This is a genomic window from Pseudodonghicola sp., from assembly GCF_048268305.1.
GTDB lineage: Bacteria > Pseudomonadota > Alphaproteobacteria > Rhodobacterales > Rhodobacteraceae > Pseudodonghicola.
Genome location: NZ_JBLWVT010000004.1, coordinates 1 through 55,725, shown reverse-complemented (window position 1 = coordinate 55,725; position 55,725 = coordinate 1). Strand labels below are relative to the sequence as shown.

Genomic DNA, 55,725 nt, shown 5'->3' with positions numbered 1-55,725 from the left:
GAAAAGGTCGAGCCCTTCGCCCATGAGTGGCACCTGAAGGACGAGCTGATCCCGATGGAGATCATCGAGGAGCTGGCCGAGCTGGGCGTCTTCGGCCTGACCATCCCGGAGAACCTTGGCGGCCTTGGGCTGTCGAAAGCCTCGATGGTGGTGGTCTCGGAAGAACTCTCGCGCGGCTATATCGGGGTCGGCAGCCTCGGCACCCGGTCGGAGATCGCGGCCGAGCTGATCCTGGCCGGGGGCACCGACGAGCAAAAGGAACACTGGCTGCCGAAGATCGCCAGCGGGGAGATCCTGCCGACCGCCGTCTTCACCGAGCCGAACACCGGGTCCGACCTCGGCTCGCTGCGCACCCGCGCGGTGAAAAATGCCGCGGGTGATTACGAGGTGACCGGCAACAAGACCTGGATCACCCACGCGGCGCGCACCCATGTGATGACGCTGCTGGCGCGCACCGATCCGAACACCACCGATTACCGCGGCCTCAGCATGTTCCTGGCCGAGAAGATCCCCGGCACCGACGAGACCCCCTTCCCCACCCCCGGCATGACCGGCGGAGAGATCGAGGTTCTGGGCTATCGCGGCATGAAGGAATACGAGCTGGGCTTCGACGGCTTCAAGGTGAAGGGCGAGAACCTGCTGGGCGGTGAAGAGGGCAAGGGCTTCAAGCAGCTGATGCAGACCTTTGAAAGCGCCCGCATCCAGACCGCCGCCCGCGCCATCGGCGTGGCGCAATCGGCGCTGGACGTGGCGATGCAATATGCGCTCGACCGCAAGCAGTTCGGCAAGGCGCTGATCAACTTCCCGCGGGTCTCCGACAAGCTGGCGATGATGGCGGTCGAGATCATGGTGGCGCGTCAGCTCACCTATTACTCGGCCTGGCAGAAGGATCACGACAAGCGCTGCGACCTGGAGGCCGGGATGGCCAAGCTGCTGGGCGCCCGCGTCGCCTGGGCGGCGGCCGACAACGGGCTGCAGATCCACGGCGGCAACGGCTTCGCGCTGGAATACAAGATCAGCCGCATCCTTTGCGACGCGCGGATCCTGAACATCTTCGAAGGCGCCGCCGAGATTCAGGCGCAAGTGATCGCGCGGCGTCTACTGGGGTGAGACACGCCCGGAAAACAGTCCAGTGGACTGTTTTCAGTGTCGAACGGGCGGAGCCCGGGGGAAAGCGGCGTCCCGGAAACGCTCCAGTGGAGCGTTTCAGCCGCGAACGGGCGAAGCCCAGGGAACGGACACGCCCCGAGCTCTCGGCAACACATGACGATCCACCGGGACAGGCGCCGAAAGGCGCCTTTCTCTTGCCCGGGGGCCACTTTCGGGCGGGTGCGCCGTTGGGGGCTCTGCCCCCGTCGCGGCAGGCCGCGCCTCCCCCGCCGTATTTCGGACGAGAAGAAGGGGCAAGGCGCGCTCCTAAGCGGTCGGCGGGATGTCGATGCCCTCGAACCAGGGCTTGATGTCGATCACCGGGGTCATGTCGAAGGCGTCGGTGGCGTCGATGCCGATCTCTCCAGTCTCGAAATCGAGCGAGGTGATCCGCACCAAGGCCATGGCCACCGGATTGGGCCGCGCCGGCGAGCGCAGGGCGAAGGTGCCGCGCGGGCCCGAACCGTGGCGCGGCGCCTGCACGATAAGGTCGCGACGGCTCTGATCCATCCAGTAGAGCACCCAGATCCAGCGCCCGACCTCAAGCCCCTGCAGGCCCCGAACATAGGCCGGATCAAGGTCGATCCGCGCCCCGCCACCGCCGCCTTCGCGCGCTTGGGTCAGATTGCGCGGCGCCGTGCCGCGCGCCCAGTCCGAGCGGATATGGCCGATGAAGGCAACCTGGGCCGCCACCCTGTCGGCCGGATCAAACTCCAGCCGCTCCTCGCCCACGCGTGTTTCGTCCATCGCAGTCTCCTGTTGCTGATCCGATCAGACGCGGCAGCCGTCGGCGGCGCAAGAGACAGGATGTCGCCCGCAGTCACAACCGGCGCGCGAAGAGGTCGATGAACCGGCCGCGCGCTTCCGGCACCGGCCGATGCCCCAGCGCCGGCGCCAGCCGATGTTCAAGAAAATACCCGGTGGTGCGCAGCGCCTCGGCGATCTCGGCATCCGGCGCCGGCCCTTCGCCGCGCAGGCAGGGCGGCAGCGGCAGCAACCGGTCGGCCCACTCCCCCGCCCCGGACCGCGACACCGCCCGGCCGGACTTGGGCGAGACATAGATCAGCCCCGTGTTCGCCCCGGTGACGGCGCAGGACGACAGATCGAGGCCGAAGCCCAGGTCCTCCAGCAGCGCCAGCTCCCAGTTGAGATAGGCCAGCGGCCAGATGTCCTCCTGCCCCAGCAGGTCCATCAGCTGTTCGCTGCGCCGGTAGAGGCCCGGGTGCGGCGCCCGCTCCGGCAGGCTGAAGGACAATAGCGCGGTGACCGCATTCAACCCCGCCAGAGACAGCCGCCCCGACATCGCCGCCGCCGCCCGGCTGCGCAGGGGTTCCACCCTATAGCTGCCGATATGCTCCTCCAGCCGCGCCTGCCATTGCACATCGAGTTGAGCCCCCGGCTGCAGGAACGGCGCCAGCTTGCGGCTCGCCCCGCCGCGCACCACACCGGCATGGCGGCCGTGATCCTCGGTGAAGACCTCGATGATCGCCGCGCTCTCGCCATGGCGGCGCATGGTCAGCAATATGCCGTGATCGCGCCACTCCATCTTGCATCGCCTCTCGCCATCACGGCCCGCGGGGCCTTCTTCTCGGTCAAAATACTCCCAGGCGAGGTGCCCGCAAGGGCGACGGGAGCGACAACTCCAGGTCCGGGCGGGCTCAGCTCAGACCGTCCTCGTCCAGCAGGTGGCGGCCACGGCGGTCTTCCACCTCGACGACCCAGAGATCGGGATCAAAGCTGCGCTGGCGGGCAATGGCCTCATCGACCGCGCGCTCGTCGCCACGGGCCAGCTCGATCCATCTGCGGTCGCCGGTCATCAGATCGAACGATCGCTGAAAGACCACCGCCTGCCCATCGAGCGTGTTGAGCTTGACCAGCACCGCGCCGGCGGTGTCGTCGCCATGGGCGGTGACAAAGGCGGGAATCTCGTTCAGGCGCAAGCGGGTCAGATAGGCGTCGACCCAGATCCGGGCGGTCAGCCGCATCGGGCTCAGTTCCCGTCCTTGAACTCAAGCCCCATCTCGGAATAGCGCTCGGCCTCTTCCAGCCAGTTCGGCCGCACCTTCACCTGCAGGAACAGATGCACCTTGCGGCCGAGGAACTCTTCCAGCTCCTCCCGCGCAGCCTTGGAGATCGCCTTGATCGTCTCGCCCTTGTGGCCCAGCACGATGCCCTTGTGCCCATCGCGCATAACATAGACCACCTGGTCGATCCGGGCGGAGCCATCCTTGCGCTCTTCCCAGTTCTCGGTCTCGACGGTGAGCTGATAGGGCAGTTCCTGATGCAGGCGCAGGGTCAGCTTTTCCCGCGTCATCTCGGCGGCGATCATCCGCATCGGCAGATCGGCAATCTGATCCTCGGGATAAAGCCAGGGGTGTTCGGGCAATTGCCCGGCGAGCCAGCGCTTCAGAGCGGCGACGCCATAGCCCTTTTCGGCCGAGATCATGAAGGTCTCGGCAAAGGGGTAACGTTCGTTCAGATCCTTCGACAGCGCCAGCAACACCTCGGCCTTGACCCGGTCGATCTTGTTGATCGCCAGCGCCACCTTGCGACCCTTGCCGATGTCGGCGAGCCCTTCGAGGATCCGCTCCACCCCCGGGGTGACGCCGCGATGCGCCTCGACCATCAGCACGACGATATCGGCATCGGCCGCGCCGCCCCAGGCGGCGGCGACCATGGCGCGATCCAGCCGGCGGCGCGGCTGGAACAGGCCGGGCGTATCGACGAAGACGATCTGCGCCTCGCCCTCCATCGCGACGCCACGGATGCGGGCGCGGGTGGTCTGCACCTTGTGGGTGACGATCGACACCTTGGCCCCCACCATGGCGTTGGTCAGCGTGGATTTGCCCGCGTTGGGCTCTCCGATCAGGGCGACGAAGCCGGCGCGTTGGGTCATGGGGATCCTCTGGTTGAGCGTGCCTCCGGATAGAGGATCATAGGACCAATGGCCAGAGCGGAACAAGGGCAGAGCGGACCGCCACTGCCCGCGCGCAAAGGCTTTCCCCTCCATCGCGGCTGGAACCGTCGCCGGGGGCGGGCTAAGATATGCGCCGAAACAATCCAAACAGGGCCAAAATGTTCAACCACCTTGCCATCGGATCGAACGACATCGACGCGTCGGAGCAGTTCTATAATGCTGTGCTGGCCGTTCTCGGGGTCGGCGAGGCGATCCGCAATCAAAACGCCAAGGGCCATCACCGGCTGTTCTATCGGAGCCCCGAAGGCGTTCTGATGATCACCCAGCCGGTCAATGATGAGCCGGCCACGGTGGCCAATGGCGGAACCATTGCCTTCAAGTGCAGCTCGCCTGAACAGGTGCTCGACTTCCACGACACCGCCGTGCAGCAGGGCGGCCTGTCGATCGAGGATGCGCCGGGCTGGCGTGGCGCGGAAGGAACCGGGCTGTTCCTGGCCTATGTCCGCGATCCCGATGGGCACAAGCTCTGCGCGGTCTATCGGCCGGCCTAAAATGCAGGTTGGCGCCGTGGCGGAGGAAATCCCGCCGCGGCGCCTCTCGTCTCAGTCGGCGCCGCCGACCTGATCCAGCAGCGCCTTGGCGGCGGATTGCTCGGCCTGGCGTTTCGATCCGGCGGTGGCCTGCGCCGTCCCTCCGGTCGACAGTTGCGCCTCGATGGTGAATTCCGGCGCGTGATCTGGGCCGGAGCGTTTGATCTGGCTGTATTTCGGCGGTTGCAGCCCACGGGCCTGGGCCCATTCCTGCAACACCGTCTTGGCGTCGCGGGCATCGGCCTCGACCGTGGTGATCCGCTTGCCCCAGAGCCGCAGGATCATCGCCCGGGCGACCTCAAAGCCCGCATCGCGATAGACCGCGGCAATCACCGCCTCCATCGCATCGCCCAGAAGCGCCTGTTTGCGCCGCCCGCCCGACATCATTTCCGACCGACCGAGCTTCAGCACCGCGCCCAGGTCGATCTCGCGCGCGACCTCGGCGCAGGCCTCCTTGCGGACCAGCGCGTTGAAGCGCGGCGCCAGCTGGCCTTCGCTCGCCGAGGTGTCGCTTTTCAGCAGGGCCTCGGCCATCACCAGCCCCAGCACCCGATCGCCCAGAAACTCCAGCCGCTGGTTGTCAGCCCGCGTCGGCGAGGAGACCGACCCATGGGTCAGCGCGCGCACCAGAAACTCGGGTCGGGCAAAATGATGCCCGATCCGATCTTCGAACGCCTGCAGATCCACCGCGAGTTTCACTCGATCGCCTTGAAGAAGCGATCGCCGCGCCAGGTCCAGAAGAACAGCATCGACCGTCCGGCGGAAGAGAACATGATGCGATCGGCGCGGCCGACCAGGTTTTCGGCCGGCACGAAGCCGACGCCGCCCGCGGCCTGCGGCAACCGGCTGTCGGCCGAGTTGTCGCGGTTGTCGCCCATGAAGAAGTAATAACCTTCGGGCACCGTATAGACGCCAGTGTGATCCGATCCCTGATCGTCGATATTCAGGATGTCGTGGCGCACGCCGTTCGGCAGGGTTTCGATCTGACGCGATTTCAGACAGGCTCCGCCCTCGCCGACCGGGCCGTTTTCACAGCGCGGCCGATAGCCTTGCGGCCCCTGCGGTTCCGAGATCTCCTCGAAATAGCCCGCATCCTCCAGCTTGACCGGTTCGCCGTTGATGTTCAGCACCCCGTCGATCACCTGGACGCGATCGCCCGGCAGGCCGATCAGACGCTTGATGAAATCCGCACCCGTCACCGGATGACGGAACACCACCACATCGCCGCGTTCGGGGGCAGAGCCCATAAGCCGGCCGTCCTTGCCCTTGAGGAAACCGCAGAGCTTTTCAGCCTCGAGGTTGATGCCGATGGCCGGAATCCGGATCGATGGGCAGGAGGCATAGGAATAGCCATAGGCCATCTTGTTGACGAAGAGGAAATCGCCGATCAGCAGCGTGTCCTTCATCGAGCCCGAGGGGATCCAGAACGGCTGGAAGAACAGGGTGCGGAAGACGCCGGCGATCAGCAGGGCGTAAACGATGGTCTTGATCGTTTCCCAGAACGCGTTGCCGCTTTTTGCTTTCTTGGCCATCAGGCCCTCCGTTCCACAGGCGTGTCGTGGGCGTTCTTGCGGGGCCGGCGGGGGTAAGTCAAGCTTGCGTGGCCCGGGTTTCGGCCAATGGCCGCGCCTCTATCACCACGAAGGCCTGTGCCCAGGGGTGATCGTCGGTCAAAGTTACGTGAATGATCGCCTCATGCCCCGGCGGTGTCATCTGGGCCAGACGCTCGGCGGCCCAGCCGGTCACCTGCATCACCGGCTGGCCGGTGCGCAGATTGCTGACCGCCATGTCGCGCCACGAGATGCCCATGCGCAGCCCGGTGCCCAAAGCCTTGGAGCATGCTTCCTTCGCCGCCCAACGCTTGGCATAGGTGCCCGCGACGTCACGGCGCCGCTCGGCCTTGCGCTGCTCCACCTCGGTGAAGACGCGATTGCGGAAGCGGTCGCCAAACCGCTCCAACGTACGGGCCACCCGGTCGATATTGGCCAGATCGGTGCCGATGCCGAGGATCATGCGCGCGCCGGAATTCTGCAAAATCCCGGGCAAATCTCTTGCAAGAAATTTGCGCCCGGCATCATCCCCGCGCCTCGTCCATCAGGCGGCGCATCTCGCGGATCGCCGGATCGAGGCCACGAAAGATCGCCTCGCCGATCAGGAAATGACCGATGTTCAGTTCCCGCACCTCTGCCATGGCGGCAATCGGGGCGACGGTGTCATAGGTCAACCCGTGGCCGGCGTGCACCTCGAGCCCCAGAGAATGGGCCAGGGTCGCCGCCGCGCGCAGGCGCTCCAGCTCCTCGTCACGCTCGTCGAACCGGCCCTCGGCATGGAAATCGCAATAGGCGCCGGTGTGCAGCTCCACCACCGCGGCGCCGATGCGGGCCGAAGCCTCGATCTGCGCCGGATCGGCACCGATGAACAGCGACACCCGACACCCGGCATCACGCAGGGGCGCGATGAAATCGGCCAGGTGGTTCTGATCGCCCGCGACCTCGAGCCCGCCCTCGGTGGTGCGCTCCTCGCGCTTCTCGGGCACGATGCAGACGGCATGCGGACGATGCCGCAACGCGATCGCCTGCATTTCGGCCGTGGCGGCCATTTCGAAGTTCAGGGGCACGCGCAACCCACCGACCAGGGCCTCGATATCGGCGTCGACGATATGGCGGCGATCTTCGCGCAGATGCGCGGTGATGCCATCAGCACCGGCGGCCTCGGCCAGCTTGGCGGCGCGCAGCGGATCGGGATAGGCGCCGCCGCGGGCGTTCCGCACGGTGGCCACATGGTCGATATTGACGCCCAGACGCAGGGGAGGAACGGTCATGGCTTGGGGATCCTTGGCAGACGAGTCGCGCCGACACTAATCCGCCTTGGCGGCAAGGTCAGCCTCTGCCTGCGCCTTTTTCTTGATGGCGTCGAACTTGGCCTTGATCTTGGCCCGGCGCCGGCTCTGGTAGGCGCGGATCACCGGCACGCTGAGGAAATAGGCGATGGTGCCCGCGACGATCCCGGGCAGCAGCCCGCCGATCATATAGGGAAAGAAGATCTCGTGATAGAACACCTGCAGCCCTTCCCAATTGGGATGGCCACCGGTGAACAGCGCGATGATATTGTCCTTCAGATCGCGGCTGGCATCGGCAAACTTGCCGAAGAAACTGCGGTGTCGCCCCTCGTCGAACCGGGTGCCCAGCAGGAAATACCCGGTCTTCAACGAGATGATCCCGATCGGCACATAGGTCAGCGGATTGCCGAAGAAGGTGCCCGACAACGCCGCCAGGATATTGCCCCGGACCATCCGCGCAAGCAGGAAGGCCACCACGAAATGCAGCCCGTAGAACGGCGTGAAGGTGGTGAAGACCCCGGCCCAGATGCCGCGCGCGATGCGCTCGGGTGTATCGGGCAGCCGTCGCACCCGGTGCTGGACATAGAGAAACGCCCGCCCCCAGCCGCCGCGCGGATAGATTATCTCTGTCAGGATCTGAAACAGAGAACGGCGATCCCGGCGTTTGAAAACCAACGGCGTCGTCCTCCTTTTGCGTTCTTGCCCTCTGGCGTCAGCTCATGATGCTGCGGATCGGCGGCTTTTCCCGATACCGCTCCAGCGCGGCAACGTCGCTTTCCGCCTCAAGCGCCAGCATCAGCGAATGCAACTGCTCGACGTCACGCAATTCAACATCCACCAACAGACGATAGAAATCGGGTTTGCGATCCACAAATACAAGATTGCTGATATTGGCCTTCTTCTCACCGATCAACGTGCAAATGCGCCCGAGCACCCCGGCGTCGTTGCCGATGGTCAGATCCAGCGTCACCCCATAGGCGGCAGGGTGGGTGCCGGTGTGCCAGTGCAGATCGACCCAGCGATCCGGCTGATCCTCGAATTCGCTCAGCCGGTTGCAGTCGATGGTATGCACCACCACGCCCTTGCCGCGATAGGTGATGCCGACGATCCGTTCGCCCGGCAGCGGCTGACAGCAGGGCGCGCGTTCAAAGCTCTGCCCCGCCTCCAGCCCCACGACCGCCCGGCGCGGCGAGACCTGATCGCCCTCGTCGCGGATCAGCTCCGGATAGACCGCCTGCACCACGTCATGCGCGGTCAGCTCGGCGCTGCCGAGCCGCGCCAGCAATTCGTCGCGATCCTTCAGCCGCAGATGCCGCGCCGCGGTGTCCAGCGCCTTGTCGGTCGCCTTGCGGCCGACGTGATCGAAGGCAGAGCGCGCCAGCTCCTGCCCCAGCTTGATGAAACGGCCGCGGTCCAGCTCGCGCAGGGCCCGGCGGATCGCGGTGCGCGCCTTGCCGGTGGTGGCGATCTCAAGCCAGCTCACCTGCGGCATCTGGCCTTCGGCGGTGATGATCTCGACCGACTGGCCGTTCTTGAGACGGGTCCAGAGCGGCACCCGGATGCCATCGACCTTGGCGCCGACGCAGGCGTGCCCGATGCGGGTGTGGATCGCATAGGCATAGTCGATCGGCGTCGCCCCGCGCGGCAGCTTGACCACATCGCCCTTCGGCGTGAAGCAGAACACCTGATCCGAATACATCTCGAGCTTGACGGCCTCGAGGAAATCCTCGTGATCGTCCTCGGCCGTGAACTGCTCGGTCAGCGAGGCGATCCATTTGGCCGGATCGACCGCAAAGGGGTTCTCAGACCGCACACCGTCACGATAGGACCAATGCGCCGCCACCCCGGTTTCGGCGACGTCATGCATCTGCCGGGTGCGGATCTGCACCTCGACGCGCTTGCCGTCGCGCCCCGACACGGTGGTGTGGATCGACCGATAGCCGTTCGATTTCGGCTGGCTGATGTAATCCTTGAACCGCCCCGGCACCGCGCGCCAGCGCTGGTGGATGATCCCCAGCGTGCGGTAACAGTCTTCCTCGCTCTGGGTGATGATGCGGAAACCGTAGATATCCGAGAGCCGGGAAAAGCCCTGGTTCTTCTCCTGCATCTTGCGCCAGATCGAATAGGGTTTCTTGGCACGGCCGAAGACCTCGGCCTCGATCCCGGCCTTCTCCAGCTCGAACCGCATGTCGCCGGTGATCCGGTGGATCACGTCGCCGGTCTCGCGCTGCAGCATGATGAAGCGGCGGATGATCGACTGGCGGCCTTCGGGATTCAGCACGCGGAAGGCCAGATCCTCCAGCTCCTCGCGCATCCACTGCATGCCCATGCGGCCAGCCAGCGGCGCGAAGATATCCATCGTCTCGCGCGCCTTCTGCACCTGCTTTTCCGGCTTCATCGCCTTGATGGTGCGCATGTTGTGCAGACGGTCGGCCAGCTTGACCAGGATCACCCGCAGATCCTTGGACATCGCCATGAACAGCTTGCGGAAGTTTTCGGCCTGCTTGGTCTCGAGGCTGGACAGCTGCAGGTTGGTCAGCTTGGTGACCCCGTCGACCAGCATCGCCACCTCGTTGCCGAAGCGCGCGGCCACCTCGGCCTTGCTGGCCTTGGTATCCTCGATGGTGTCGTGCAGCAGCGCGGTGATGATGGTGGCATCGTCCAACCGCTGTTCGGTCAGGATCGCCGCCACCGCCACCGGGTGGCTGAAATAGGGCTCGCCCGAGCGGCGGAACTGCCCCTCGTGCATCTGCCGCCCATACTCATAGGCGGCAGTGATCTTCTCAACATTGGTTTTCGGATTGTAGTTGCGGACCAGCGCAATCAGATCTTCAGCCGATATCATTTCGTCCGCATCCTCATTCCGAGGTCAGCCCTGCCCCTGAGCCTCCATCAGCTTGCGGAGCAGCATTTCCTCGGTCAGATCATCCTCGGCCGGCTTGTCGGCTTCGGCCCCCATCAACAGCGCCATCGAATCCTCTTCGGGTTCGTCGACCTCGATCTGAGTCTGGTTCGACTCGATCAGCCGCTCACGCAGTTCGTCGGCGCTCTGGGTCTCCTCGGCAATCTCTCGCAGGGCAACGACGGGGTTCTTGTCGTTGTCGCGGTCAATAGTAATCCCCGCCCCGGCAGAGATCTCACGGGCACGATGTGCCGCCAGCATCACCAGCTCGAACCGGTTCGGAACCTTGTCAACGCAGTCTTCGACCGTTACGCGGGCCATGGGGAGATCTCCAATAAATGCAGTTTGGGTCCGGAGCGGTGCTTTGTAATGGCGAATCCGTCCCTTGACAAGCCGATATCCAGAAAATCAAGGGTCAGATTGGCGTGACCCCGGCCAGTTCGGCCGCCGGCAACGCCGCCAGCAGCTCGGCCGCGGTGCGTCCCAGCAGCGGATGACGCCAGCCGGGCGCAATATCCACCAGCGGCGCCAAGACGAATCCGCGATCCTGCAGACGCGGATGTGGCAAGATCAGCTCCTCCGGCACCAGACGGCGCTGCTCCTCTGCCGGCAGCCTGCGCCAGCGCGACTGCGTCTCAGGATCGGGCAATACCAGATCGTCCATCGCCAGCAGATCCAAATCCAAGGTCCGCATACCCCAGCGTTCCTGCCGCTCGCGTCCGAACCGCTGCTCGACCCGATGCAGCGCAGCGAGAAGCTGCTCGGGCGTCAGATTGGTTTTAACTTTAATGACCGCATTGACATAGTCTGGCCCCGCCCCCGGCGGGAAACAGGGAGTGGCATAGAACCGGCTGACGGCGCGAATCACCATACCCTCCGCCGGCAGCGCCGAGATGGCCTGAACCAGGGTTTCGGAAGGTGATCCGGCCCCTGAAGATAGGTTCGCGCCCAGCGCAATCAATGCTTCTGACCGAAATTCAGTCATATTTGCAGGGCTTCCCTGCTGTCACGGGCCTTGCGGTACACCCGAATTCTCCTATTTTGGTAACACCATTTTGCCAGATTTAATCACTCACTCACGGAACGCCACGGCGAAATGGTCACACCGGAAGGACATTTTGATGTTTTACAAAGACGAACGGCTCGCGCTGTTCATCGATGGATCGAATCTTTATGCCGCGGCGAAGGCTCTGGGATTCGACATCGACTACAAATTGTTGCGCCAGGAATTCATGCGGCGTGGCAAGTTGCTGCGTGCCTTTTACTATACCGCCCTGCTTGAGAATGACGAGTATTCGCCGATCCGCCCGCTGGTGGATTGGTTGCACTACAATGGCTTCACCATGGTGACCAAGCCGGCCAAGGAATACACCGACAGCATGGGCCGGCGGAAGGTCAAGGGCAACATGGATATCGAACTGACCGTGGACGCGATGGAACTGGCGCCCCGGGTGGATCATATCGTGCTGTTCTCGGGAGATGGGGACTTCCGACCGCTGGTGGCCAGCCTTCAACGTCAGGGCGTTCGCGTTTCGGTGGTCTCGACCATCCGCAGCCAACCGCCGATGATCTCGGACGAACTGCGACGCCAGGCCGATAATTTCATCGAGCTGGAAGAGCTGAAGGACGTGATCGGCCGCCCCCCGCGTGAGACGCATAGCGACAGCCGCAACGTCGCCTATGTCGGCGAGCAGTAAAACGCCCGAGGCGGGTCACGCCAGCCCGCACCGTGCACCATAAGAGAGACCTGATCGCCCTCACCCGGCGCAGGTTTTGCCCGACGGGGTAGTCTCCGGACCAGAGGCTTTTGTAGCCATCGCCAAAAGGCCTCTGACACCGGTTTCCGGACCTCCAGATACCGGCGTTCCCCGAGGGCATCCGCCTTGCGGGCCGAGAGCAATTGCCCGCACTGGACCATCGCGCCGCAACGCTCTACCTCTCAGGGCGCAAGGAGACCGCGACATGACCAAACCGCCCCTGATCCTCTATCTCGCCGCGCCGCGCGGGTTCTGCGCCGGTGTCGACCGGGCCATCAAGATCGTCGAGATGGCGCTGGAGAAATGGGGCGCCCCGGTTTTTGTCCGCCATGAGATCGTGCACAACAAGTTCGTCGTCGACGGGCTGCGCGCCAAGGGCGCCGTCTTCGTCGAGGAACTGGAGGACTGCCCCGAGGATCGCCCGGTGATCTTTTCCGCCCATGGCGTGCCCAAGGCAATTCCGGCCGAGGCCGCGCGGCGGCAGATGGTCTATGTCGACGCAACCTGCCCGCTGGTCTCCAAGGTGCATATCGAGGCGCAGCGCCATTCCGACAACGGGCTGCAGATGATCATGATCGGCCATGCCGGCCACCCCGAGACGATCGGCACCATGGGCCAATTGCCCGAGGGCGAGGTGCTGCTGGTCGAGACCCCGGCCGATGTGGCCAAGGTCGAGGTGCGCGATCCCGAAAAGCTGGCCTATGTCACCCAGACCACGCTCAGCATCGACGACACCGCCGAGATCGTCGCCGCCCTGCGCGCACGATTTCCGGCGATCGTCGGGCCGCACAAGGAAGACATCTGCTATGCCACCACCAACCGTCAGGAGGCGGTAAAGGCGATGGCGCAGAAATGCGACGCGCTGCTGGTGGTTGGCGCGCCGAATTCATCGAACTCCCGCCGTCTGGTCGAGGTCGGCGCCAAGAACGGCTGCCGTTATTCACAACTGGTGCAGCGGGCCGAAAACATCGACTGGCGGGCGCTCGACGGGATCGCCAGCGTCGGCATCACCGCCGGCGCCTCGGCCCCGGAAGTGCTGGTGAACGAGGTGATCGACGCCTTCCGCGCCCGCTATGACGTGACCATCCAAACCGTCGAGACCGCTGTGGAGAACGTGGAATTCAAGGTTCCGCGTGTGTTGAGGGAGCCCGCCTGATGTCGTTGCAATTTTTCCTGACCGCCCTCGTCGTGGTGATCGCGCCGGGGACGGGGGTGCTCTACACCCTGGCGCTCGGCCTTGGGCAAGGGCGCCGCGCTGCGCTCTGGGCCGCTTTGGGGTGCACCTTCGGAATCGTGCCGCATCTTCTGGCGGCGACGCTGGGGCTCGCCGCGATCCTGCATGCCTCCGCCCTTCTCTTCCATGCGGTGAAATTCGCCGGTGTCGCCTATCTGCTCTATCTCGCCTGGCAATCGCTGAAATCGGGCGGCGCGCTCAGCGTGGCGGCACAAGGCAGCGGTGAACCCGGCTGGCGCATCGCCCGGCGCGGCGCGCTGATCAATGTGCTGAACCCGAAGCTGTCGATCTTCTTCCTGGCGCTGCTGCCGCCCTTCCTGTCGGGGAACGCCGATAGCGCCACCTCCGAAATGGCCGCGCTTGGCGGCGTCTTCATGGCGATGACATTGGCGGTCTTTGCGCTCTACGGTCTCTGCGCTGCCCAGGCGCGGCAGTTCGTGCTGGGGTCCGAGCGGGTGATGCGCTGGCTCAACCGCTCTTTCGCGGCTCTCTTCGCGGCGCTGGCCGGTCGTCTCGCTCTGGAGCGGGTCTGAGATGCTGCGCGGCGTCCCGATCACGGCGCGTCTGCTGGGCCTTCTGGCCCTGGTCCCCTTCCTCTGGGGCGCAGCCACCCACTTCAGCCCCGATCTCACCGCCTGGGGCACAACCCATCTTGGGTCACGCTTCGTGGCGCCCTATGTACAGCTCTTCTTCGGCTCGGTGATGCTCTGCTTCTTCTCCGGCGCGCTCTGGGGCAATGCCAGCCGTGCCGGCGGCGCCCTGGGGGGTGCGGCGCTCTTCCTGGCGGCGGTCCCCGCGGTCTGGGCCTATGTCGAAACCGGCGGCGGGCCAGTGTCGAGCGCGATGAACCTGATCTTCGGCTTTGCCGGGCTGGCCCTGCTGGACCTGGCATTCGCCTATTGGCGGCTGGTCCCCGGATGGTGGTTGCGGCTGCGGCTGCCGATGGCCGTCATCGTCATCGCCAGCCTCGCCGTGGAGGTCTATTTTTGAGCGATCCCGAAACCATCGCCGTCTATGATCGCCGCGCCGCCGATTACGCGGCCCGCAATGAGGGCTATATCCGCCGCGATCCCCAGCTTGCCGCCTTTATCGCTGCCTGCCCCCAGGACGGTCGGGTGCTGGATCTGGGCTGCGGGCCCGGTATCTCTTCGGCGATGATGGCCGAGGCCGGCCTCGAGGTCGACGCCACCGACGCCTCGGCCGAGATGGTGGCGCTGGCCGCCCGTGCCCCCGGCGTCACCGCCTGGCAGGCCAGCTTTGACGAGATCGAGGGCAAAGCGCTCTATGACGGCATCTGGGCCGCCTTCTGCCTGCTGCACGCCCCGCGCGCAGATTTCCCCCACCATCTGGCCGCCCTGCGCAAGGCCTTGAAACCCGGCGGAAAATTCGCCATCGGAATGAAACTGGGCGCAGGCGAGGCCCGCGACCGGATCGGCCGGCATTACACCTATTACACATATGAGGCACTGATGGATCATCTGCGCGCGGCGGGCTTCACCCCCGCCAGCGAGACATGCGAAACCGGCGAGGGGCTCGACGGCAGCCTGGCCGAACTGATCACGGTGATCTGTGATGGCTGAGCTTTTCGCCTATACCGACGGGGCCTGTTCCGGCAATCCCGGCCCGGGTGGCTGGGGCGTGCTGCTGCGCGCGGTCGAGGGCGGCAAGATCGTCAAGGAACGCACGCTGAACGGTGGCGAGGCCGACACCACCAACAACCGGATGGAGCTGCTGGCGGCGATCAACGCGCTGGAAAGCCTGACCCGACCGACGGAAATCACCATCGTCACCGACAGCAACTATGTGAAGAACGGCATCACCGGCTGGATCTTCGGCTGGAAGAAGAACGGTTGGAAGAACGCCGCCAAGAAACCGGTCGCCAATGCCGAGCTGTGGCAGCGGCTGGATGCGGCGCAGCATCGCCACAAGGTCACCTGGACCTGGGTCAAGGGCCATGCCGGCCACCCCGAGAACGAACGCGCCGACGAGCTGGCGCGCGAAGGCATGAAGCCCTTCAAGAAGACCGCCCGCGCCGGCTGAGGCCGGACGCGGCCTAGGACGGCTCCGGCGCGCTGAAACTGAAGCTCGACACCCCGCGGGCGCGCTCGGAAAAGCTGAAAGGGCGGTTGATCGGCGGATAGGCCCGCGACGGGCAATCGGGCCGTTCGCAGAGATAGCAGTTCACCCCGATCGGCACCGGCTGCACCGCCTCCAGGTCCAGATCCTGCGCATAGATCAGCCGCGGCGCATAGGCGATGTCACACCCCAGCCCGATGGCAAAACGCGCCGCCGGGCTGGCATAGGTGCCGACCTGCCGCGTCACCGTGCGCGCGACCGAGAAATAGGTGGTGCCGTCGGGCATGGCGATCACCTGGGTCTGCACCCGCTCGGGCGTCTCGAAACAACTGTGGATGTTCCAGAGCGGGCAGGAGCCGCCGAATTTCGAGAAGTGAAAGCGCCCGGCGCTGAACCGTTTCGATACATTGCCGGCGCGGTCCATGCGCACGAAGAAAAAGGGCACACCGCGCGCCTCGGGCCGTTGCAGGGTGGTGAGGCGATGCGCCACCTGCTCGAAACTGGTGCCGAAGCGCTGGCACAGCAGTTCAACGTCATAGCGCGCCCCCTCCGCCGCCCTGAGAAACCGGCGATAGGGCATCAAGAGGGCGGCGGCGAAGTAATTGGCAAAGCTCGCCCGCGCCAGCGGCAGAGCAGCGTCCGAGACCCCGGCAGCCTCCGCCTCAACCGTGATCAGATCACCATATTCCAGCCGGGCGAGCTGCACCGCGATCTGGAATCGCCGCCCGGGCTGGTCCAGCCGCTCCGACAGGTTCAGGTGCTTGCGGTGGGGATCCAGGAGTCGGAGCTGGCCGGGCATCACCTCCTGCGGCAGGATACGGACGCGATAGCCATGCACCGCGCGCAGGCGGTCGTTCAGCACGATCTGCGGTTCGCTCCGCCAGATCGCCAGATCCTCCGCCAGCGCCTCCGCCGCGCGGTCCAGCCTGTCGATATGGTTGTGGCGGGCGTGGAAATGCGCCCGCACCTCGTCCACCGGGCGCACGGTCTGCTCCAACAGCTCGACCTTGTCGCGGTCGGAAAAGGGGTTTTCCTCGGAAATCGCGACCATCGCCATGGCGCGGTATTTCTCATGTAGCCTGAGCAGCCCGCGCGCCAGCGCGGGCGAGGCGTTCACGACTTCCTCGATCTCGCTGCGCGGGACGGTTTCGGCGAACAGCGGATCCTTCAGCGCCGCCTCAAGATCCGCCTGCAACTGCAGATCGCCGCCCCCCGCGATCTCCCCAGCCGAGAAGTCATAGACCTGGCTGAGGCGGACCAGCAGCTTGGCCGAGACCGGGCGCTGGTTCGCCTCGATCAGGGTGATGTAGCTGGGCGAGACGCCCAGATCCTGCGCCATCTGCGCCTGGGTCAGCCCCAAGGTGCGCCGCAGCCGCTTGAGCCGCGCCCCGATGATCAGTTTTTCGCCGCGTTCCGACATGACAAACCTTACAGACTTCCTTGCTGAAACCTTACATGAATTACAGAATAACCCTTTAATTACAGAGTATTATTTCACTTAAGACGACACATTACTAACCTCACATCAGCCGACGATTCCAGCAGAAAGGCCGATGTGATGACCCTTGCCCTCCCGATCCTCTCCGATCCCCCGACCCAAGCCGCGCGCCCGGTGGTGCTGCGCGACGTGCCGGGGGTGAGCCGTGTGCTGACGCCCGAGGCGCTGGCCTTCCTGGCCGATCTGCAATCGCAGTTCGGCCCGCGTCTGGCCGCGCTCAGAACCGCGCGACGGCAGCGGCAGGCAGGCTATGACACCGGGCTGTTACCCGAATTCCTGGTGGAAACCGCCGATATCCGCGCCGGCGACTGGGAGGCTGCCCCGGTGCCCGAGCCGCTGCGCGACCGGCGGGTCGAGATCACCGGCCCAGTCGACCGCAAGATGATGATCAACGCGCTGAACTCCGGCGCCAAGGTCTTCATGGCGGATTTCGAGGATGCCTCGGCCCCACGTTTCGACATCATGATCGCCGGTCAGGTGAACATGATGGATTACCGTGACGGCACCCTGTCGCACGACGATCCGAAGTCCGGCAAATCCTATCGCCTGAACGACCGGACTGCGGTGCTGATCGTGCGCCCGCGCGGCCTGCATATGGAAGAGGACAACGTGATGATGGGCGGCCATCCCGTCGCCGCCGCGCTGTTCGATTTCGGGCTGCATATTTTCCACAACGGGGTGGCGCTGGCTGAGACCGGGCGCGGGCCGTTCTATTACCTGCCGAAACTGGAGAACCATCGCGAGGCGCGGCTGTGGAACGACATCTTCGTCTTTGCGCAGGACCGGCTGGGCCTGCCGCAGGGCACCATCAAGGCCACTGTGCTGATCGAGACCCTGCGCGCCGCCTTCGAGATGGACGAGATCATCTGGGAGTTGCGCGACCATATCGCCGGGCTGAACTGCGGCCGCTGGGATTACATCTTCAGCTATATCAAGTGCTTGCGGGCTCACCCCGATTTCGTGCTGCCCGACCGGGCGCAGGTGACGATGGATCGCGCCTTTCTGGCGGCCTATTCCGCCCGGCTGGTCGAGGTCTGCCACCGTCGGGGCATCCACGCCATGGGCGGCATGGCGGCGCAGATCCCGGTCAAGGGCGACGCGGCGGCGAACGAGGCCGCCTTTGCCAAGGTACGCGCCGACAAGCTGCGCGAGGTGACGGCGGGGCATGACGGCACCTGGGTGGCGCATCCCGATCTGGTGCCGGTGGCGATGGCGGTCTTCGACGCCGAGATGCCGGGGCCGAACCAGATCCGTCAGCCGCGCCAGCATCCGCGGGTGACGGCCGAGGCGCTGCTGAAACCCCACAGCGGCACGGTGACCGAAGCGGGGCTGCGCGGCAATGTCTCGGTCGCCATCGAATATCTGGCCGCCTGGCTGTCGGGGCGGGGCGCGGTGCCGATCCACAACCTGATGGAGGATGCGGCCACCGCCGAGATCTCGCGCAGCCAGATCTGGCAATGGATCCGCCATGGCGCCGTGGTCGAGCTGGAGGCCGGCGGTGCCCGGCAGATGGATGCAAACTGGCTGGCCGAGCTGATTCAGCAGGAGATCGAGACGATCCTGAACCGCCTTGGCGCCACCGGCTTCCATCGCGGCCATTACGCCTCGGCGGCGCGGCTCTTTCAGGAGGCCGCCTGCGCCGAAACCCTGGCCGATTTCATCACCACCCCCGCCTACGCAGTGCTGAACGCGCTGAACTGATGCAGCCCATTCGCACCGCATCCCCCTTCGGCGACCCGGGCCTTCCGGGCGCCGCCTTTCATCTGCCAAACAGGAGACAGATCATGACCCAACGCAAATCCTATGCAGCCCTGCGCGCCGAGGCGCTGGCGCGCTATCCCGGCGGCCAGACCCCGGGCGGCGTCTCGGTCGACGATATCGTCCAGCTCAAGCTGCAGAACACCTGGGACACCCATCTGGAGATCGCCCGCGAGATGGCCCATGTGATGCGCGCCGATATGGCCGCCTATGATGCCGATCCCTCGCAATTCACCCAATCGCTCGGCTGCTGGTCAGGGTTTCACGCCCAGCAGATGATCAAGGCGGTCAAGCGGCTGCGCGGCACCGCCAAGGGCACCTATGTCTATCTCTCCGGCTGGATGGTCGCCGGGCTGCGCAACCGCTGGGGCCATCTGCCCGACCAGTCGATGCACGAGAAGACCGCCGTCGCCGACCTGATCGCGGAAATCTATACCTCGCTGCGGCAGGCCGATGAGGTGGCGCTGAACGATCTGTTCAAGGACCTTCGCGCGGCCACCACCGACGCGGCCCACGCCGCGGCGATCGCCGCGATCGACGGGTTCGAGACGCATGTGGTGCCGATCATCGCCGATATCGACGCGGGCTTTGGCAACGAACATGCGACCTATCTGCTGGCGAAGGAGCTGATCAAAGCGGGCGCCTGCTGTTTGCAGATCGAAAACCAGGTCTCGGACGCCAAGCAATGCGGTCACCAGGACGGCAAGGTCACCGTCCCGCGCGAGGACTTCATCGAGAAGCTGCGCGCCTGCCGCCTGGCGTTCGAGGAACTGGGCGTCGATGACGGCGTGATCGTCGCCCGCACCGACAGCCTCGGCGCCGGGCTCACCCAGAAGGTGCCGGTCAGCCAGGCGCCGGGCGATCTGGCCGCCGATTACATCAAATGGCTCGATACCGCACCGATCACCGAGGAGAACCCGATCCGCGAGGGAGAGCTGGCGCTCTATCAGGACGGTGAGTTCGTCAAGCCGCGCCGCTTGCCCAACGGTCTCTTCCCGTTCAAGCCGAACACCGGCCGGGCCCGGGTGATCGAGGATTGCATCGCCTCGCTCCAGCAGGGCGGTGCCGATCTGCTGTGGATCGAGACCGACACCCCCAATGTCGACGAGATCGCCGGCATGGTGGCGGAAATCCGCGAAGAGGCACCGGGGGCGAAGCTCACCTATAACAACTCGCCCAGCTTCAACTGGACGCTGAACCTGCGCAAGCAGGTCCGCACCCAATGGATCGCAGAGGGCAAGATCGCCGAAGGCGACTATCCCGCAGGCAACGAATTGATGAAGCCCGATTTCGACGCCACCGATCTGGGCCTTGAGGCGGACGCGCGGTTGCGTGCCTTCCAGACCGAGATCGCGGCGCGGGCGGGGGTGTTCCACAACCTGATCACCCTACCGACCTTCCACCTGACCGCCAAGGCGATGGACGAGCTGAGCCATGGCTATTTCGGCGAGGACAAGATACTGGCCTATGTCGCCACCGTCCAGCGCGAGGAAATCCGCCGCGGCATCTCGGCGGTCAGGCACCAGCACGAGGTGGGTTCCGATCTGGGCGACAGCTTCAAGGAGATGGTCGGCGGCGACCGCGCGCTGAAAGCCGGCGGCTCGGCCAATACGATGAATCAATTCGCGGCTGAATAGGCCGCGAAACGCACCTTTGGCGCGATGCATCAAGTCGCGGCCGAGTAAGCCACGCAGGCCCCCGCCCCGGGGCGGCGGCCTTTGCCGTCAGCCGCCGGAATAGGGGGCGAACCGGGAGCGATTGGGATCCGGGCGCAGCTCTCGCCCGGTGGTGGGAAAGGCGCGCTGCGGGCAGGACGGGCGGTCGCAGACCTTGCAGCCAGCACCGATCGGGGTGGCGAGCGCGGGGTTTCTCAGATCCAGCCCGTGGGCATAGACCAGCCGATCCGCATGGGCCAGATCGCAGCCCAGCGCCACGGCGAAGCGTTTTACCGGCGCGCCATAGCCGCCTGCGCCGTGGCTCACCGTGCGCGCCACCCACAGGTAGGACCGCCCGTCGGGCATCTGCGCCACCTGCGTCAGCACCTCGCCCGGGCGCGAGAAGGCCTCGTAGACGTTCCACAGCGGGCAGGAGCCGCCGATCCGCGAGAAATGGAAATCGGTCGCCGATTGCCGCTTCGAGATATTGCCCGCGCGGTCGACCCGGATGAAGAAGAAGGGCACGCCACGCGCCTGCGGCCGTTGCAGCGTCGAGAGCCGGTGGCAGGTGGTCTCGAACCCCACGCCGAAGCGGCGGGCCAGAAGTTCGATATCATAGCGCTCGGCCTCCGCCGCCTCGAGAAAGGCGCCATAGGGCAGAATCACTGCGCCGGCGAAGTAATTCGCAAGCCCGATCCGCAAGAGGTCGCGCGCCCCGGCGCTGTCCATCGGCGCCTCGGCCGCGAGCCGGTCGATCTCCTCCCCCTGTTCGAGAAAGGCCAGTTGCGTCGCCATCTGGAAGGCCCGCTGCCCCGGCGAGAGACGAGCCGACAAGGTCAAGAGCCGCGCGCCCGGATCGAAGCGGCGCAGCGCCGCCGCCCCGTCCTCCGACGTCACCCGGATACCGTGGCGCCCAGCCAGCCGGTCGGCCAGCCCCTCGGCCATCCGTCCCGGGCGCAGACCCCGGCCAATGGCCTCGCCCGCCTCGTCGAGCGAGGGGATATAGTTGCGATGGGTGTAGAAGTAGTCGCGCACCGCCTCGAAGGGGGCGAGGGTGGTGCCCAGCTCTCCGGTGATGCGGCCGGTGATCAGGTCGATCTGCTCGGCCGCCTCGCGCAGACGCGTCTGCATGGCGATGATGGCACGGGCGACATTGGGCATGTTGGCCGCGATCTCGCGCACCTCGGCCAGGGCGGCACCGGCGCCCTGATCGGCGAGTGCGGCGCGCAGGTCGGGGATCAGCCGCGCCTCCTCGGCTTCCGAGAACATCTGCACGTCAAGGCCGAAGACCGCGTTCAGCTTCAGCAGCACCGGCACGGTCAGCGGCCGCTGATTGCGTTCCATCTGGTTGAGATAGCTGGGCGACAGCCCCAGCGCCCGGGCCAGCGCCGCCTGGCTCATCCCCCGCTCCTCGCGCAGGCGGCGCAGCCGCACCCCCATGAAGGCTTTTTTCATGACCGACCCCTTCGCAATATTTGCAAACTCCACAAGCATCATTCGCAAATCTATTCATTTTCAGTAGTTTATATCATGTCCCCCATTGTGGAAACCTCTGCCTTGCCAATCTTGCGAATGGCCCGAGGACACGAGGCAGACGATGACCGACCTTCCAGACCATGATCCCGTGACCGTGACGGTCGAGATGATCTTTCCCGATCAGGCCAACCATTACGGCACGCTGTTCGGCGGCAACGGCCTGTCGCTGATGGCCAAGGCGGCCTTTGTCGCCGCCAGCCGGCGGGCGCGCGGGCCGGTGGTTCTGGCCAGCGCCGCGCGCGGCAATTTCCCCGCCCCTGTCCGGGTCGGAGAGCTGCTGGAGTTGAGCGCAAGGGTCACCCGGGTCGGGCGTGCCTCGCTCTCCGTCGCGGTGGAGGGGATGGCGGAGGAGATCGCCACCGGCCAGCGCCGCGCGGTGCTCTCGGGCACGTTCGAGATGGTGGCGGTGGATGCGGCCGGACGGCCGCGCGCCATCGTGGCAGAGGATTTCAGAAAGGAAGAAACAGCATGAAGACGCATGAAATGCGGACCTATCGCTCCGCCGAACATCTGGCGCGCGAAAACCAACTGGCCTGGAAGATCGCCGAGGTGGCGGCCGATCCGGTGGCGGTCGAGGCCGATGTGGTCGAGATGATCGTCAACCGGGTGATCGACAATGCCGCGGTCGCTGCGGCGTCGGTCGCGCGCCGGCCGGTGGCCTCGGCCCGGGCGCAGGCGCTGTGCCACCCCTATGCCCCGGGCGCCACGGTCTTCGGCGTGGCCGCGGACACCCGGGTCAGCCCCGAATGGGCGGCCTGGGCGAACGGCACGGCGGTGCGCGAGCTTGATTTCCACGACACATTTCTGGCCGCCGAATACTCGCACCCGGGCGACAACATCCCGCCGATCCTGGCGGTCGCGCAGCATTGCGGGCTGTCGGGGGCGGACCTCATCCGCGGTCTTGCCACCGGCTACGAGATCCAGGTCGACCTGGTGAAGGGGATCTGCCTGCACGAGCACAAGATCGACCACATCGCCCATCTCGGCCCCTCGGCGGCGGCCGGCATCGGCACCGCGCTGAACCTGCCCGTCGAGGTGATTTATCAGGCGATCCAGCAGGCGCTGCACGTCACCACCACCACGCGGCAAAGCCGCAAGGGCGAGATTTCCAGCTGGAAGGCCTATGCCCCCGCCTTCGCCGGCAAGATGGCGATCGAGGCGGTCGACCGGGTGATGCGCGGCGAGGGCGCGCCGAGCCCCGCCTGGGAGGGCGAGGACGGCTTCATCGCCTGGATGCTCGGGGGACCCGAGGCGGTCTATCACGTGCCGCTGCCCGAGACGGGCGAGACGAAGCGCGCGATCCTCGACACCTATACCAAGGAGCATTCGGCCGAATACCAGTCGCAGGCGCTGATCGACCTGGCGCGGCGGATGGGGCCGAAGATCGGCGATCTCTCCAAGGTGAAATCCATCCTGATCGAGACCTCGCACCACACCCACAACGTCATCGGCACCGGCGCGAACGACCCGCAGAAGATGGACCCGACGGCCTCGCGCGAGACGCTCGACCATTCGATCATGTACATCTTCGCCGTGGCGCTGGAGGACGGCGGCTGGCACCATGTTGCAAGCTACACGCCCGAGCGCGCGCAGCGGCCCTCGACGGTGGCGCTGTGGCACAAGATCTCGACCGCCGAGGACCCGGAATGGACGCGCCGCTATCATGCCCGCGACCCGAAGGAGAAGGCCTTTGGCGGGCGGGTCACGGTGACGCTCGACGACGGCTCGAAGATCGTCGACGAACTCGCGCTCGCCGATGCGCACCCGGACGGCGCGCGCCCCTTCGTGCGCAGCAATTACATCCACAAGTTCCTGACCCTGTCCGAGGGCGTGCTGAGCGCGGCCGAGCAGAGGCGTTTCCTCGAGGCAGCCGAGGGGCTGGCAGAGCTGAAGCCGGGCGATCTCGGCCAGCTCAATTTCGCGGTGGAGGCCGACCGGCTCGGCGCGGCCCGGCCCCATGGCATCTTCGACTGGAGGGCGAAATGAGCGGCGAGGTGAGAAAGCCGAAGAAGTCGGTGGCGCTCTCGGGCGTGGTGGCGGGCAATACCGCGCTGTGCTCGGTCGGTCAAAGCGGCAACGATCTGCATTACCGCGGCTATGACATCCTCGATATCGCCGAGACCTGCGAGTACGAGGAAATCGCGCATCTGCTCATTCACGGCAGCCTGCCGACCGAGGCGGAACTGACGGCCTACAAGGCGAAGCTGCGCGCGTTGCGCGGCCTGCCGCAGGCGGTGCGCGCGACGCTCGAGGCGATCCCGGCTGCCGCGCATCCGATGGACGTGCTGCGCTCGGGCGTCTCGGCGATGGGCTGCGCGCTGCCCGAGGCCGCCGATCACAACACGCCGGGCGCGCGCGACATCGCCGACCGGCTGATCGCGGCGCAGGGCTCGATGCTGCTCTACTGGTATCACTTCGCGCAGAACGGGCGGCGGATCGAGGTCGAGACCGGGGACGAGTCCATCGCCGGCCATTTCCTGCACCTGCTGCATGGCGGACCGCCCACGCCCGAGCATGTGCGGGCGATGCACACCACGCTGATCCTTTACGCCGAGCACGAGTTCAACGCCTCGACCTTCACCGCGCGCACGATCGCGGGGACGGGGTCGGACGTCTATTCGGCGGTGGCGGGCGCGATCGGTGCGCTGCGCGGGCCGAAGCACGGTGGCGCGAACGAGGTCGCCTTCGAGATCCAGAAGCGCTACCCGAGCCCCGACGCGGCCGAGGCCGACATCCGCGCCCGCGTCGCGGAGAAGGAGGTGGTGATCGGCTTCGGTCACCCGGTCTATACCGTGGCCGACCCGCGCAACGTCGTCATCAAGCGCGTCGCGCGCAGGCTGGCCGAGGAGGCCGGCTCGATGAAGATGTTCTCGGTCGCCGAGCGGATCGAACAGGTGATGTGGGAGGCGAAGGCGATGTTTCCGAACCTCGACTGGTATTCGGCCGTCTCCTATCACCTGCTGGGCGTGCCGACGGCGATGTTCACGCCAATCTTCGTCATCGCCCGCACCGCGGGCTGGGGCGCGCATGTGGTCGAGCAGCGGCTCGACAACAAGATCATCCGCCCCTCGGCCAACTATACCGGCCCCGAGGACCGCAAATTCCTGCCGATCGCGCAGCGCGGCGGCCTGCTGACCGCCTATCCGGAGTGAGACCATGCCCTATCTGATCGCAGACGACCTGCCCGGCGACAGCGCCGGGCGCCGCTTCCGCCGTGCGCTCGATGCCCCCGGCATCCTGCGCCTGCCGGGCGCGCACAACGGCCAGGCTGCCTTGCAGGCGAAGGCCGCGGGATTTGACGCGCTCTACCTTTCGGGGGCGGCGATGACCGCCTCGATGGGGCTGCCCGACCTTGGCATCATCACCGTCGACGAGGTCGCCTTCTTCATCCGACAGATCGCGCGGGCCTCGGGGCTGCCGCTTCTCGTCGATGGCGACACCGGCTATGGCGAGGCGCTGAACGTCATGCATATGGTGCGTGTCTTCGAGGAGGCCGGCGCCGGCGCCGTGCATCTGGAAGATCAGCTCTTGCCGAAGAAATGCGGCCATCTGAACGACAAGAAGCTGGCCGCCGCCGCCGACATGGCGGCGAAGGTGGCGGCGGCGGCGCGGGCGGGGCGCGATCTCGTCATCATCGCGCGCACCGATGCGGCGGCCTCCGAAGGGCTCGAGGGGGCGATCGCGCGCGCGAAGCTTTACGTCGAGGCGGGGGCGGACGCGATCTTCCCCGAGGCGCTGACCTCGGTCGAGATGTTCCGCGAGGTCCGTGCCGCGCTGCCCGGGGTGAAGCTGCTCGCCAACATGACCGAGTTCGGCCGCACGCCGGCGCTGAGCGCGGCCGAGTTCGAGGCGCTCGGCTATGATATGGTGATCTGGCCGGTGTCCTCGCTGCGGGTCGCGAACAGGGCACAGGAGCGGCTTTATGCGGCGATCGCCCGCGATGGCGCGACCACCGCGATGATCGCCGAGATGCAGACCCGGCAGGAGCTTTACGACACCATCGGGCTCACTGCCTTCGAGGCGCTCGACCGCAGCATCGCGGCCTCGGTCGCGCCTGACTGGAACGCCTGAACGATTAAGGGTGGGCCCGAACCAGGGCCCACCCCGACGGCGAGTCTTGCGCTGCTCTCAACGCATCTCGAACAATTCCTGATGGAAGCGGCTGCCCACGTCCAACCCCTGCAGAGCGAAATCCGCGCTCAGGCTCTTGCCGAAACCGCTCGGCCCGCAGAACCACAGGCTGGCCTCGCGCCAATCCGGCACCGCCTCGCGGATGCGTTCTCCGCCCAGGCGGCCATCACGGGCGTTGATCAGCAGGTGCAGGCGCACATTCGCGGCACGGGCATCCGTGGCGATACGTTCCAATGCCTCGTCGTCGACCTCGGAGGTCGAATGGAACAGGTCGATCTGCGGCCGCGGCGCATTCGGATCGGCATCCGCCAATTCCTTCAGCCGGGCGAGGAAGGGGGTAATGCCGATACCGGCCCCGACCCAGATCTGGCGCGGCAGCCCATCGTCGAAGGTGAAACAGCCATAGGGGCCTTCAACCGTTACCTTCTGGCCGATCTTCAGCCGGTCGGCCAACCCGGTGGTGTGATCGCCCAACTCCTTGGTGACGAAGGTGATCTTCGGATCGGAGGGCACCCAGGCAGAGGCGATGGTATAGGGATGCGCCCCTTCCAGCGGGTTCGAGGTGACGAAGGCGAACTGCCCGGCCTTGTGCCCCTGCCAGCCCGGCGCCAGGCGAATCTCGGTCCTGAGCGAGCGCACCCCGGCGAATTTGTTCAGCGCAACGATCTCGCCCGGCACCCGCCGGCTGTGGCCGATCATCCCGAATACCGACAACACCGCCGCATAGCTACCGGCCAGCATCAGCACCGCCATCAGCACTCCGAGCGGGGTGAGCCACATGTCATATTCGATCAGAATCACCGCGTGGAACACCAGCACGAGATAGACCAGCGGCACCAGGCGGTGGCTATAGCGGAACAGGCGATAGGGGATCAGCTTGACCAGCGCGATGACCAGCAGAATCACCACCGCATAAAAGGCCCATTCGCCCAACCCCTCGGCCGTGCCGCGCCAGGAGTTGAGATAGGCCCGCACCGGATCGGTGATCTCCGGGCGCGGGCCACGCGCGGGCCGCGCCAGCAGCCCGGCCCCCACCGCCCATTTCGGCGCCTCGGACCAGAGCCAGTGAAACACCGCCAGGCCAAGCGCCCCGATCCCCAGCCACTTGTGGAACCGATACATCTTGTCCAGCCCGCCCAGACGCCGCTCGGGCCAGCGCGGACGCAACGCCAGGATCATCGCGACGCTCATCGCCGCCATGGCAACGGTTCCGGACCATTGCATGACGAACTGGCGCAACGCGAAGATCCCCGAAGCGGTCAGAATATCCGGGTTCAAAACCAGCCAGAGCGCGGCTATCCCCGCCCAGAACCCCCAAAACAGGTACAAATTCGTTCGCGTCATACTCTCGTCTTTCTCGTTTACCCCAAGGGCGCGTGTGGCGATGGCTTCACACAAGAAGGCCGCGCAAGTCGCGCGACCTCCTTTTATACGTCAGCGCCCGGAAGTTTCGTCGGATCATAGGGCATTTTTTCCACCACCCCGATGGGCAATTGCACCTCGACCATCAGGCCGCCGTCTGATCCCGGCACCGGCGAGACCAGGCGTAGCCCCCCACCCGTCCTTTCGGCGATGGTTGCCACAATGGCCAGACCCAGACCGCTGCCGCCGCCCTGCGCGCCCCCCCGTTCAAAGCGCTGCACCAGCCGCCCCAGCACTTCGGGCGGCACCACCGGGCAGGCGTTGACGACGCTCAGCCGGCCGTCACCGCCCAGCGCCACCTGCACCGGCGTTCCGGGCAGGCCGTGACGCAGCGCGTTGTCGATCAGGTTGCGCAGGATGATGCCGAAGGCGTCGAGGTCGAGATCGGACAGAACCGGCGTCTCGGGCAGGGTCAGCTCCAGCCGCCCGGGCTGCAGATCGCGGCCCAGATCGGCGGCGATCATCCGCAACACTGGCCGCAGATCACTGGCATGGTCGGCGCGCAGACGGCCACCTTCGGCCCGGGCCATCTGCATCAGCCGTTCAGACACCCGGGTCAGCCGTTTCAGCGTCGCCTCGATCTCGGCCGCTCGGCGCCGCGCCGCGGGGTCCTGGGTTTCCACACCGATCCGCTGCGCCTGGGCAATCGCCCCGGCCAGGGGCGTCCTGAGCTCGTGCGCGGCATTGGCGGCAAAGCTGCGCTCGGCCTCGAAGGCGGACTTGAGCCGGGCGAGCAGATCGTTCAGCGTCTCGGCCAGCGGCGTGATCTCCGCCGGCAGGGCCGCGGTCGGCAGCGGCGACAGATCGCGCACGCCCCGGGCCGCCAGCGCGCCCCGGAATCGGCGCAACGAGGCAAAGCTTGCCCGCACCGCCAGCGCCACGGCGATCAAGGCCACCGGAATGACCAGCACCAGCGGCACGCCCAGCCCCATCTGCACCTCGCGCGCCACGGCGGCGCGATGCGCCAGCGGCGTGGCGACGGTGATGCGGATGCTGCCCTGAAGCGCCGCGTCGTTATACAGCCGGTGCGTCGCCGTCTGCCGGAACCCCGGCCCGTCATAGGCGGGAAAGACCGCGGGATCGGCGGTGTGGGATTGCAGCAGGATACGGCCCTGATCGTCGCGGACGATATAGGTGAAGAATTCGTCATGCGCGCGGATCGCGCCAAGCCGCTGGGTCACGCCTTCGTCCTCGCGCGCGACGATCTCGGTGGCGGCCAGCGGCAGCAGGCGCTGTGCGGTCTCCTGCAGACTGGCATCAAAGACCGCGTCCATTTCGCGCCGCACCACCAGCGCGGTCACCGAGGCGGCGGCCAGCCACAGGATCGTCAACACCAGCCCGATGCCGATGGCCAGCCGGGCCTGAAGACTGCGCGGCCCCCTCATCCCGCCCCCAGCCGATACCCCAGGCCGCGCTCGGTCTCGATCACCCCGGCGCCCAGTTTCTTGCGCAGCCGGCTGACATGGACTTCGATGGTGTTGCTTTCCACTTCGGAACCGAAGGCATAGAGCTTGTCTTCAAGCTGCGCCTTGGACAGCAATTGCCCCGGCCGCTGCAGAAAGGCCTCGAACAGCGCCCATTCCCGCGCGGTCAGCGTCACCGGCCGGCCCTCGCGCAGGACCGAGCGCGCGGCCAGATCGACCTCGAGCACGCCATGGGTTATGATCGGGTTGGGGTTGCCGGCATAGCGTCGCGCCACCGATCCGATGCGCGCCGAAAGCTCGGCCAGATCGAAGGGTTTGACCATATAGTCGTCGGCACCGGCATTCAGCCCCTCGATCCGGTCGCTGATCTGGTCGAGCGCGGTCAGGATGATCACCGGGGTCACGTCCCCCCTGGCCCGCAGCGCCCTGAGAAAGGGAATGCCGCGCCCGTCCGGCAGCATGAGGTCGAGCAGGATCAGATCATAGCCGGTGCCAAGAAGCGCCTCGGTCGCGGTGTCGAGCCGGGTCACCCAATCAACCGACTGGCCGTCGCCGGCGATCTGATCACGCACGGCGGCGCCCAGAACGGTATCATCCTCGATCAGCAGAATGCGCATGCGCCCCCCGGGTCTTTCCTGTTTCCCATGCCCCTAGGCGATCAATCTGACAGCAAGCTGACCTCTGCAACAGTGTCTCTTCAGGATATCGTCAGCTTCGGCTGCGATATATCATGCGAACATCGCCGCTGGACGGAGCATGCCACATGAAGAAATCGCTGGTCATCATTTCCTTCGCCGCCGTGACCGCCCTGACCGGCGCCGCCCGGGCCGAAGACGACTGCTATGTCCCCATGGCCGACTGGCAGCCGCGGGCGGCCGTGGCACAATTGGCCGAAAGCAAGGGATGGACCGTGCGCCGCATCAAGATTGATGACGGCTGTTACGAGATCAAGGGCCAGGATGCCGACGGTCGCCGGATCGAGGTCAAGCTGGATCCGGCCACGCTCGACGTGCTGGAGATCGAGTATGAGGATGAAGAGCATCGGTATCGCGACCGCGATCATGATCGCAGGAAAGACGAGTGATCCGCGTTTCCTGACGTCAGGCTGACGCAAAAACCCTGCGGCCGTCAGGAAAACCTCAGGCTGCAGGTGCACATCGGGGCGATCGGATGACAAGGAGACCCGACATGAAAAAGACCCTCGCCCTGCTTGCCACCTCGACAGCGCTGGCTGCCGTGATCGCCCTGCCAGCCCTGAGCGAAACCCGCCGCCCCAGTGAAGAGAAGGGGGTTTTCGCCGCTCTCTTCGGGGAAGACGGCGAGGGGCTTCGCCTGTGGTTCGTCAGCGATGACGACGATGACGAAAAAGAGCGCGGCCATTCCCGCAAGGACCGTGACGACGATGACGACGATGACGACGATGATGATGACGATGACGGCGCCCGTGGCGGCATGAACCCGGCCCCCGCCGGAACCAGCGCACCGCCGAAAAACGGACTGTTCGGCAGCGGCGCAGCGCCGCAGGTCCAGGTCAATTGACAATCAGTGGCCTGACAGACCCACAAAACGCTGCGACGATATCAGCGAGCCGTCAGGTCAGACTGACATAGTCGCGGCGACCCGCCATCCACCTTTGAAAGGCAGACAGCATGAAACCCCTTCTGACCACCCTCGCCCTGACCACCGCGCTGACCGCTCCGGCGATCGCGCTGGCCCGGCCGGTGACCTTCACCACCAACATGACGAATTACGGCGGCGACGGCGCCTATCTGGCCTATTACGTCACCGACGCCTCGGGCGCCTATGTCGGCAGCCTGTGGATGGCCGGCGGCAAGTCGAAGTATTACAAGCACCTCAGCGACTGGTATCGCGCCACCGGTGGCAATGCCGCCGAGATCAATGGCATCACCGGCGCCAGCGTCGGCGCCGGACGGCAGCTTGAGATCACGCTCGACCTGGCGGATGCGCTGTTCGACGCGGGCTATACCCTGCATATCGACGCCGCGGTCGAGGACATGCGCGAGAGCCCCAATGAAATCGCCGTGCCGCTGACCGCAGCGGGCGCCGGCAACGCCGTCAAGGGCCGCCGCTATATCGCCGATTTCACCTATAAATACTGACCGGAGGCCCACGATGCTCCGCTTTGTTCACCGCTGGCCCGGCCTGCTGGCCGCGCTTTTGCTGTCGCTGCTGGCGCTGAGTGGCGCAACGCTCTCCGTCTTTCCGGCGGCGGAGCGTCTGGCCGCGCCGCAGACGGTGAGCGGTCAGAGCGTCGCTGATCTGGCCAGCCGGATTCAGGCGGCCTATCCCGGCGTGGAACAAATCCGGCGGGCGCCTTCGGGGCAGATCACCGCCTATTGGTTCGACAATGGCCAGCCCGGTGCGGCGGTGATCGACCCGGCCACCGGCCAGGCGGCGGGATCGGCCGACCCCAATCAGACCCTGCGCTGGCTGACCAACCTGCACCGATCGCTGTTTCTGGGCGATGGCGGCCGGCTGACCATGGCGGCGGGTGCGGCGATGATGCTGGTTCTGTGCCTTTCCGGCGCGCTGCTGGTGGTGCGGCGGACGGGGGGCTGGCGGCGCTGGTTCACCCGGCTGCGCGGCCCGCTGGCCGGGCGGCTGCATGTCGAGATCGCCCGCATCGCCCTGCCGGCGCTGCTGCTCTCCTCGATCACCGCGCTGTGGATGACCGCCTCGACCTTCGGTCTGCTGCCCGAGGGCGACACCACCCCCGCCTTTCCGGCGGCGGTGAGCGGCCAGACCGACGCGCCCCTGCGCGACATGCCCCTGCTGGCCGAGACGCCGGTGTCCGAGCTGCGCGATCTGTCCTTTCCCTATGCGGGCGATGCCACCGACGTCTTCACCCTGACCACTGCGCAGGGCAGCGGATACATCGACCAGGGCACCGGCGCGATGCTGGCCTGGGCCGAGCCGAGCGGTTGGCAGCGGGCCTATGAGACCATCTATATGCTGCACACCGGTCAGGGGGCGGTGCTGCTGGGGCTGCTCTTGGGGCTGATGGCGCTTGGCGTGCCGACGATGGCGGTGACCGGGGTGATCCTCTGGCTGGCCGGTCGACGCGGGCGGCCGCGGATGCGCCACAACGCGGCGCCGGGGCGGGCCGACACGGTGATTCTGGTCGGCTCGGAAAGCGGCACCACCTGGGGCTTTGCCGCCACCCTGCAGGCGGCGCTGAGCGCTCAGGGTCACAGCGTCCATGTCGCGCCGATGTCGTCTTTCGTGCCGGACCGCTATGCCCGGGCGCAACGGCTGCTGATCCTCGCCGCCACCTATGGCGAGGGCGCCGCGCCGGGAACGGCCAAGGGGTTTCTCGACCGGCTGGAGCGGTTGCCGGCGCGGCCCGGCGTGCCGTTGGCCGTCCTGGGCTTCGGCGATCGCAGCTTTCCCACCTTCTGCGCCTTTGCCGAGCAGGTGGTTGACACCGCCCGCGCCCGCGGTTGGGAGGAACTGGTCCCCTATGACACGGTAGACCGCCAGTCGTCGCAGGATTTCGCCCGCTGGGGCCGCGCCCTTGGCGCCGCGCTGGGGCTGGATCTGGAACTGGCGCATGTGCCGGTGATCCCGGCGAGCCTGCCGCTCACCCTGATCTCGCGCCGCGACTATGGCGCCGAGGTGCAGGCCCCCACCGCCATCCTGCGCTTTGCCCTGCCGCCCCGGTCGCTCTGGTGCCGGCTGAGCGGGCGCGGCTTCGGCCGCTTCGCTCCGGGCGATCTGCTGGGCGTGCTGCCCGAGGGCTCCGAGGTGGCGCGCTTCTATTCGCTGGCCTCCGGCTGCCGCGACGATTTCGTCGAGATCGCGGTAAAGAAACACCCCGGCGGGCTCTGCTCGGCGCAACTGATGGCGCTGCAGCCGGGCGACAGCATCCAGGCCTTCATCCGCCGCAATCCGGATTTCCGGCCCGGCCCGGGCAGGGCGCCGCTGATCCTGATCGGCGCCGGCACCGGGGTGGCGCCGCTGGCGGGCTTCCTGCGCGGCAATGCCCGGCACCGGCCTGCATATCTGATCTTCGGCCTGCGGCATCCGGACAGCGATTTCCTCTATCGCGAGGAATTCGCCACCTGGCAGCAGGACGGTCGCCTGACCCGGCTGCTGCCGGCGGTGTCGCGCGGCGATGCGCCCGCCTATGTGCAGGACGTGGTGCGCCGCGAGGGGCCAGAGCTGGCCCGGCTGATCCGCGACGGCGCCCGGGTGCTGGTCTGCGGCGGACGCGAGATGGCCAGCGGCGTCACCACCGCTTTGGCCGAGGTTCTGGCGCCATTTGGCACCACACCGGCCGATCTGAAGGCAGAGGGGCGCTATGTCGAAGATGTCTACTGAAACCCGCCAGGCGCTGAACGGCCCCACCATGGGCACCCGCTGGTCGGCGCTGTTCTTCGCGGCTGATGCCTTTGATCCCGTCCCGGTGCGGGCCGCCCTGCAGGCCGCCGTGGATCGGGTCGATGCCCAGATGTCGCTGTGGAAACCCGACAGCGATCTGGTGCGGCTGAACGCGGCATCGGTGGCGGAATGGGTCGCAGTGCCGGCCGAGCTGATGCAGGTGCTGCAACTGGGGCTGCAGATCGGTGCCGCCTCGGACGGGGCCTTCGATCTGGGGCTCGGCGATGCGGTCGCCGCCTGGGGCTTCGGCCCCGAGGCCGCCGACCCCGCCCGCATCCGCGCCGCCTTGCAGGCGGACCGGCGGCCGGCGCATGAGATCCTCACGCTCGACCCCGCCGGCGGGCGGGTCCGCAAGGAGGCACCACTGCGAATCGACCTGAATGGGATCGCCAAGGGTTTCGGCGTCGATCAACTGGCCGAGGCGCTGCACGGCCAGGGGATCGCGGCGGGGCTGGTCGGCATCGACGGCGAGATGCGCGCGCTGGGGCTGCGCCCCGACGGCCGGCCCTGGACCGTTGCGATCGAGGCGCCCGAACACAACCGCCGCAGCCCGCAGTCGATGCTGGCGCTGGAGGAGGCCGCCGTCGCCACCTCGGGCGACTATCGCCATTGGGTCGAGGTCGGCGGCCGGCGGCTGTCGCATACGATGGACCCGCACCGGGGCGCGCCATTGCAGGCGCCACCGGCCTCGGTCACCGTGGTGGCACGCCGCTGCGCCGAGGCCGATGCCTGGACCACCGCGCTGATGGTGCTGGGCGCTGAGCGGGGCGCCGCACTGGCCCGGCAGATGGGGCTGAGCGCGCTGTTTCTGTCGCGGGACGCCGATGGCATCACCCCCGTCGGTGTCGGCCCACTTTTCGGTGAACCGCCAGCATAGACTCTGATACACCCGTCCCCGACGCCTCTCTTTTTCCCACAATTCAGCCAGAAGGATCGCGCCGATGAGCCGCCTCAGCCATTCCGAAAATCACATGGTCCACCGTATCGGGTGGCTGCGCGCCGCCGTGCTGGGCGCCAATGACGGCCTTGTGTCGACCTCGAGCCTTGTGGTCGGTGTCGCCGCCGCCGGCACCGGTGCGGCCGAGGTTATGCTGGCGGGCCTCGCCGGTCTGGTCGCCGGCGCGATGTCGATGGCAGCCGGCGAATATGTCTCTGTCAGCTCGCAAGCCGATGCGGAACAGGCCGACATGGCCCGTGAGCGGCGCGAGCTGGAGGAGATGCCCGAGGCCGAGCTGGAAGAGCTGACGATGATCTATGTCGCCCGCGGCCTCGACCGCGAGCTGGCCGAGCAAGTGGCGCATCAACTGACCGAACGCGACGCGCTTGGTGCCCATGCGCGCGACGAGCTGGGGATTTCCGAGACCATCGCCACCAATCCGATCCAGGCGGCACTGGTGTCTGCGCTGACCTTCTCGGTGGGCGCGGTGGTGCCGCTGATCGTGGCGATCCTGGCACCGCCCATGCAGATTTCGCTGATCGTCGCGATGGCCACTCTGCTGGCGCTGGCGGTTCTGGGCGGGCTTGGCGCCTCGGCCGGGGGGGCCGGAATGGTGCGCGGCGCGATTCGCGTCACCTTCTGGGGGGCGCTGGCCATGGCCGCCACCGCGCTGGTCGGGACGCTGTTCGGCGTCGCGGTCTGAGCCGCGGCTCAAGCCGGGAAAATCCGCACCTTCACGTCGCGGGGCGGCGCGTAATAGGGGGCGGATGTGACCAGGATATCGGCGCCGGCGCCGGCATAGGCGCCGGCATTCGCGGGAGTGATGCCACCGGCCGCCGCCAGCAGGGGGCGCGGCGTCATCGCGGCCAGCGCCGCAGCGATCTCGCCGATCTCCCCGGGGCTGGCCTTGTCGACCTGGACGATCTCAGCCCCGGCGCGAGCAAAGGCGATCGCCTCCGCCGCCCCCTCGGCCTCGACCGCGACGCGCCGTTCGGGGGAATGGGCGCGCAGGCGGGCCAGATGATCGGCCAGCGGTACCGCAGGGTCGAGCAGCGTCCGGTGCTCTTCGAAAACCAGAACGAAATCCGACAGGCTGAGCCGATGCGGCACCGCGCCGCCGGCCTCGATCGCGCGCAGCGCGGCGCGCTTGATCCCCGGCATGTGCTTGCGGGTGCAGGCAACCCGGCAGGCGGGATTGGCGGCGCGGGCCGCCTCGACCATGCTGCGCGCGGCGGTGGCGATCCCGGACAAGAGCTCCATCAGGGTCTGCGCCATCTTATAGCTGCGGTGGATCGCCTGCGCCGGCCCCTCGACCGCAAGCAATTGCGTGCCCGCCTCGGCGCGTTGGCCGCTGGCCACCAGCACCTGCGCCGTGGCGCCGGACAGCTCGAACATCCGGGCCGCCTCCTCTGCCGCGCAGACCACCATGTCCTGGCGCGTCGTCAAGGTCGCTCGCGCGGCGACCTCCGCGATGCCAAGCCCCTCTGTCGTCGGGTCGGAATAGGGGCAGTCATCATGCAGGATCTGCAGCAGGGCGCTATCGCTCAGTCGGGACATGCGGTTTTCCATTCGATATATTCAAACAAACATATCGAATGAGACCAACCCGCGGGTCAAGCCCGACCTCTCGAACCCGCGGACTGCGACAGTCTGCGACGCCAACGAGCGCCGACCTTCACGTCAATTCGATCTCGAGCATCACGCCCGACAGTGTCTTGCCATGGCGATCGAGCCTGAGCGATCGGGTCACACCACCGCCCAGCGCCTGGCGCAGCACGAAGTTCAGCGCCCCGATCGACGGCACCTCGTAGCGTTCGACCTCGCCCAGAACGATGCCCGCGAAATGGGCTTTCACCACATCGGCAGACAGGCGGTCGCGCAGGAAATCGAAGTCTGCCGGATCGTAGACGATCACCGAAATGCAGGAATCATTGCCCTTGTCGCCGGCCCTGGAATGCGCAATTTCACGCAGTTTCATTCTGTCTCCTGATGCTTCGATCCAACTGGGGCCCTCACGCGGAAAGCCCGCGCAAATCATGTTACAGATGCATTGCCTGCCCCGGCAGGGCGCCAAGCAGCTCTCGGGTATAGCTGGCGGAAGGATGGCGCAGCACCTCTTGCGGCGGCCCGATCTCGACGCAGCGACCGCGCTGCATCACCATGATACGATCGCAAAGCCGCGCTGCGACCCGCAGGTCATGCGTCACGAAGAGCATGGCAAAGCCAAGCCGTCGTTGCAGCGTCTCGAACAGGGTCAGAACCTGGGCCTGCACCGAGACATCGAGCGCCGAGACCGCCTCGTCGGCGATGATCAGCTTGGGCTGCATCATCAGCGCCCGGGCGATGGAAATCCGCTGCCGCTGCCCACCCGAGAACTGATGCGGGAACCGCTCCAGCGCCTCGCGACCCAAGCCCACCTCGTGCAATAGGGAAACCGCCCGCTGCTCGACCACATGCCGCGCCTCGCCGCGTTCCAGCGGCCCTTCCGTTAGGCTCTGACGAATGGTGCGGCGTGGGTTCAGCGACCGATAGGGATCCTGAAAGATCACCTGCACTTTCGATCGGTAATCCTTCAGCTCATCGCGTGAGAGACCGGTGATATCGCGGCCGTCAAAGGTGATATGACCGTCGCCCGCCCGCTGGAACAGCGCCACGCAGCGCCCCAGCGTCGTCTTGCCCGACCCGCTTTCGCCGACCACCCCCAGCGTTTCGTTGGCCTGCAACCGAAAGCTGACGTCATCCAACGCGATGACCGTCCGCCCGCCGCCGAACAGGCCCCTTTTGCCGAAGGTCAGCGACAGGTTATGGACCTCGACCAGGGTGGGGGCGGCGGGCGTCTCGCGCGGGACGATCCGGCTGGAGGGCACCGCGTCCAGCAGCATGCGGGTATAATCGTGCTGCGGCGCCGACAGAACCGTCGCGGCCGCGCCTTGCTCGACCGCCTCACCGTGGCGCATGACACAGACCTGATCGGCGATCTCGCGCACCACGTCGAAGTCATGGGTGATGAACAGAACCGCGGTGTGGTGCTTGTCCTGCAGATCGCGCAACAGCCGCAGGATCTGCGCCTGGGTGGTGACGTCGAGCGCGGTGACGGGTTCGTCAGCGATGATCAGCGCGGGCTCAAGCGCCAGCGCCATGGCGATCATCACCCGCTGCCGCTGCCCGCCCGAGAGCTGGAAGGGATAGGCGCCGACAATCCGATGGGGATTGGGCAGGTGCACGTCCTCGACCAGGTCGATCACCCGCGCCCGCACCGCCTGATCGGTCCAGTCGCTGCGGTGATAGCGGATCACCTCGGCGATCTGTTCGCCGATTTTCATCAAGGGATTCAGCGCCGTCATCGGTTCCTGGAAGATCATCGCCATGCGGGTGCCGCGCAGCGCCCGCAGCCGGTCGGCGCCGGCTGTGGTGATCTCCTCGCCCTCCAGCCGGATGCCGCCGCCTTCGACCCGCAGCGCCTTGGGCAAAAGCCCCATGACCGCCGAGGCGGTGACCGACTTGCCCGACCCGCTTTCGCCGATCAGACAGAAGATCTCGCCCCGCCGGATCGCGAAGGACAGCCCGCGCACGGCGCGGCCGCGATCGCCGCCCCCGGGCAGCGCGATGGTCAGGTCGGACACTTCCAGCACTTTGGCGCGGTTCTCGGCCTGTCGCATCAGCCTTGCTCCTTCGGGGCGAATTTCGGATCGAGCCAGGCGCGCAGCACATCGCCCAGGCCGTTGACGCAAAGCACCGTGATCGACCGCACCGCGCCGGCGAAGACGATGGTCCAGGGGGCGGCCTGGAAATGCGCCCGGCCCTCGGCCAGGATATTGCCCCAGGTCGGGATGCTGGGCGGATAACCGACGCCGAGGAACCCCAGCACCGCCTCGACCAGGATGGCAGAGGCGAAGATATAGGTGCCCTGCACCGTCAGCGGCGCGATGCAATTGGGCAGGATATGGCGGAACACCACCTTCCAGCGCGGCACGCCGACCCCCATGGCGGCCTCGACATAGGGTTCCTCTCGTGCCGAGAGCACCACCGAACGCACGATCCGCGTCACCCGCGGGATGTCGGGAAAGGCGATGGCCAGAACCACCGAAAACAGGCTGGCCCCGAACAGCGACACCAGCGTCACCGCCAGAAGGATGCCGGGGATCGCCATGAAACCGTCCATCACCCGCATCATCACCGCATCGGCCGCGCGCGAGACCCCCGAGATCAGCCCGAAGAAGGTGCCTATCGCAAGCGCCAGGATGCAGACCAGAAAACCGATCGTCAACGATACCCGTGCGCCATAGATCACCCGGGCATAAAGATCGCGGCCCAGCGCGTCGGCGCCGAACCAGAAGGTCGCGCCGGGGGGCGCCAGCCGCTTGCGCGGGCTGATGAAGGTGGGGTCATGCTGAGTCAGCAGCGGCGCGAAGATCGCCGCCAGAACGATCACCAGAAGCGGCAGCACGGCGAAGAGAAGCGCGCGCTTGGTCGACCGGCTCAGCGCCGGCATCCGCAGGAACGGAAGGGATAGGGAGGTCAATAGCGGATCCTCGGGTCGATCAGGACATAGGCGATGTCGATCAGCAGGTTGATCGCGACATAGGTGAGCGCGAAGAAGATGATCACCCCCTGCACCACCGGGAAATCGCGCGACAGGATCGCGTCGATGGTCAGCCGCCCGACACCGGGGATGTTGAAGACGCTTTCGGTCACCACGACGCCCGAGATCAGCATGCCGATCCCCAGCCCGATCACCGTCACCACCGGCACCGAGGCGTTGCGGAAGGCGTGTTTCCACAGCACCCGCCGTTCCGGCAGCCCCTTGGCGCGGGCCGCGCGGATGAAATCCTCGCCCATCACCTCGAGCACCGAGGCGCGGGTGACACGGGCAATCAGCGACATGAAGAAGACGCTGAGCGTGAGGGTCGGCAGGATCAGGTGATAGAGGCCGTTCCAGAAATCGTCGAGCGGGCTGACATAGCCCTGCACCGGCAGCAGATCGAGCCAGAGCGCCCCGATCATGATCAGCACATAGCCGATCACGAAGGTGGGCACCGAAAACCCGATCACCGAGAGCATCATCAGGATGCGGTCGGTCATCTGTTCGTGCTTCCAGGCGGCGATTGCGCCGATCGGCACCGCGATCAGCACGGTCAGCACGATGGACGACAGGGTCAGGATCAGCGTCGGTTCGATCCGGCGGCCGATCTCCTCGGCCACCGGACGGCTGGACAGCACCGACTGCCCCAGATCGCCGCGCAGCAGCTCTCCGATCCAGACGAAGAACTGCACCACCAGCGGCTGATCCAGCCCCAGCCGGGCGCGAATTTCGGCCAGAACGGCGGGGCTGGCCAGATCTCCGGCCAGCAGAGAGGCGGGATCCCCGGTCAGACGCACCAGCAGGAACACCACGACCATGACGATCAGCACCACCGGGATCGACATCAGCAGCCGCGAGAAGAGAAGGCGAAACATGGGGAGCCGTCCTTTGCCCGTCAGTCTTTCGACACGTTCCAGTAGATCGACACCGGCGCGTTGATCCGGCCGTGGATGTTCTGGCCCCAGGCTGCCGTCCGGCTCCAGGTGCCGAGCGGGATGGCGAACACCAGCTCATAGGCGCGCTTCTGAATCTCTTCGGCGAGCTGCTTTTTCTCGGCGACGCTCTCGGCGGCGGCAAAGGCGTCCTTCAGCTCGGCCATGACCGGGTCCGAGGACCAGCCGGCATATCCCTCGGCCCCGGCGGTATCGAGGTTCAGGTTCGAGATCGGCGACACCAGATCCAGCATGTTCCAGCTGCCGAAGGCGACGCTCCAGCCGCCATCGGCAACCGGGGCCTGGCTGTTGCGGCGTTGCAGATAGGACGCCCAATCCATCGGCGCCGCCTCGGCGTTGAAGCCGATCTGCTGCAGCACCTGCACCATCAGCGGCGGGATCGCCGAGAGCGTCGGCAGATCCGTCGGCTGCAGCACGATGACCTTTTCGCCCTTGTAGTTGGACTGGGCCAGCAGTTCCTTGGCCTTCTTCAGATCGGGGTATTCGGCGGTCTGCACCGCCCCCACCTCGGTCTCAAGCTGGGTGCCGCAGCCGAACATCGCGCCGCAGATCTGATAGTATTTCTCATCGCCGATCTGCGCCGCCATGAAGTCGTATTGCGACAGGCCGTAAAGCACCGCCTGGCGCGCCTTCGGATCGTTGAACGGCGGCTGCAGCCAGTTGAACCGCACCACCGGCACGAATTTGGCGGCGGTCGCGGCGATCACCACATCCTTGTCGTCGGCAAGCTGCTTGGCCATGTCGGGGGTCACCGACTCGACCATATCGACCTCGCCCTGTTTCAGCGCGTTCACGACGGTCTGCGAATCCGGGAAGGACAGATATTCGACCCGGTCGACCTTGACGATCTTGCCCCCCGCCAGGCCCGAGGCAGGCTCGACCCGGGGCAGGTAATCGGCGTTCTTCTCATAAACGGCCCTCACGCCCGGTTGGAAATCGTCGGCGACGAACTTGAACGGCCCCGAGCCGATATAGGCCTTGATCTGCTCGCTTGCCGGGGTGGCGGCGATATCGGCGGGCATGATGAATAAGGGCAACGAACTGGGCTTGGCGAAACCGTCGATCAGCGCCCCGAACTTCGAGCTCAGCTTGATCTCGAACGAGGTTGCGCCAGTGGCGGTCATCGCCTCGACATGTTTCGCCATCCGCTTGCCGATGGCGTCGCGCTGCGCCCAGCGCTGGATCGAGGCGATGCAATCCTCGGCGGTGACCGGGGCGCCGTTGTGGAAGGCCAGCCCCTCGCGCAGGGTGAAGCTATAGGTCAGGCCATCCGCGCTGACCGCCCAAGTATCGACCATCTGCGGCTGCGGCGCAAAGCTGTCGTCGATCGAGAACAGCGTGTCATAGATGAAATAGCCGTGGTTGCGGGTGATATAGGCGGTCGTATTGACCGGATCGAGCATCTTGAGCGCCGCATGGCCGACCACCCGCAGGGTGGTTTCGGCAAAGGCGGCACCGGCAGGCAGCAGGGCTGCGACCGACAGAGCCGTGGCGAAATTTCTGAAACATCGTGCTTTCATACCTGGGCTTCCCTGTTGTTCTGCGCCTTCAACGGAAACGCATTCATATGAAAACCATAGCAAACGACCCGCAAATATATTGCTTTCTTCTAGTTATGGGTCTATTTGCGTTGCATATGAATGTGAACCTGAGGCAGCTCCGTGCCTTTATCGCCGGGGTGCAGTCCAATTCCTTCTCGGAAGCCGCTGAGCGGATGGGGATCACCCAGCCCGGATTTTCCCTCCTGATCCGCCAGCTTGAAGAGGAACTCGGCCTCAGGCTGTTCGATCGCACCACCCGCCGCGTCGAGGTGACCAGCGAAGGGCTGGAGTTCTATGACCGGATCGCGCGGATTCTCGATGATCTGGACGACGCCTGTCAGGACATGACCGATCTCAGGCTGCTGCGACGCGGCCGGGTGCGGATCGCCATCCTGCCCTCGGCCGGCGCCACCATCCTGCCGCCGCTGCTGTCGCGCATGGTCGAGGAGCACCCCGATATCGAGGTGTCGATCGTCGAACGTCTGGCCGAACCGCTGCAGGAAAGCGTCGAGAACGAAGAGGTCGATTTCGGCATCGGCACCCGCCCGTCCAAGGCCTCGAACCTGCGGTTCGAACCGCTGCTGAAGGACCGGCTGGTCTGCCTCTGCCACGAAAACGATCCGCTGGCACAGATCGCCTCGCCAAGCTGGGAGGATCTGAGCAAACGCCCCTTCATCGGTTTCTCGGGCAATACCAGCATCGAACATCAGGTGCGCATGCTGTCGGCCCAGCTTGGTTCGAACCTGCTGCGCCGCAGCGAAATCAGCGGGCTCAACACCGCGTTGGGGCTGGTGCGCAGCGGCGTCGGCATCACCCTGATCCCGGAACTCGCGCTCGGCGGGCTTGACCTGAGCGGACTGGTGCTGCGCGCGCTGGAGGGGCCGGCGGCCCAGCGCGAGATCGGCCTGATCATGCTGCGCCGGCGCAGCCGCAGCCCGGCGACACTGGCCGTGCTCGACATGTTCCAGCGCTCGGGCGCGGCGATCGGCAATGACAGCCTTGCCCGCTTCAAGGACCTGCCGCGGATCGCATTGTCAGAGGTCGGCTGATCCGCCGACCACCCCGAACCTCCGGCTGCGTGCGGAGCATCGACACTCTTACCCTATGCTTATGAATGCTTCCGTTCGTTTAAATTATTCTGCGCAGATTTTTCCCTGATACTGGCAAGGACCCCGCCCGACAGGGCCCAAAAACCGCGTCAGGAGAAAGTCACAGTGACCGAACTAACGGAGCTGACCGCCACCGAGGCCGTCGCGCTGCTGCAGAAGAAAGAGATCACCCCGACGGATCTGATCGACGCCGCCGAGGCGCGCAGCGCAGCGGTAGACGGCACCGTCAACGCCCTGCCCATCCGCTTTCACGACGCCGCGCGCGAGGAGGCCAAGGCGCTTGAGGCCGCGACGCCCGACCCGCGCTGCTGGCTGGGCGGGCTGCCGATCGCGGTCAAGGATCTGAGCCATGTGGCCGGCCAGCGCACCACGATGGGAGGCTGCCCGCTGTTCGCCGAGACCGTCGCCTCGGCCTCGAGCTATGATGTCGGCAATCTGCAGCGTCGCGGCGCGATCCCGGTGGCCAAGGCGACCTCGCCCGAATTTGGCTTCAACGCCACCACATATAGCACACTGTTCGGTTACACCCGCAACCCGTGGAATCCTGCCCTGTCGACTGCCGGCTCCTCCGGCGGCTCGGCGGCGGCGCTGGCCACCGGTCAGGTCTGGCTGGCGACCGGATCGGATCTGGGCGCCTCGATCCGCGCGCCCGCCGCCTTCTGCGGCATCGTCGGCCTGCGCCCCAGCCCCGGGCTGGTGCCGCGCGGCCCGACCGGCACCCCCTTCAACCTGCTGCCGGTGCAGGGGCCGCTGGCGCGGACCGTTGCCGATGTGGCGCTGATGCTGGACGCGATGGTGGGCCATGCGCCGGGCGATCCGCTGTCTTATCCGCCGGTGGTGGACAGCTATCGCGCCGGGCTGGATCAGGATCCGAAGGCTCTGCGCCTGGGCCTCTCCACCGATCTGGGCATCACCTATTGCCATTCGGAGATCGCCGCCGCGGTGCGCGCCGCAGGCGGCGTGTTCGAAACCATGGGCGCCACGGTCGAAGACAGCTGCCCGGATTTCAGCGGTATCGTCGATGCCTTTTATGAGGTGCGAGGCTTCGGCCATGTGGTGGGCATGGGTCCGCTGGTCGACCGGTCCCGCGACGGGCTGACGCCGGAAATCACCTGGAGCGTCGATACCGCCCGTGCGCTCGACGTCGAAACACTGGCGCGCGGCGAACGCACCCGCGCCGCCGTCTATGCCCGGGTCGCAGCCTATTTCGAAACCCATGATCTGCTGCTCTGCCCGACCACGGTGGTGCCGCCCTTCCCGGTGGAATGGACCACTGTCGAGCAATGCGAGGATCATAGATTCGACCGCTATATCGACTGGATCGCCATCACCTTCGCGATTTCCATGCTGGGGCTGCCGGCGATCTCGGTGCCCTGCGGCTTTACCAGAGACGGGCTGCCGATCGGGTTGCAGATCGTCGGCAAGCCGCGCGGGGAACACGCGCTGCTGCAGGCGGCGGCGGCTTTTGAACGGGCGATGGGGCTGGGCAAGATCACCCCGATCCTGCCGCGCGAGGCCCGCGCGTGAGGCCTGCGCTGCGGATCGGAACCGGCGCCGGCTATGCCGGCGACCGGATCAGCCCGGCGGTCGATCTGGTGCGCGAGGGGGAACTGGACTACATCGTCTTCGAATGCCTGGCCGAACGCACCGTCGCCAAGGCGCAGCTGGCCCGGGCGAAGGACCCCGACAAGGGCTATGACCCGCTGCTGGACCGGCGGATGCGCGCGGTGCTGCCGCTCTGCGTCGCGAAGGGCACCCGGATCGTGTCGAACATGGGGGCGGCCAACCCTCGCAAGGCCGGCGAAAGGATCGCCCAAATCGCGCGCGACCTGGGCCTGCCGCCGATCAGGATCGCGGTGATCGAAGGCGACGATGTCCACGCCCTGCTGACCGGCGACACCCCCATTCTCGAAACCGGCGCAGCGCTGGACAGCCTGGGCGACACCGTCTTTTCCGGCAACGCCTATCTGGGCGCCGCACCGGTGCTGCAGGCGCTGCAACAGGGCGCCGATGTGGTCATCACCGGGCGGGTGGCGGATCCGTCGCTCTTCGTCGGGCCGATCCTGCATCATTTCGGCTGGGGGCTGGACGACTGGCCGCGGCTGGGCTTTGCCACCATGGCCGGCCATCTGCTGGAATGCGGCGCCCAGATCACCGGCGGCTATTTCGCTGATCCCGGCTGCAAGACGGTGCCGGATCTGGACCGGGTCGGCTTTCCCATCGGCGAGCTGTTCGAAGACGGCTCGCTGGTGATCGGCAAGCTTGTCGGCAGCGGCGGCACCATCTGCCCCGCCACCTGCAAGGAACAACTGCTCTACGAGGTCTTCGACCCCGCCGGCTATATCACCCCCGACGTGATCGCCGATTTCTCGCAGGTCGAGGTGGAAAGCCTGGGGCAGGACCGCGTGCGGCTGAAGGGCGCGACCGGACGGAGGGCGCCCGCGACACTGAAGGTCTCGATCGGCTATCGCGCCGGCTTTCTGGGCGAGGCGCAGATTTCCTATGCCGGCAGCTCTGCGGTGGATCGCGCCGGGCTGGCGCTGGAGGTGGTGCGGCGGCGGCTGGAGCGGGTGGCGCCGGGGCTCGCCGCGGAATTCGACGTGCTTGGCACCCATGCGCTGCTGCCGGCCGGACTGAACGCGCCGCACCCGCATGAGGCGACCGCCCGGGTGGCGGCACTGTGCGACGACGAACAGCTTGCCCAGCGGGTCGGCGAGGAAGTCGAAGCGCTTTATGTCAACGGGCCGGCCGGCGGCGGCGGCGTGCGGCGGACGGTGGAAGAGGTGATCGCCATCTGTTCCAGCCTGATGGCGCGCGATCTCGTCACCCCGCGGCTGAGCTTTATCGACAGCCGCGCGGGATAGACCCATGGGGGCGCCGCAGCGGCGCCCCGTGATCCCCATTGATCCCCGTTCCAAAGCCTCGTCATCAGGCGTCGCCGCGAAGCTCTTTCGAATTGCGCCGGTAGTCGGGCCAGAACTGCGTGCCCTCCCGCGCCAGTCCGCCGCCGATCCCCATCGGGGTGCCATCAGCACGCCAGCAGGCGGCGCCGGTCATCGTGCCATCGCCGCCGAATTCGATCGCGCACATGCCGCCGGCGATATGCGGCACCGGCATGATCGGATGACCCATCGCGGCCAGCTCCTGCCGCAGCGTCGGCGAGAACTCCAGCTCGCATTCGCTGTCCTGGCCTTGGGTCCAGACCCGGGGCGCCTCCACCGCCTCCTGCAGGGTCATGCCGTGGTCGATCAGATTGACCACCGCCTGCATCGCCGAGCCATAGAGCCGCGGCCCCCCCGGCAACCCCAACGCGAACCAGGGCGCGCCGCCACGGAAGCCGATCAGCGGCGATTGGGTCGAGGTGATCCGCTTGCCCGGCACCAGCGACAGCGTCAGCCCCGGGTGCGGATCGAACAGGTACATGTAGTTGTTCGGAATGATCCCGGTGCCGGGAATGATCATCTTCGCCCCGAACAGCGAATTGATGGTCTGGGTCGAGGTGACGATATTGCCCTCGGCATCGGCGATGGTGACATGGGTGGTGTTCTGCGATTCCGTCGACAGCGCGGCGGCGGCAAAGGCCCCGGCGCGGGTCATGTCGATCTCGGACCGGCGCTGATCGGCATAGGCCTTCGACATCAGCCGCGCCACCGGCACATCGAAGAAATCCGGATCGGCGGTCGAGGCGCGCCGATCCGAGGCGGCGATCTTCAACACCTCAAAGAGCAGATGCGCCCCCTCGCGAGTGCCGAAGCCAAGGCCTGCGACATCGAAACCCTCGAGCAGGTTCAGCATCTGCACCACATGGACGCCGCCGGAACAGGGCGGCGGGCACCCGAGGATGCGCACCCCGCGATAGCTGCCCTCGACCGGCGTCCGGTCAATGGTCCTGTAGCTCTCCAGATCCTCCACCCCCAGGAAGGAGCCGGCAGCGCCCAGGGCCTCGGCAACCCGCCGGCCCAAGGTGCCGCCGTAGAGCGCGCCGGCACCTTCGCGGGCGATCTGGCGCAGGGTTTCGGCATAGTCGGGCTGGCGGATGATATATCCCGGTTCAGGCACCTCGCCGCCGGGCAGGAAGACCTTGGAGATCTCCGGATCGCGGCGCATGTCCTCGACGCTGCCGGCGATGCAGTTGCACAGATAGGGGGTGGCGGCGAAACCGGTTTCAGCGTGGCGGATCGCTGCTTGGGTCACCGTCGCCAGATCACAGCGGCCAAAGCGGTCCAATGTCTCGCACCAGGCCTTGAGGTTGCCGGGCACGGCGATGGATTTCGGCCCCACCGCATTCTCGCGCCCCTCGACCTCCATGTAATCGGGCCAGCTGTCGGAGATCGGAGTATAACTGTCCGGGCGCGCCGCCGCCGGCGCCAGCGACAGCCCGTCAATCACCACCTCCTCGCCCGAGGCGAGCCGGATCAGCGCGGTGCCGCCGCCGAAGATCCCCACCATCATCGGCTCCACCACCGAAAGGGTGAAAAGCGCCGCGATGGTGGCGTCGATGGCGTTGCCGCCCGCCGCCAGAACCTCGACCGCGGCGGCCGAGGCAAGGGGGTGATTGGTCACCACCATGCCGCCCGAGGCGGTCACGGCGGTCTTCTGCGGTTCGAAAACGGTGGCGGCGCGCTGGCGCCAGTCAGAGGCGGTCATCAATCTGTCTTCCCTGTTGCAATCTGGCGGCGGAGACCGACCAACACAGGACCGGGGCGGAACAGCACACCTGCCGGTCCACGGCGCAGTCTTCTCTCCCCCCCGGTCCCTCCGCGGAAGGTCCATGCCCGCCAATCCTGTTTGGTTGGCCTGCCAGACGCAGCAGAGCACTAGAAACCGCCAGAGAAAATGAATTTAACGCAATCCATCCATAACTCGGCGAAAAGAATTTTCGCCTCAATTATAAATTATGGATATGTATAATGATGATTTTTTCATGAAAGTGGAACAATTCCTTGTGGCATCCTGTGGCACAACACTCCCCCAACTCGGGCGTGGGCGGTTCTCAACCCGCCGCTCACGCACTTTTTGCCTCCCCCCAGGTCACAAGAGCTTCACGCAATACCCCGGATGCGCCGGGGGAGGCCCTGCTTGCCGTCCCCTGCCCCATCATGGCGCCGCCTGACCTTCCATCGAAGAAAAGACGGGAACTGGAAAATCAACTACAAAAAACCGGGCAACTCCCCCTGTGAAAACAAGTGGTGGCGAAATTTCTGCGCGGTATTTTCAGCCGGTGCCCGGCACCTGCCGCAGGTGCGTCGACTCACCCTTTCGCGGCCTTGCCAGGCTTCAACAACAGGCGCTGACCCTGCCCCGCTTCGATTGCTTGCGCTCGATGACATCGGCCGGCATCCGGACCCGGAGCCCCTTTGATCACATCCGCATCCGGCCCGTGCCGTTACGCCACAAAATGCAGTGAAAGACGAAAACGATCATGTCCTACCCTCAGCAAGCCCTTCTGGATGCCGCCAATGCCTGGCTTGAGAAAGTTCAGGAAAAGAACCTGATTGACGGCGAATTCCGCCCGGCGGCGCAGATGCTCGACGTGCTTGAGCCTGCCACCGGCAAGGTGCTGGCCAAGGCCCCGGCCAGCGGTCCGGCCGAGGTGGAAGAGGCCATGGCCGCCGCCCTGCGCGCGCGGGAGACCTGGGCCGAGACGCCGGCGCGGCAGCGTGGCCGGCTGGTGGCCGAGGCCGCCCGCAAGTTGAAAGAGGAAATTCCGGCACTGGCCGTCCTGCTGACCCGCGAGACCGGCAAGGCGATCCGCACCGAATGCCGGGGCGAGCTGACGGTGACCGCCGATATCATGGAGATGTTCGGTGGCCTCGGCTCTGAGCTGAAGGGGGAAACCCTGCCCTTCGCCCCCGATGTCTTCGCCGTCACCACCCGCGAACCGCTGGGCGTGGTGGTTGCCATCGTGCCGTGGAACGTGCCGGTGCTGCTGACCATGCTGAAGATCGCCCCGGCGCTGGTCGCCGGCAATACCGTGGTGGTCAAGGCCTCGGAACTTGCGCCCTTCGCCACCATCGCCGCCGTCTCGATCCTCGCCGAGATGCTGCCGCCGGGTGTCGTCAACGTGATCTGCGGCACCGGTCTGGATTGCGGCGTGCCGCTGACCAGCCATCCGGGCGTGGCCAAGATCACCTTCACCGGCTCCGAGGCGGTGGGCGTGTCGATCTATGGGGTCGCCTCGGAACGGATCATCCCGGTGACGCTGGAACTGGGCGGCAAGAGCCCGATGATCATCTGCGCCGATACCGATTTCGACAAGGCGGTCGAGGGCGTCATGCAGGGCATGCGCTTTACCCGTCAGGGCCAGAGCTGCACCGCATCGAGCCGGGTCTTCATCCATGCCGATATCTTCGACAGCTTCGTCGAGGCGCTGCGCGCGCGGCTCGATCAACTGGTGATCGGCGATCCGCTGGACGAGGCCACCGATGTCGGCACCATCATCTCGCCGAAACAGCACGCCCAGATCTGCAAATACGTCGATATCGCCGAGGCCGCGCCCGAGGCGACGGTGATCCGCTGCTCCGCCCTGCCGACCGAGGGCGTCGACCCCACGCTCTTCATGCAACCGACTCTGGTGCTGGGCATCGACCCCGACTCCCCCGTCGCGCGCGAGGAGATCTTCGGCCCGGTGGTGGTGATGCAAAGCTGGACCTCGCTCGACGATGTGATCGCCGAGGCCAACGATACCGATTTTGGCCTGGGCGCCTCGATCTGGACCAAGGATCTGGCCACCGCGTTGCAAACCACCAAGAAGCTGGACGCCGGTTTCGTGCAGGTCAACGCCGGCTACACCATCCAGCCGAACCTGAGCTATGGCGGCTTCGGCCGGTCGGGTCTGGGCAAGGAAGCCTCGCTCGAGTCGATGCTGGAGCATTTCACCCGCAAGAAGACCATCATCATGTCGATGGCCTGAGATGGTGCTGCCCGATCCGCATCTGGCCCTTCTCGCCGCCGTGGCTGTCGCGGCGGCGGGGTTCCTGCGCGGCATGACCGGCTTCGGCTTCGCCTTGGCTGCCGTGCCGATGCTGAGCCTGGTGCTGCCGCCGCAGCGCGCCGTGGTGCTGGTGGTGCTGCTGCAGTTCATGATCGGCTTTCGCGATATCGTCATGCTGCGGTCGGTCTATGACAAATGGGTGCTGCTCCGGCTGATCAGCGGCGCTATCTTCGGCGTGCTGCCGGGGATTTACCTGCTCTCCATCCTCGACCCGGCGGCGATGCGGGTGGCAGCGGGGGCGATCGTCCTTTTCGCGCTGGTGCCGCTGATCCGGCCGCCCAAGGTATCGCTGCCGCGGACCTCGGGCTGGCCGATCGGAACCGGCCTTGTCTCAGGCTTTCTCAGCGGTCTGGCGGCGATGCCGGCGCCGCCGACGGTTCTCTATCTGATGCTGAGCGGGACCGAGGCGGTGCGGATGCGGGCGACGCTGATCATCTTCTTCTTCGCCACCTCGGCCATGTCGATCCCCGGGCTGGTGCTGAAGGATCTGGTCGGCCGGTCGGATGTGATCTTTGCCGTGCTGATGCTGCCGGTCATGGTGATTTCGACCTGGGCCGGCACCCATGCCTTCACCCGGCTGAATGATCGCGGCTATCGCAATGCGGCGCTGCTGACGCTCGCCGCGATGGCGGTCATCGCGCTGGGCCGCGGGCTTGGCGCCATGCTTTGATCTCCGGGGGCAATCGGCCCCGGACGCTACTTCAAGAAGCGGCGGAAATAGCGCAGCGATATCCAGAACAGCGCCGAACCGATCGCTGCCAGCCAGAGCATCTGCGGCCAGACCACATCGAACCCGGCGCCCCGGAACAGCACCGATTGCGACAGGATCACGTAATGGGTGTTGGGGGCGAACAGCATGATGTCCTGCACGATCTGCGGCATCGATTCCCGCGGGGTCTGCGCGCCGGAAAGCACCTGCAACGGCAGCAGCACCAGGATCATCAGGATGCCGAACTGCGGCATCGACCCCGCGATGGTCGCCAGAAAGATGCCAAGCGAGGCGGTGGCGAACATATGCAGCACGGTGCCCGCCATGAACAGCGGCAGCGATCCCTGCACCGGAATCCCCAACACCATTTCGCACATCACCAGCAGTGAAAAGGCCGTGCCCAGCAACACCACCAGGCTCATCGACCAGATTTTCGACACCACGATCTCAAGCGGGGTCACTGGCATCACCAGAAGATGTTCGATGGTGCCATGCTCGCGCTCGCGGATCAACGCGGCGCCGGTCAGCACCAGCGCCAACAAGGTGACGCTGTCCGAGATCCCCATGATCGCCTGAAACCACCCCCCATCCAGCACCGGGTTATAGCGGGCGCGCAGCACCAGATCGGCGGCCGGCGGGTCGTCCGAGCGGTAGTGGCTCAGGAATTCGCTCACCTCGGCCGAGACGATCTGCTGCACATAGCCCGACCCGGCAAAGGCCTGGGTCATCCGGGTCGCATCGACGTTGAGCTGGATCTCAGGCTGTTTTCCCGCCAGCAGATCGCGCTGGAACCCCGGCGGGATATCCAGCGCGAAAGTGTCCAGCCCCTCGTCCATCCGGCGGTCCATCTCATCCGGGGTGATCATCACCGGCCGGGTGAAATAGGGCGGCTGAAACGCCTCGATGATACGGTTCGACACCGGGGAGTCATCTTCGTCCACTATGGCGATGGCGGCATCGGACAGCGTGTCGGGCATCGAGGTGGCGCCGATATAGATTTCGACCGTGAAGGAATAGAGCACCAGGAACATCATGATCGGATCCCGGATCAGCCCGCGGATCTCCTTGATGCCCAGCTGCAGGACGTTGGTCAGATCCATCCTATTTCTCCTGCTTGCGCATCAGCATGGCACCGATCCCCAACAGCACCGGAATCGTCAGCGCCAGGGGCCAGATCGAGGCGGCGAGATCGGCGAACCCCAGCCCCTTGGAAAAGGCCCCGCGCGAGATCGTCATGAAATAGGTGGTGGGATAGATCCGCGAGATCACCGCACCGAGCCCTTCCAGCGAAGACACCGGGTTGATCATGCCGGAGAATTGCACCGCCGGCAGCAGGGTGCCCATGGCGGTGGCGAAGACCGCCGCGAGCTGGCTTTTCATGAAGGCCGAGATCACCAGCCCCAGCGCCGTCGCGGCAGAGACATAGAGAAACCCGGACAGCACATAAGTCAGGAAACTGCCGGTGAAGGGCACCCGGAAGGCGAAGACCGCCAGCGCCATCATCAGGAAGAAATTCAGCGTCGCGATGGCGGTATAGGGCAATTGCTTGCCCATCAGGAACTCCAGCCGGGTCACCGGGGTGACATAGAGGTTGGTGATCGAGCCCAGTTCCTTTTCACGCACCACCGAAAGCGTCGACAGCATTGCCGGGATCAGCATCAACAGCAACGGGATCACCGCCGGCACCATCGCCACCAGGCTTTTGATGTCGGGATTGTAGCGATAGCGAAGCTGCAGGTTGAAATCCCCGGCAACCGCCGCATCGCCATAGGCCTCGCGCGTGCGCTCGGTCAGCCAATAGGCGTGCATCCCCTGCACATAGCCCTGCACCGTCTCGGCCCGGCTTGGGTTCGACCCGTCGATCCAGGCACCGATGGCGACATCCTTGCCGCGCAGCAGGTCACGGCCGAAATGCGGCGGGATTTCCAAAGCCAGATCAAGCTTGCCCTCGCGCATCCGCCGATCCATCTCGGCGTAATTCTGCAGTGGCGCCTGTTCGGTGAAATAGCGTGATCCGGCGAGTTGGTTGACATAATCCTGGCTGATCTTGCTGCTGTCGTAATCGAGAACCGCAAAGCTCAGGTTTTCGACATCCATGTTGATGCCGAGCCCAATCACCAGCATCAGGATCACCGACCCCAGAACCGCCAGAGTCCCCCGGATCGGATCGCGACGCAGTTCCATGGTTTCGCGCATCGCATAGCTGAACATCCGGCGCGGATCGAAGAACCGGCTTTTTACCGGCGCCTGTCTGTGGATCGCGACAGGCGCCTCGGGCAATTCCCGCAGGACCGCCTGCGCCCCGATCGCTTCTTCGAGATGCGAGATGAAGGCCTCTTCCAGCGTCTTGACCCCGCGCGCCTCGACAATGGCCTGCGGCTGGTCCGACACCAGCACCCGCCCGGCATGCATCAGCGAAATCCGGTCGCAGAGCATCGCCTCGTTCATGAAGTGGGTCGAGACGAAGATGGTCACCCCGTCCTGCCGCGACAGCTTGGCCAGGCTCTGCCAGAATTCGTCCCGCGCCACCGGATCGACGCCCGAGGTCGGTTCGTCGAGGATCAGGATGTCGGGGGCGTGGATCAGCGCCACGGCAAGCGACAGCCGTTGCCGGATGCCGAGCGGCAAGGCCTCGGGCCGCAGGTCCATCACCCCGGTCAGATCAAACCTTTCGGCCACCTCGTGGATGCGGCGGGGAATATCGGCCTCGGCGAGCTTGAACAGGCGCGCATGCAGATCGAGGTTCTGCGCCACGGTCAGTTCGCCATAAAGCGAAAACGCCTGGCTCATGTAGCCGACCCGGCGACGGATCGCGATATCGTCGGGATCGACCTCTTCCCCGAAAAGCCAGGCCTGGCCCTCGGTGGCCGACAGCAGACCCGTCAGCATCTTCATCGTGGTGGTCTTGCCGCATCCGTTCGACCCGAGAAAGCCGAAGATTTCCCCGCGGGGGATGCGAAAGCTGACATCATCTACCGCAGTGAAATCACCAAAGCGCATGGTCAGCCCCTCGGCCTCGATGGCGTAATCGCTGCTGGCGTGGTCGAAGGGCGGAATGCTGACCCTGACGTGCCCGCGGCGCTGCTCCTCGGGCAGAAGATCGATGAAGGCGGCGTCGAGATCATGGGTTCCGGTGCGCGCCATCAGCTCAGCCGGGGAGCCGGTGGCCAATACCTTGCCGGCGTTCATCGCCACCAGCCAGTCAAAACGTGCTGCCTCCTCCATATAGGCGGTGGCGACGATCACGCTCATCCCCGGGCGGCCGGCACGGATGCGGTCGATCAGTTCCCAGAACTGACGGCGTGACAGCGGATCCACCCCGGTGGTGGGCTCGTCGAGGATCAGCAGATCGGGATCGTGGATCAGCGCGCAGCAGAGCCCCAGCTTTTGTTTCATCCCGCCGGACAGCTTGCCCGCCGGGCGATCGCGAAACGGCTCCAACCCGGTCGCGGTCAACAGCTCGGTGATCCGCGCCTCGCGCTCGGCCCGGTCCTGGCCGAACAGCCGACCGAAGAAATCCACATTCTCGAAAACCGAGAGCGTCTGATAGAGGTTCTTGCCCAGGCCCTGCGGCATATAGGCGATGCCCGGACAGGCCTGGCGCCGATGCCGGGCGTTTCGCATGTCGCCCCCGAGAACCTGCAATGCCCCCTCCTGCATGGCACGGGCGCCGGAGATCAACGCCAGCAGGCTGGATTTTCCGACGCCGTCGGGGCCGATCAACCCGACCATCCGCCCGGCGGGAATGTCCAGCGTCACCGCTTCCAACGCCCGCTGCTTGCCATAGCTCAGCGTGATGTCCCGGATCTCGGCGACCGGCGCGTCGGACATTATTGCACCAGGTTACGATTGAGAAAATCCGGCCATGGCGTTTCCGGGTCGAGCTTGACATAGGCCATGCCGGGCAGGCCAGTCTTTACCTGCCGGACGTAGTGGCGCAGCAACTCCGGCGCGATCCGCGCGCGGACCCGGAAGGTCAGCTTCAGCCGCTCCTCCTCGGTCTCCACGGTCTTCGGGGTGAATTGCGCCACATCCGCCACGAAAGAAACCGTCGCCGGGATCACCGCCTCGGGCGCCGTGTCCATCACCAGTCGCACCTCGGCCCCCAGCGCCACCCGCCCCGCCTGTTCGGTGGGCAGGAAAAAGCTCATGTAGACATCCGAGACGTCGATCATATTGATCACCCGACCACCGGAGGAGAGCACCTCTCCGGGTTGCGCCAGCCGGTATTGGACCCGCCCGTCGCGCGGCGCGATCAGCGTGGCATCGTCGATCTGCGCCTCGACCCGCGCGACCGAGGCCTTGGCCGCCTCGACCGCCGCCTCGGCGTCGATCACCTGCGCCTCGGCCGACCCGATGGCGGCATCCGAGGCCGCGACCGAAGCCCGCGCCGACGCCAGCGAGGCCCGCGCCTGACGTTCGGCCGCCCGATCGTCATCCAGCGTCTGCTGGGATATCGCGTTGGTCCTGACCAGTTTTTCCGACCGCGCCAGGCGGCTCGCCGCAGCATCGAGGACAGACTGCTGCACCTCCACCCCGGCGACCGCCGCCTCGCGTTCCGCCTTGCGCTGGGTCACCAGGCTTTTGGCGGTGTCGATGCCGATCTGGGCGCGGTGAAGCTGCGCCACAGCCTCGGCCTTCTCGGCCATCAGTTCGGTGGTATCCATCTGCGCCACCACCTGGCCCTCGGTCACGAAATCACCCTCCTGGGGGATCACCGCCTTCAGCCGACCACCGGTTTTCGCGGCGATGTCGATATCCACCGCCTCCAGCCGTCCGTTACCGCTGGCGATCCCCGCCGGCAGGCTGGTGTGTTCGCTCTGGCGCCACAGGCTATACCCCAGCCCGGCAACCGCGAGGATCGCCGCCGGGATCAACCAACGGGAATTCAGTCTCATGCAGGCCTCGTTTTCGCGGAAGACCGATCGACATCGGCCGGATGGCAGGGCGGTTCTGAAAAGCCTCTTGCTGGCCTTCCGTGTCGAGCCGTCCCGGTAAGATCGCTTTCCCTTCGCTCATCGCTCTGACAAGTCAACGACGGTTGATTTTCAAGCGCAGCATGACGCTGCCCTGACAATACCCGAGGACGAGGCGATGAGCGAAAAGAAAATCATCCGCGCTCAAGGCATCCCCCGCAAACGCATCCTCAGTGCCCGGCTCATGGAGGATCTGATCAAGCCGATCGCAAACGGCGCCAGTGGCCCGCTCGGCGCGGCCGTTGCCACCTCCATGCCGATCGGCTTCAGCATCCTGAAGAATATGCTCGCGCTTCCCCCGGTGACCGAGGCAGACCCGGACGCCGCCGAAGCCTGTGTCACCGAGGCGCTGGCCAGGGGTCTTGAGCTTGGACGACAGCTTTAGGGGTTTACCCCTTCCCTGAGACCGCCGGGGAAAGGCAGGCTCTTGCTCGCGACGACAACCTGGGCATCGAGCGCTCCTCCCTCCGATTTTTGAAGGCGATGAGGAGAACGGCTGATGCTGTGTGTGTGGATTTCTATGTGTGGATTTGGCATGAAAAAGCCCTCGGTCTTGGGGACCGAGGGCTTAATGTTCTGATTGATCGTGATAGAGAGAATAGAGCGCTTATTAGGACTGGCGGTGACCTACTCTC

Annotated in this window: 53 protein-coding genes (1 of these 53 only partly in view); 26 read left to right on the top strand and 27 right to left on the bottom strand. The window is 66.0% G+C overall.

Going from position 1 to position 55,725, the window contains the following annotated elements; genetic code table 11:
• Nucleotides 1-1,110, top strand: partial view of an acyl-CoA dehydrogenase family protein gene (locus ACN0V4_RS08365; RefSeq protein ID WP_417674961.1) — the 3' portion only. Its footprint begins 552 nt before the window's first position; 1,110 of the gene's 1,662 nt are visible here — the last part of the coding sequence; its start codon lies beyond the left edge, outside the window; the stop codon is at nt 1,108-1,110.
• 306 nt (nt 1,111-1,416) lie between these two features.
• On the opposite strand, the gene ACN0V4_RS08360 is transcribed toward ACN0V4_RS08365, so the two are convergent.
• The 4 genes from ACN0V4_RS08360 to era all read right to left on the bottom strand — a co-directional run bounded on the left by ACN0V4_RS08360 (nt 1,417) and on the right by era (nt 4,045).
• On the bottom strand, nt 1,417-1,896 hold the full coding sequence (locus ACN0V4_RS08360) for an SAM-dependent methyltransferase (RefSeq protein ID WP_417674959.1): 480 nt from the start codon (nt 1,894-1,896) through the stop codon (nt 1,417-1,419).
• Nucleotides 1,897-1,969: 73 nt separating this feature from the next.
• Nucleotides 1,970-2,695: a DNA repair protein RecO gene (recO, locus tag ACN0V4_RS08355; RefSeq protein ID WP_417674957.1), complete on the bottom strand. Its 726-nt coding sequence runs from the start codon at nt 2,693-2,695 to the stop codon at nt 1,970-1,972.
• Between the two features lie 112 nt (nt 2,696-2,807).
• Entirely contained in the window at nt 2,808-3,134 is a 327-nt protein-coding gene (locus ACN0V4_RS08350) for a DUF1491 family protein (protein WP_417674955.1), read from the bottom strand.
• A 5-nt stretch (nt 3,135-3,139) separates the two neighbouring features.
• Nucleotides 3,140-4,045 carry a GTPase Era gene (gene era / locus ACN0V4_RS08345; RefSeq protein ID WP_417674953.1) on the bottom strand — a complete coding sequence of 302 codons (906 nt, stop codon included), beginning with the start codon at nt 4,043-4,045 and terminating at the stop codon, nt 3,140-3,142.
• A gap of 179 nt (nt 4,046-4,224) precedes the next feature.
• On the opposite strand from era, the gene ACN0V4_RS08340 reads away from it, so the two are divergent.
• Nucleotides 4,225-4,617 (top strand): VOC family protein, encoded by a 393-nt coding sequence (locus tag ACN0V4_RS08340; RefSeq protein WP_417674951.1) that lies wholly within the window; start codon nt 4,225-4,227, stop codon nt 4,615-4,617.
• 51 nt (nt 4,618-4,668) lie between these two features.
• Here ACN0V4_RS08340 and rnc read toward each other — a convergent pair whose 3' ends face one another.
• The 8 genes from rnc to folK all read right to left on the bottom strand — a co-directional run bounded on the left by rnc (nt 4,669) and on the right by folK (nt 11,382).
• Nucleotides 4,669-5,355 carry a ribonuclease III gene (gene rnc, locus ACN0V4_RS08335; protein ID WP_417674949.1) on the bottom strand — a complete coding sequence of 229 codons (687 nt, stop codon included), beginning with the start codon at nt 5,353-5,355 and terminating at the stop codon, nt 4,669-4,671.
• Entirely contained in the window at nt 5,352-6,188 is an 837-nt protein-coding gene (lepB, locus tag ACN0V4_RS08330; protein ID WP_417674947.1) for a signal peptidase I, read from the bottom strand. The genes rnc and lepB overlap by 4 nt, the downstream gene beginning before the upstream one ends.
• 58 nt (nt 6,189-6,246) lie before the next feature.
• The gene (gene acpS, locus ACN0V4_RS08325; protein ID WP_417674945.1) at nt 6,247-6,669 is read right to left on the bottom strand and encodes a holo-ACP synthase; all 423 of its coding nucleotides are present in this window, start codon (nt 6,667-6,669) and stop codon (nt 6,247-6,249) included.
• A gap of 61 nt (nt 6,670-6,730) precedes the next feature.
• The gene (locus ACN0V4_RS08320) at nt 6,731-7,477 is read right to left on the bottom strand and encodes a pyridoxine 5'-phosphate synthase (RefSeq protein WP_417674943.1); all 747 of its coding nucleotides are present in this window, start codon (nt 7,475-7,477) and stop codon (nt 6,731-6,733) included.
• 36 nt (nt 7,478-7,513) lie between these two features.
• Nucleotides 7,514-8,170, bottom strand: a complete 657-nt coding sequence (locus tag ACN0V4_RS08315) for a DUF2062 domain-containing protein (protein WP_417674941.1) — start codon at nt 8,168-8,170, stop codon at nt 7,514-7,516.
• A gap of 37 nt (nt 8,171-8,207) precedes the next feature.
• Nucleotides 8,208-10,340, bottom strand: coding sequence for a RelA/SpoT family protein (locus tag ACN0V4_RS08310; RefSeq protein ID WP_417674939.1), 2,133 nt, complete (start codon nt 10,338-10,340; stop codon nt 8,208-8,210).
• A 24-nt stretch (nt 10,341-10,364) separates the two neighbouring features.
• The gene (gene rpoZ, locus ACN0V4_RS08305; RefSeq protein ID WP_417674937.1) at nt 10,365-10,718 is read right to left on the bottom strand and encodes a DNA-directed RNA polymerase subunit omega; all 354 of its coding nucleotides are present in this window, start codon (nt 10,716-10,718) and stop codon (nt 10,365-10,367) included.
• 94 nt (nt 10,719-10,812) lie between these two features.
• Nucleotides 10,813-11,382 (bottom strand): 2-amino-4-hydroxy-6-hydroxymethyldihydropteridine diphosphokinase, encoded by a 570-nt coding sequence (gene folK / locus ACN0V4_RS08300; protein WP_417674935.1) that lies wholly within the window; start codon nt 11,380-11,382, stop codon nt 10,813-10,815.
• Between the two features lie 136 nt (nt 11,383-11,518).
• On the opposite strand from folK, the gene ACN0V4_RS08295 reads away from it, so the two are divergent.
• The 6 genes from ACN0V4_RS08295 (at nt 11,519) to rnhA (ending at nt 15,428) form a co-directional block, all read left to right on the top strand.
• Nucleotides 11,519-12,094, top strand: coding sequence for an NYN domain-containing protein (locus tag ACN0V4_RS08295; RefSeq protein WP_417674933.1), 576 nt, complete (start codon nt 11,519-11,521; stop codon nt 12,092-12,094).
• A gap of 265 nt (nt 12,095-12,359) precedes the next feature.
• A complete protein-coding gene (ispH, locus tag ACN0V4_RS08290) occupies nt 12,360-13,310 on the top strand; it encodes a 4-hydroxy-3-methylbut-2-enyl diphosphate reductase (protein ID WP_417674931.1) in 951 nt (316 codons plus the stop codon).
• Nucleotides 13,307-13,921: a LysE family translocator gene (locus tag ACN0V4_RS08285; RefSeq protein ID WP_417675678.1), complete on the top strand. Its 615-nt coding sequence runs from the start codon at nt 13,307-13,309 to the stop codon at nt 13,919-13,921. Before ispH ends, ACN0V4_RS08285 begins: the two co-directional genes overlap by 4 nt.
• 1 nt (nt 13,922) lies before the next feature.
• A complete protein-coding gene (locus tag ACN0V4_RS08280) occupies nt 13,923-14,378 on the top strand; it encodes a DUF3429 domain-containing protein (RefSeq protein WP_417674929.1) in 456 nt (151 codons plus the stop codon).
• The gene (locus tag ACN0V4_RS08275; protein ID WP_417674927.1) at nt 14,375-14,968 is read left to right on the top strand and encodes a class I SAM-dependent methyltransferase; all 594 of its coding nucleotides are present in this window, start codon (nt 14,375-14,377) and stop codon (nt 14,966-14,968) included. Before ACN0V4_RS08280 ends, ACN0V4_RS08275 begins: the two co-directional genes overlap by 4 nt.
• Nucleotides 14,961-15,428 (top strand): ribonuclease HI, encoded by a 468-nt coding sequence (gene rnhA, locus ACN0V4_RS08270; protein WP_417674925.1) that lies wholly within the window; start codon nt 14,961-14,963, stop codon nt 15,426-15,428. The genes ACN0V4_RS08275 and rnhA overlap by 8 nt, the downstream gene beginning before the upstream one ends.
• 13 nt (nt 15,429-15,441) lie before the next feature.
• On the opposite strand, the gene ACN0V4_RS08265 is transcribed toward rnhA, so the two are convergent.
• Complete coding sequence (locus tag ACN0V4_RS08265) at nt 15,442-16,884, bottom strand: helix-turn-helix domain-containing protein (protein WP_417674923.1); 1,443 nt, start codon at nt 16,882-16,884, stop codon at nt 15,442-15,444.
• 138 nt (nt 16,885-17,022) lie between these two features.
• On the opposite strand from ACN0V4_RS08265, the gene aceB reads away from it, so the two are divergent.
• Both aceB and ACN0V4_RS08255 read left to right on the top strand, forming a co-directional pair.
• Nucleotides 17,023-18,663 carry a malate synthase A gene (gene aceB / locus ACN0V4_RS08260; protein ID WP_417674921.1) on the top strand — a complete coding sequence of 547 codons (1,641 nt, stop codon included), beginning with the start codon at nt 17,023-17,025 and terminating at the stop codon, nt 18,661-18,663.
• A gap of 83 nt (nt 18,664-18,746) precedes the next feature.
• Complete coding sequence (locus tag ACN0V4_RS08255; protein ID WP_417674919.1) at nt 18,747-20,357, top strand: isocitrate lyase; 1,611 nt, start codon at nt 18,747-18,749, stop codon at nt 20,355-20,357.
• 87 nt (nt 20,358-20,444) lie between these two features.
• Here the strand turns inward: ACN0V4_RS08255 and ACN0V4_RS08250 are convergent, their stop codons facing one another.
• Nucleotides 20,445-21,830 (bottom strand): short-chain fatty acyl-CoA regulator family protein, encoded by a 1,386-nt coding sequence (locus tag ACN0V4_RS08250; protein WP_417674917.1) that lies wholly within the window; start codon nt 21,828-21,830, stop codon nt 20,445-20,447.
• Nucleotides 21,831-21,972: 142 nt separating this feature from the next.
• Here ACN0V4_RS08250 and ACN0V4_RS08245 point away from each other — a divergent pair, with 142 nt between their 5' ends.
• Genes ACN0V4_RS08245 through prpB form a run of 4 tightly spaced genes read left to right on the top strand, consistent with a single transcriptional unit; the run spans nt 21,973 to nt 25,982 of the window.
• Complete coding sequence (locus ACN0V4_RS08245) at nt 21,973-22,383, top strand: acyl-CoA thioesterase (RefSeq protein WP_417674915.1); 411 nt, start codon at nt 21,973-21,975, stop codon at nt 22,381-22,383.
• The gene (locus ACN0V4_RS08240; protein WP_417674913.1) at nt 22,380-23,897 is read left to right on the top strand and encodes an MmgE/PrpD family protein; all 1,518 of its coding nucleotides are present in this window, start codon (nt 22,380-22,382) and stop codon (nt 23,895-23,897) included. Before ACN0V4_RS08245 ends, ACN0V4_RS08240 begins: the two co-directional genes overlap by 4 nt.
• Nucleotides 23,894-25,063, top strand: a complete 1,170-nt coding sequence (gene prpC, locus ACN0V4_RS08235; RefSeq protein ID WP_417674911.1) for a bifunctional 2-methylcitrate synthase/citrate synthase — start codon at nt 23,894-23,896, stop codon at nt 25,061-25,063. Before ACN0V4_RS08240 ends, prpC begins: the two co-directional genes overlap by 4 nt.
• 4 nt (nt 25,064-25,067) lie before the next feature.
• Nucleotides 25,068-25,982: a methylisocitrate lyase gene (gene prpB / locus ACN0V4_RS08230; protein ID WP_417674909.1), complete on the top strand. Its 915-nt coding sequence runs from the start codon at nt 25,068-25,070 to the stop codon at nt 25,980-25,982.
• Between the two features lie 57 nt (nt 25,983-26,039).
• Here the strand turns inward: prpB and ACN0V4_RS08225 are convergent, their stop codons facing one another.
• The 3 genes from ACN0V4_RS08225 to ACN0V4_RS08215 form a co-directional block, all read right to left on the bottom strand.
• Nucleotides 26,040-27,386: a ferric reductase-like transmembrane domain-containing protein gene (locus ACN0V4_RS08225; RefSeq protein ID WP_417674907.1), complete on the bottom strand. Its 1,347-nt coding sequence runs from the start codon at nt 27,384-27,386 to the stop codon at nt 26,040-26,042.
• Nucleotides 27,387-27,469: 83 nt separating this feature from the next.
• The gene (locus tag ACN0V4_RS08220; protein ID WP_417674905.1) at nt 27,470-28,849 is read right to left on the bottom strand and encodes an ATP-binding protein; all 1,380 of its coding nucleotides are present in this window, start codon (nt 28,847-28,849) and stop codon (nt 27,470-27,472) included.
• Entirely contained in the window at nt 28,846-29,505 is a 660-nt protein-coding gene (locus ACN0V4_RS08215) for a response regulator transcription factor (RefSeq protein WP_417674903.1), read from the bottom strand. The genes ACN0V4_RS08220 and ACN0V4_RS08215 overlap by 4 nt, the downstream gene beginning before the upstream one ends.
• 146 nt (nt 29,506-29,651) lie before the next feature.
• Here ACN0V4_RS08215 and ACN0V4_RS08210 point away from each other — a divergent pair, with 146 nt between their 5' ends.
• From ACN0V4_RS08210 to ACN0V4_RS08185, 6 genes are all read left to right on the top strand, one after another.
• Nucleotides 29,652-29,972, top strand: coding sequence for a PepSY domain-containing protein (locus ACN0V4_RS08210; protein ID WP_417674901.1), 321 nt, complete (start codon nt 29,652-29,654; stop codon nt 29,970-29,972).
• A gap of 104 nt (nt 29,973-30,076) precedes the next feature.
• Nucleotides 30,077-30,427 carry a hypothetical protein gene (locus ACN0V4_RS08205; RefSeq protein WP_417674899.1) on the top strand — a complete coding sequence of 117 codons (351 nt, stop codon included), beginning with the start codon at nt 30,077-30,079 and terminating at the stop codon, nt 30,425-30,427.
• 110 nt (nt 30,428-30,537) lie between these two features.
• Nucleotides 30,538-31,008 (top strand): DUF2271 domain-containing protein, encoded by a 471-nt coding sequence (locus tag ACN0V4_RS08200; protein WP_417674897.1) that lies wholly within the window; start codon nt 30,538-30,540, stop codon nt 31,006-31,008.
• 13 nt (nt 31,009-31,021) lie between these two features.
• Complete coding sequence (locus ACN0V4_RS08195) at nt 31,022-33,229, top strand: PepSY domain-containing protein (protein WP_417674895.1); 2,208 nt, start codon at nt 31,022-31,024, stop codon at nt 33,227-33,229.
• Entirely contained in the window at nt 33,210-34,166 is a 957-nt protein-coding gene (locus ACN0V4_RS08190) for an FAD:protein FMN transferase (protein WP_417674893.1), read from the top strand. Before ACN0V4_RS08195 ends, ACN0V4_RS08190 begins: the two co-directional genes overlap by 20 nt.
• A 64-nt stretch (nt 34,167-34,230) precedes the next feature.
• Nucleotides 34,231-34,929: a VIT1/CCC1 transporter family protein gene (locus ACN0V4_RS08185; RefSeq protein ID WP_417674891.1), complete on the top strand. Its 699-nt coding sequence runs from the start codon at nt 34,231-34,233 to the stop codon at nt 34,927-34,929.
• 8 nt (nt 34,930-34,937) lie between these two features.
• Here the strand turns inward: ACN0V4_RS08185 and modD are convergent, their stop codons facing one another.
• The 6 genes from modD to ACN0V4_RS08155 all read right to left on the bottom strand — a co-directional run bounded on the left by modD (nt 34,938) and on the right by ACN0V4_RS08155 (nt 41,281).
• Nucleotides 34,938-35,783, bottom strand: coding sequence for a ModD protein (modD, locus tag ACN0V4_RS08180; protein WP_417674889.1), 846 nt, complete (start codon nt 35,781-35,783; stop codon nt 34,938-34,940).
• A 118-nt stretch (nt 35,784-35,901) separates the two neighbouring features.
• Nucleotides 35,902-36,204, bottom strand: coding sequence for a hypothetical protein (locus ACN0V4_RS08175; RefSeq protein ID WP_417674887.1), 303 nt, complete (start codon nt 36,202-36,204; stop codon nt 35,902-35,904).
• 61 nt (nt 36,205-36,265) lie between these two features.
• A complete protein-coding gene (locus ACN0V4_RS08170; protein WP_417674885.1) occupies nt 36,266-37,885 on the bottom strand; it encodes an ABC transporter ATP-binding protein in 1,620 nt (539 codons plus the stop codon).
• The gene (locus tag ACN0V4_RS08165; RefSeq protein WP_417674883.1) at nt 37,885-38,748 is read right to left on the bottom strand and encodes an ABC transporter permease; all 864 of its coding nucleotides are present in this window, start codon (nt 38,746-38,748) and stop codon (nt 37,885-37,887) included. The genes ACN0V4_RS08170 and ACN0V4_RS08165 overlap by 1 nt, the downstream gene beginning before the upstream one ends.
• Nucleotides 38,745-39,683: an ABC transporter permease gene (locus ACN0V4_RS08160; protein WP_417674881.1), complete on the bottom strand. Its 939-nt coding sequence runs from the start codon at nt 39,681-39,683 to the stop codon at nt 38,745-38,747. The genes ACN0V4_RS08165 and ACN0V4_RS08160 overlap by 4 nt, the downstream gene beginning before the upstream one ends.
• A 20-nt stretch (nt 39,684-39,703) precedes the next feature.
• Nucleotides 39,704-41,281: an ABC transporter substrate-binding protein gene (locus ACN0V4_RS08155; protein ID WP_417674879.1), complete on the bottom strand. Its 1,578-nt coding sequence runs from the start codon at nt 41,279-41,281 to the stop codon at nt 39,704-39,706.
• A 116-nt stretch (nt 41,282-41,397) separates the two neighbouring features.
• On the opposite strand from ACN0V4_RS08155, the gene ACN0V4_RS08150 reads away from it, so the two are divergent.
• The 3 genes from ACN0V4_RS08150 (at nt 41,398) to ACN0V4_RS08140 (ending at nt 45,275) form a co-directional block, all read left to right on the top strand.
• Entirely contained in the window at nt 41,398-42,351 is a 954-nt protein-coding gene (locus ACN0V4_RS08150) for a LysR family transcriptional regulator (RefSeq protein ID WP_417675676.1), read from the top strand.
• A gap of 165 nt (nt 42,352-42,516) precedes the next feature.
• Nucleotides 42,517-43,938 (top strand): amidase, encoded by a 1,422-nt coding sequence (locus ACN0V4_RS08145; RefSeq protein WP_417674877.1) that lies wholly within the window; start codon nt 42,517-42,519, stop codon nt 43,936-43,938.
• Nucleotides 43,935-45,275 (top strand): acyclic terpene utilization AtuA family protein, encoded by a 1,341-nt coding sequence (locus ACN0V4_RS08140; protein ID WP_417674875.1) that lies wholly within the window; start codon nt 43,935-43,937, stop codon nt 45,273-45,275. The genes ACN0V4_RS08145 and ACN0V4_RS08140 overlap by 4 nt, the downstream gene beginning before the upstream one ends.
• A gap of 64 nt (nt 45,276-45,339) precedes the next feature.
• On the opposite strand, the gene ggt is transcribed toward ACN0V4_RS08140, so the two are convergent.
• Nucleotides 45,340-47,058 carry a gamma-glutamyltransferase gene (gene ggt / locus ACN0V4_RS08135; protein WP_417674873.1) on the bottom strand — a complete coding sequence of 573 codons (1,719 nt, stop codon included), beginning with the start codon at nt 47,056-47,058 and terminating at the stop codon, nt 45,340-45,342.
• A 775-nt stretch (nt 47,059-47,833) separates the two neighbouring features.
• On the opposite strand from ggt, the gene ACN0V4_RS08130 reads away from it, so the two are divergent.
• A complete protein-coding gene (locus ACN0V4_RS08130; protein WP_417674871.1) occupies nt 47,834-49,324 on the top strand; it encodes an aldehyde dehydrogenase family protein in 1,491 nt (496 codons plus the stop codon).
• A gap of 1 nt (nt 49,325) precedes the next feature.
• Nucleotides 49,326-50,075 (top strand): sulfite exporter TauE/SafE family protein, encoded by a 750-nt coding sequence (locus ACN0V4_RS08125; protein ID WP_417674869.1) that lies wholly within the window; start codon nt 49,326-49,328, stop codon nt 50,073-50,075.
• Nucleotides 50,076-50,101: 26 nt separating this feature from the next.
• Here the strand turns inward: ACN0V4_RS08125 and ACN0V4_RS08120 are convergent, their stop codons facing one another.
• From ACN0V4_RS08120 to ACN0V4_RS08110, 3 genes are read right to left on the bottom strand one after another with little or no spacing between them, the layout of a single operon-like run.
• On the bottom strand, nt 50,102-51,214 hold the full coding sequence (locus ACN0V4_RS08120; protein WP_417674867.1) for an ABC transporter permease: 1,113 nt from the start codon (nt 51,212-51,214) through the stop codon (nt 50,102-50,104).
• 1 nt (nt 51,215) lies between these two features.
• Nucleotides 51,216-53,945: a ribosome-associated ATPase/putative transporter RbbA gene (gene rbbA, locus ACN0V4_RS08115; protein ID WP_417674865.1), complete on the bottom strand. Its 2,730-nt coding sequence runs from the start codon at nt 53,943-53,945 to the stop codon at nt 51,216-51,218.
• Complete coding sequence (locus ACN0V4_RS08110; protein ID WP_417674863.1) at nt 53,945-55,012, bottom strand: HlyD family secretion protein; 1,068 nt, start codon at nt 55,010-55,012, stop codon at nt 53,945-53,947. The genes rbbA and ACN0V4_RS08110 overlap by 1 nt, the downstream gene beginning before the upstream one ends.
• A 196-nt stretch (nt 55,013-55,208) precedes the next feature.
• On the opposite strand from ACN0V4_RS08110, the gene ACN0V4_RS08105 reads away from it, so the two are divergent.
• Nucleotides 55,209-55,475, top strand: a complete 267-nt coding sequence (locus ACN0V4_RS08105; RefSeq protein ID WP_417674861.1) for a hypothetical protein — start codon at nt 55,209-55,211, stop codon at nt 55,473-55,475.
• Nucleotides 55,476-55,725: the final 250 nt, after the last annotated feature.

Excerpts from the sequence above, each read along its gene's own strand:
- ACN0V4_RS08360 (WP_417674959.1), bottom strand. The coding sequence starts at position 1,896 with ATGGACGAAACACGCGTGGGCGAGGAGCGGCTGGAGTTTGATCCGGCC.
- recO (WP_417674957.1), bottom strand. The coding sequence starts at position 2,695 with ATGGAGTGGCGCGATCACGGCATATTGCTGACCATGCGCCGCCATGGC.
- ACN0V4_RS08350 (WP_417674955.1), bottom strand. The coding sequence starts at position 3,134 with ATGCGGCTGACCGCCCGGATCTGGGTCGACGCCTATCTGACCCGCTTG.
- era (WP_417674953.1), bottom strand. The coding sequence starts at position 4,045 with ATGACCCAACGCGCCGGCTTCGTCGCCCTGATCGGAGAGCCCAACGCG.
- ACN0V4_RS08340 (WP_417674951.1), top strand. The coding sequence starts at position 4,225 with ATGTTCAACCACCTTGCCATCGGATCGAACGACATCGACGCGTCGGAG.
- lepB (WP_417674947.1), bottom strand. The coding sequence starts at position 6,188 with ATGGCCAAGAAAGCAAAAAGCGGCAACGCGTTCTGGGAAACGATCAAG.
- acpS (WP_417674945.1), bottom strand. The coding sequence starts at position 6,669 with ATGATCCTCGGCATCGGCACCGATCTGGCCAATATCGACCGGGTGGCC.
- ACN0V4_RS08320 (WP_417674943.1), bottom strand. The coding sequence starts at position 7,477 with ATGACCGTTCCTCCCCTGCGTCTGGGCGTCAATATCGACCATGTGGCC.
- ACN0V4_RS08310 (WP_417674939.1), bottom strand. The coding sequence starts at position 10,340 with ATGATATCGGCTGAAGATCTGATTGCGCTGGTCCGCAACTACAATCCG.
- rpoZ (WP_417674937.1), bottom strand. The coding sequence starts at position 10,718 with ATGGCCCGCGTAACGGTCGAAGACTGCGTTGACAAGGTTCCGAACCGG.
- folK (WP_417674935.1), bottom strand. The coding sequence starts at position 11,382 with ATGACTGAATTTCGGTCAGAAGCATTGATTGCGCTGGGCGCGAACCTA.
- ACN0V4_RS08295 (WP_417674933.1), top strand. The coding sequence starts at position 11,519 with ATGTTTTACAAAGACGAACGGCTCGCGCTGTTCATCGATGGATCGAAT.
- ispH (WP_417674931.1), top strand. The coding sequence starts at position 12,360 with ATGACCAAACCGCCCCTGATCCTCTATCTCGCCGCGCCGCGCGGGTTC.
- ACN0V4_RS08280 (WP_417674929.1), top strand. The coding sequence starts at position 13,923 with ATGCTGCGCGGCGTCCCGATCACGGCGCGTCTGCTGGGCCTTCTGGCC.
- rnhA (WP_417674925.1), top strand. The coding sequence starts at position 14,961 with ATGGCTGAGCTTTTCGCCTATACCGACGGGGCCTGTTCCGGCAATCCC.
- ACN0V4_RS08265 (WP_417674923.1), bottom strand. The coding sequence starts at position 16,884 with ATGTCGGAACGCGGCGAAAAACTGATCATCGGGGCGCGGCTCAAGCGG.
- aceB (WP_417674921.1), top strand. The coding sequence starts at position 17,023 with ATGACCCTTGCCCTCCCGATCCTCTCCGATCCCCCGACCCAAGCCGCG.
- ACN0V4_RS08255 (WP_417674919.1), top strand. The coding sequence starts at position 18,747 with ATGACCCAACGCAAATCCTATGCAGCCCTGCGCGCCGAGGCGCTGGCG.
- ACN0V4_RS08250 (WP_417674917.1), bottom strand. The coding sequence starts at position 21,830 with ATGAAAAAAGCCTTCATGGGGGTGCGGCTGCGCCGCCTGCGCGAGGAG.
- ACN0V4_RS08245 (WP_417674915.1), top strand. The coding sequence starts at position 21,973 with ATGACCGACCTTCCAGACCATGATCCCGTGACCGTGACGGTCGAGATG.
- ACN0V4_RS08240 (WP_417674913.1), top strand. The coding sequence starts at position 22,380 with ATGAAGACGCATGAAATGCGGACCTATCGCTCCGCCGAACATCTGGCG.
- prpC (WP_417674911.1), top strand. The coding sequence starts at position 23,894 with ATGAGCGGCGAGGTGAGAAAGCCGAAGAAGTCGGTGGCGCTCTCGGGC.
- prpB (WP_417674909.1), top strand. The coding sequence starts at position 25,068 with ATGCCCTATCTGATCGCAGACGACCTGCCCGGCGACAGCGCCGGGCGC.
- ACN0V4_RS08225 (WP_417674907.1), bottom strand. The coding sequence starts at position 27,386 with ATGACGCGAACGAATTTGTACCTGTTTTGGGGGTTCTGGGCGGGGATA.
- ACN0V4_RS08220 (WP_417674905.1), bottom strand. The coding sequence starts at position 28,849 with ATGAGGGGGCCGCGCAGTCTTCAGGCCCGGCTGGCCATCGGCATCGGG.
- ACN0V4_RS08215 (WP_417674903.1), bottom strand. The coding sequence starts at position 29,505 with ATGCGCATTCTGCTGATCGAGGATGATACCGTTCTGGGCGCCGCCGTG.
- ACN0V4_RS08210 (WP_417674901.1), top strand. The coding sequence starts at position 29,652 with ATGAAGAAATCGCTGGTCATCATTTCCTTCGCCGCCGTGACCGCCCTG.
- ACN0V4_RS08205 (WP_417674899.1), top strand. The coding sequence starts at position 30,077 with ATGAAAAAGACCCTCGCCCTGCTTGCCACCTCGACAGCGCTGGCTGCC.
- ACN0V4_RS08200 (WP_417674897.1), top strand. The coding sequence starts at position 30,538 with ATGAAACCCCTTCTGACCACCCTCGCCCTGACCACCGCGCTGACCGCT.
- ACN0V4_RS08195 (WP_417674895.1), top strand. The coding sequence starts at position 31,022 with ATGCTCCGCTTTGTTCACCGCTGGCCCGGCCTGCTGGCCGCGCTTTTG.
- ACN0V4_RS08190 (WP_417674893.1), top strand. The coding sequence starts at position 33,210 with ATGTCGAAGATGTCTACTGAAACCCGCCAGGCGCTGAACGGCCCCACC.
- ACN0V4_RS08185 (WP_417674891.1), top strand. The coding sequence starts at position 34,231 with ATGAGCCGCCTCAGCCATTCCGAAAATCACATGGTCCACCGTATCGGG.
- modD (WP_417674889.1), bottom strand. The coding sequence starts at position 35,783 with ATGTCCCGACTGAGCGATAGCGCCCTGCTGCAGATCCTGCATGATGAC.
- ACN0V4_RS08175 (WP_417674887.1), bottom strand. The coding sequence starts at position 36,204 with ATGAAACTGCGTGAAATTGCGCATTCCAGGGCCGGCGACAAGGGCAAT.
- ACN0V4_RS08170 (WP_417674885.1), bottom strand. The coding sequence starts at position 37,885 with ATGCGACAGGCCGAGAACCGCGCCAAAGTGCTGGAAGTGTCCGACCTG.
- ACN0V4_RS08160 (WP_417674881.1), bottom strand. The coding sequence starts at position 39,683 with ATGTTTCGCCTTCTCTTCTCGCGGCTGCTGATGTCGATCCCGGTGGTG.
- ACN0V4_RS08155 (WP_417674879.1), bottom strand. The coding sequence starts at position 41,281 with ATGAAAGCACGATGTTTCAGAAATTTCGCCACGGCTCTGTCGGTCGCA.
- ACN0V4_RS08150 (WP_417675676.1), top strand. The coding sequence starts at position 41,398 with ATGAATGTGAACCTGAGGCAGCTCCGTGCCTTTATCGCCGGGGTGCAG.
- ggt (WP_417674873.1), bottom strand. The coding sequence starts at position 47,058 with ATGACCGCCTCTGACTGGCGCCAGCGCGCCGCCACCGTTTTCGAACCG.
- ACN0V4_RS08130 (WP_417674871.1), top strand. The coding sequence starts at position 47,834 with ATGTCCTACCCTCAGCAAGCCCTTCTGGATGCCGCCAATGCCTGGCTT.
- ACN0V4_RS08125 (WP_417674869.1), top strand. The coding sequence starts at position 49,326 with ATGGTGCTGCCCGATCCGCATCTGGCCCTTCTCGCCGCCGTGGCTGTC.
- ACN0V4_RS08120 (WP_417674867.1), bottom strand. The coding sequence starts at position 51,214 with ATGGATCTGACCAACGTCCTGCAGCTGGGCATCAAGGAGATCCGCGGG.
- rbbA (WP_417674865.1), bottom strand. The coding sequence starts at position 53,945 with ATGTCCGACGCGCCGGTCGCCGAGATCCGGGACATCACGCTGAGCTAT.
- ACN0V4_RS08110 (WP_417674863.1), bottom strand. The coding sequence starts at position 55,012 with ATGAGACTGAATTCCCGTTGGTTGATCCCGGCGGCGATCCTCGCGGTT.
- ACN0V4_RS08105 (WP_417674861.1), top strand. The coding sequence starts at position 55,209 with ATGAGCGAAAAGAAAATCATCCGCGCTCAAGGCATCCCCCGCAAACGC.